Here is a 55,730-nt window from a genome sequence, read left to right as displayed (position 1 = left end):
TGATTAATGCGCGCGCGCCGGAAGTGCAGGCGGTGGAAACGACATAACGCAGACCGTTCAGCCCGTAAGCGTCGGCAATGAAATCGGCGGGCGCGTTCATAAGGTGTTGGCATTGGTTGAACGTGAGGCCTTGCCAGGCTTTTCCCTGCACTGCCTGTCGGAACATCGGGATGTTTTCATCCGCGCCGCCGGTGGATGTGCCGATAACGACGGCAATCCGGTTTGCGCCGTACCGCCGTATGGCGGCGCGGATTTGCGGTTCGATTTGTTCGAGCGTGTGCCAAAGCAGCCGGTTGGTGCGGCTGCGGCAGTGTGCGGGCGTGCCGTCTGAAAAGGGGCGCAGGATTTCTTTTACCATACCGAAGGCAAGGTTTTTGCCGCCAACCCAGTCGGATGAAAATGTCAGTGCCGGTTTGGAAGAAGGGGACAGCAGGGTGTCGATGTGGGTGTGCAGGCCGCTGCCCAACGCGCTGGTGAGTGCAGGGCTTCCGAGGTAAACAGGTATGTTCATAATGGTTCAATCGGTGTAACCGACCAGCGGGTTTGGTCGGGTAGGGTAATCAAAAATTGCCCGCTGGTATGGTTGACGCACCATATGTCCCGATTGCGGTAGCGGAACAATGTTCCTTCTTTGCAGAAGGATGCGCCGCCGTCTGCCTGTTTGAGGCCGGGATAGGGGGGCGCGGCATTTTCGGCAGTTATCAGCGGGAGCAGTGCGGCAAACAGGCGGCGGGACGGCATATTGGGCATCACGAACCCGTCATTTTTCCAGCCGCCGCTGTTGATAGTCTGGCGTGAAACCGGTGCGCCCAATATGTCGGTTTGTACAAACCGGATGCCGTCTTCAAGCTGTTCGGCCGCCAGTATGCCGGTTTGCACGGGTTCTTGCCCCTTATTGTAGCGTTCCCATTTGAACCATTGTACGTCTTGGGTAAGGCGCGGTTGGGTTTGGGGGACGGGTAGGGCATATGGGGCGCAGGCGGCGAGCAGTTTTGCGCTCAATAGGGCAAGCAGGGTCGTGGTCGGGCGCATAAGTTCCTTTCAAAAATGCCGTCTGAAGCGGAAACGGCGGCAGGGCGGCTGACGGTCGGGATGCTGCGTATCGGGGGCGGAGTACATCAGCCGTGCCGCCAGCCACAGGTTCAATATGACCCCGATGCCGACGGTTATGCCGAATGCGGCGACGGCCGGTGTTCCGCTGAAGGCAAGCAGGACGAAGGAGATGCCTGTCGTGAGCGCGGCAAGCAGCATACCGCCCAGCCGCGCATCGGTGCTGTGTCCGGCATTGAGCGCGTAAACGGCATAATCAATGCCGATGGCGGAAACCAGCAGCAATCCGAACATGGCAAACAGGCTGACGGGTATGCCCAGCCAACCCAATACGGCAACAGTGCCGATGGCGGCAGCAATGGGGACGGCGAGGATTTTTCCACCCTGCCGTGCGTCAAACAGCCGCCACAGCAGCAGCCATGCCAACAGGTAAGACGACAATTTCAGCCAAGCCGCCTGATTGCGCGTATGGCGGAACAGTTCGTTGAGCCTGCCGCGCTTGTCCGCCCATTTGATTCCCGGGATGGTTTCCGCCGTTTTACGGACGGTTTCCGGTTCGGTCAAGCCGTTCAGACGGATAACGGAGGCATAACGGTGCGGTGCGGCTTCGCCGAGATACAGAGGTTTCCAAGCCTGCGCCAGAGGCAGGGCGATGCCGTCTGAAAGCGTGATGGCGGGCGTGTCGGCCGCTTGCAGCAGGGCGGATTTCAGCGTGTCTTCGGGAATGCCCAGTTCGTGCAGGGCGCGGTAGTTGCCGGGTTTGTCTGCAATCGCGCGCAAATATTGTTTCAGGCGGTTTTGTTCGGCTGTCGGCAGGATGAACTGATCCAGCGATTGGATGCCTTTCAGTTTGCCTTGTCGAATCAGGGGGGCGAGGACGCGGCGCAGTTCGGCATTTTTTAACAGCAGCGCGTCTTCGCTTGCGGCTTCGGCAACCAGATATTGACCGCTGAAATCGGTTCCGCCCAATGTGCCGATTTTTTGTATTTGCGACAACAGTACGGGCGGCATATTCACCCATTGGCGGATGTCGTCGTGCCAGTTGCCGCGCCACAGTCCGACGGCGGCGAAAACCATCAGGAAAACTGCTGCGGGATAAGTGAAGGACGGGGGAAGTTGTTTTCGGGTGCGTTTGCCGAGCGCGGCACTCAAGGCGGCAAAAGGTACGGGTTTCGCCTGATAACGGGTAAACAGGGGCGGCAGCAGGCAGACGGTCGCGCCGAATGCGCCCAGCAGCGAAAAGCCGGAGAAAACGGCAGTTTGCTGTAAAACCGGCAAAGGTGTGAACCAGAGCAGCGCGTATCCCGAAACGGTAATCAGCAGGCTGACGGCAAAGGCGGGCAATACCTGCCTCATCGCCGGTTTCGCCCGCCACGGCGAAAATACCGACGGGGTCAGCCAGTGCAGCGGGAAATCGACCAGCATCCCGATCAGGCTCGTGCCGATAACCAGCGTCAGGGCGTGGATATGCCCGAATACCGCCAGCGTCGCCGCCAAGCCCGCCAGCATTCCCGCCGCAGGCGGCAGCAGCAGCCAGAAAGTGCGCGCGCTGCGGAAAACCCACAAGATGAGGGCGATGGTCAGGGTAATGCCGGCAAAACCCATTATCCGGCTTTCTTTTTCTGCATCGGCTTTGGCGGCTGCTGCAAAAAGTGCGCCGCCCCCGGTCAGGATTTCGGCGTGCCTGCCGGATGCCAATGTCTGTGTTTTTTGGAGCAGGTTTGCCAAGGCATCTTGAGGCAGGGCGTTATCGGGCAGCTTGGCGCGTATCCAAACCCAGGTTTTTCCGTTGTCTTCGTTGAACAGCATACCGTTTTCGGGGTGCCATTGCAGACGGGTTTGGGGATTGATTTTGCCGGCAACGAAACGCCCGAAACCCAGCCAGTCCTCGTCTAAGGGCAGGGGGGATACGGCAAACGGGTTGGCGGCATCTTCGGCGCGTTGGCGGAAATAGTCGGCGGGTTTTTCGGTCAGCAAACGCCGTTGGGCTTCGGGTAAGACGGCCAAACTGATTCTGCCGATGTCTTGGCGGATTTGTGCAAAGTCGGGACTGATTTGGCTGTTTACTTCGGAAAATATCCCGCTTTGCCGCCATAAGGAGGCGATTTCCGATGCCGTCTGAAATGCGGTTTCGGGTCGGGGGCTGCCCGCCAGCAGGATGATTTGACTGTTGATTTGCGCGTCGCCGGCGCGTTCCGCCGCCTGCAAAACGGCATCTTGGCTGCTCTTGGGCAGCAGCTCGGTCAAATCGGTTTGCAGCCAATCGCGCGTTGTGATGTTGTAACAGGCAAAGGCGGCAAGTGCCGACATCAGCAGGGTGTAAATCAGGCGGGTCATAGCGGTTCGGACGGTGTCAGAGTGATTGTTCGGCAAACTTGTCCGGTGGGTTGCCGACGCTGATGCCGTCAAACCGCATATCGGTTTTGTCCCCTTGTTTTTCGTGCAGTTCGATACGGCGTACGACGCTGTCCCCGCTGATGTCGATATGGTTGAAGATTTGTTTCATCACCAGTGTTTTCGGCGTGAGTTGCAGCGTCCATTTTTGCGCCGATCCTTCGAGTTTCAGGTCAAACTGTTTTTCCAGCCCTTGCGTATCGCCGCCGATAAGGTCAAGAAAGAGTTTGATTTGCCTGTTTTGTCCGGAAAATTTTCCGGTGTCGGGCATCATCCAGCCTTTGCCGTTCCATTGGCTGATGCCGTCCGAACGGACGCGCAGGGTGGCGGCAAACGGTTTTTGCATCTGCCAGAGCAGTCCGCGTTTGGGCATCAGTACGAATTTTCCGGTTGCAGCCATCGGTTTGGATAGGGATTTCAGATGGCGGTATTGGATAAAGCTGCCTTGGATGTTGTCGGGTTTTTGCAGTATCCGGGTCAGTTCGGCAGTGGAAAATGCCGAGGCGGAAAGGGCGTTTGCGGCAAGGAGCGCGGCAAGCAGGTATTTTTTCATAGTTGTCTGTCGGTGTGGTAATAATGGGGCGGAAAATGCCGTCTGAAAGCGGACGGCAGGGCTTATGCGGCTTGAAAAGTCGGATGACTCCGTACGGCTTCGAGCCAGCTTTCCGGCGTTTGGAACTGTGTTTCTCCGGTTTCCAAGGATACTGCCGCCTGCGTGGTCGATGCGCGGGTCAGTTTTTCGCCGGTTTGCTCATCGGACAAAGTGTAGTCGATACGCAGGCAAGTGTCGATTTCGACGATTGCCATATCGATGCGGATGGTTTGTCCGAACCGTGCGGGGCGTATGTATTTCAAGTCCATTTTGACGATGGGCCAACTGAAGCCCCGCCTGCCCATTTCACCGTAGCCGTAGCCTATGCTGTCAAGGAAGGCGCAGCGTGCGACTTCGAGGTATTTGACGTAGTTGCCGTGCCAAACGATCCGCATCGGATCGACATCGAAAAACGGGACTTGGATGATGTGGCTGTGGCGGCAAAAAATGTGTTTTTTGTTCATCGGGGATGGTGCTCCGTATGCCAAAAGTCGTAAAAATTGAACCATTGCAGCGGATTCAGACGGCATTCTTCTTCCAAGATGCGGGCGAAATGTTGTGCGGATTCTTTGATTTTTTGCGTGCGTTCCGCCCGCGTCCAATCCGATGTGTCGGTCATAGGGCGAAGTTTCAGGCGGTAGCGTCCGTCCTGTTTGATGCAAAACAGCGCGTTGACCTTGGTTTTCAGCAGCGATGCCAGAATCCACGCCCCTTGGGGTATTTCGGTACGGTGTTGCAAAAAATCGACGGTTACGGTTTTTTCGCCCCGGACGGGGATGCGGTCGGCGGCGACGGCCAGCCACTCTCCTGCTTCAATACGTCGGCTGAGCGTCATCATCAACGATGCGTCCAAGTCGCTTACCTGTATCAGTTGGATTTTGTCCGCTCCCGCCTGTTGCAGGGCTTCGTTGAACATTTGTGCGTGGCGGCTGTGTACGAGGACGTTGAGTTTGAAATTCCGGTGGTGGGAAACCAGTGCGCGGCAGATTTCCGTATTGCCCAGGTGCGAACAGGCAAAAATCTGTCCGCGCCCGTTTTGATACATGGCGGCGGTCAGGTTGTCGGGGTCTTCGATAATCAAGTCTTCGTAACGTATTTTGCGCTGCCATACGGCAAACCGGTCGCAAACGGCTTCGCCGAATGCCAAAAACTGCGCGAATATGCGGTTTTCAGACGGCATAGCGTCGGGAAAGGTATATCGCAGGCGGTTTTGGTAGGTATGGAGGTTTTTCCGCACCCGGGGTGAGGTCAGGTAGAAATATAGGACGACAAACCAAATACACGGTTTCATCAGCAGGGGAGGGAAGTAACGAACAATTACCGCCGTCAGCTTGAGGAACAGGCGGTTGCCGCGTTCGTTTTGTTCCGCCCAGTGTCGGGATGCGCCGTTCATCGGAATGCGCCTTTCAAGATGCGCCAACGCCATTTGAGCATACCGAAAAACAGCCGTGTGTGCATTTGGCTGATAAGGATGTTGTCGGCAAGGGCGCGGAAGTGGGAAATGCCGTCTGCGGCGTAACGGACGGGCGTGGGGATCCACACGGTTTTGATGCCGCGCCAATATAGCCGGATCAGGATTTCGATATCGAAGTCCATACGGTTGCCGATGTATTCTCCGCGTATGACCGCCAACGCAGGCGGCAACGGATAAAGGCGGAAGCCGCACATACCGTCTTTAATATCGGACGACCAGGTGTGAACCATATTCCAAAAGTCGGTAATCTTGCGCCCGTACAATCGGGATTTGGGCGCGTCGCCGCCGTATTGCGGCTGACCGCAGACGAGGGCTTCGGGATTGAGTTGCGCGGCACGGACGAACTTTGGCACGTCGTCCAAACAGTGTTGCCCGTCGGCGTCGATTTGCAGGACGTGGCTGTATCTCAGCTCCGCCGCCGCCTCGAAACCTGTGCGTACTGCCGCGCCTTTGCCGCCGTTGCTTGTGCGGCGGATGACGCGGATGCCGTCTGAAGCCAGATTTTCTAAAACGGGTATGCAGTCGGGGCGGGAGCAGTCGTCCACGACCAACACGTCCAAACCGCAGGCGCGCAGGCCGTGCGCGACCGTGCCGACGGTTGTCGGGTGGTTGTAATGGGGGATGAGGGCGAGGATGTTCATATTTATATTAAGGTAAGGCGGTAATCTTATTTGCCTGTGCGAAGGCGGTTCATCGTTCTTCCCTTGCGGCCGGATCGGGACTGTCCTGCGGCGTGTCGAATACCAGTTTCCCCGAGGCGCAGGCGGCATCCTGTTTTCGGATGGTAAACGACAGTTTGTTTTTATCGGCATCGTATCCGAGTTCTACGGAAATGTCGTCATACGGACGGATAAACTGCTGGTATTTCAGGTTTTCGATGCGGATAATGTTTTGCCTGCCGAAGGGGTGCCGTGCGGCAAGCCGGCGTACCCATTCCAATTCGACTGCGCCGGGGACGAGTGGGAAGGTGGAAAAATGTCCGCCGAAATAGGGCAAATCCGGCGGTACGCGGGTTTGATAGCGCAACCGGTTTCCTTCGGGCGGCAAGGTGTGCCATTGCGGCGCGGCGGGTTCTGCCAATGCCGTCTGAAAGTCCGCTGCGGTAATTTTCCCTTGTCCGTTGCGCGGCAGACGGTCTGTAAAACGCCAGTAGCGCGGCAGGGCAGCCGTGTCTTGCGTTTGGGCAAGGTGTTGCTTGAGTGCGGCGATAACGGCGGCGCGCCCCTGTTCCAGCCACGCCGTGATGCCTTCCGTATCGAGTGCCGCCCAAACGGCAATGCGTCCGTGTTCCGGATGCAGGGCGCAATGTGCGTCGGCAATCCAAGGGTGTTTCAGTAATTCGTGTTCGATTTGGTTGAGCGAAATGCGTTTGTCTGCCAATTTGATTATCCTGTCCTGCCTGCCCAGCAGGGCAAAACCGTCTTCGTGTGTTTCGATGCAATCGGCAATGTATTGCACGCCGCCTGTCCACGGCGAGGATATTTCCACCGATTTGCCGGTATTGCGGACGGAGACGTTGGGGAACGGTTGCCATAAGGTCTGTTTTTGGCGGGATGCAATGATGCCGGTTTCCGTACTGCCGTAAACTTCATAAGGGCGGACTGCATATTGTTCCAACAGGGTGGCAGTTTCCGGGGGGAGTTCCCCACCTGCGGAAACGATGCCGTCTATCCTTCCGTTTAACGCCGCCCAATCCCGATTTTCGCCGAAACGGTTGAGCAGGGCGGGGCTGGCAATCCAGACATTTTGATAATCGGACGGCACGTTCAGGCTTGCCGACAGTAGCAGTTCGGGATAGGCGTTTTGCCTGCGGATCATCGCCCACCCCATCAGCAGCGGAAGCGCGAAGCGGAAAGTCAGTCCGTACATATGTTGCGGCGATACGCTGCCGAGGACGGCGGTTTTGCCGCGTCCGAACGGGATTGCCGCAGCCAGCGTGCGGGCTTCCGATTCGATTTGCGCGGCGGTTTTGACGATTGTTTTGGCTTCCCCGCCGGAGCCTGATGTACGCAAATGCACTTCTGATTCGGGCGGGATATCCAATGCTTGCGGTATGCGGCTTTCAGACGGCATACCGCCGCAAGGGGTTGGCATTTGCCAAACGCGGATGCCGTCTGAAACAATATCGGTGTCGGTCAGCAGGATTTGTGCGGATTTCGCCCAAGTCAGGTTTCCGGGCGCGGTATTCGGCAGCAGCAGGGCTTTGCCGCCGCTGTTCCAAACGGCAAGCAATGCGGCTGCGAACAGCGCGGCATCGTCAAACCACAATGCCGCCGAACGGATGTTGTTTTGCGTTAATTTTAACGACAGGGTATGTACCGTGCGTATAAAATCGGCGCGGGTCCACAATGGGTCTAGGGCAATCGGTGTGCCGTCGGAGGGATGGATGTCAAACATTCGGGTCATATATTCCAAATGGCAGAACGGAGGGTGTCGTGCCGGATAAAAAAGCAGTATTGCAGTGCCGCCTTGCCGATGAGTCGGCCGCCGCTGCTTATCGGGAATCCTGTCTGGACGATGCGGACAGGGCGCGCCTGCTGCGCGCGCCGGAATTGGCAGGGCGGACGGATTGGCGGGTCAGCCGCTTCCTGAAGCAGCAGGGCGGCAAGATATGTTCGCTTTCGCACAGCAAAGGGCGGGCGGCGGTTTTGGTTTGCAGCGGCGGCACGGTTTGCGGTGTCGATATTGAAACGGTTCGTCCGCGCAATTTTCAGGCACTTGCCGAATGGGTTTGTTCCCCTGAAGAACGGGTTTTTTTGGCACGTTCCGGTTGGCAGGCAGAGGCTTTTTACCGCCTGTGGTGCATCAAGGAAGCACTGCTTAAAGCCTGCGGTTTGGGTTTTCCGCAAGATATGGCGAAAGTCGGTTATCGGACCGACGGTTCGGCAGTTTACGGTTTACGTGCGGATGGCGGGACCAGTTGGCACGCCGTCAGCGCAATCTGGTGCGGCGACGCGGTTGTCGCCTGCGTGTGGCGCGGAGCTGCCGAATTGGCGTGGCAGTATTGCGGAACGGATGCCGTCCGGACGGTTTGCCATATCGAGCGGATAGGCGGCAAGGAAGTCTGAAAGGGCAGTTTGTTGTTTTATTCCGTTTTAAATCAATATGATGTAATCGGATTGTGCGGCTTTATCCGTTTTTCCAATGTTTGAACACCAGTGAAGTGTTCACGCCGCCGAAGGCGAAATTGTTGCTCATCACATAATCCGTTTCGATTTCACGGCCGCCGCTTAAAATATAGTCTACCTTGCCGCAGCGCGGATCGATGTTGTTTAAATTTAGGGTAGGCGCAAACCAGCCGCCGTTCATCATTTCAATCGAGAACCACGCCTCCAGCGCGCCGCACGCGCCGAGCGTGTGTCCCAAATAGCTTTTTTGCGAACTGATGGGCACAAATCCGAATACAGCTTCAGTCGCCAGCGTTTCGGCGATGTCGCCTTTTTCGGTTGCCGTGCCGTGCCCGTTCGCATAGCCGATTTTGTCGGGCGTGATGCCCGCGTCCTGCAGCGCGAGTTCCATACATTTCTGCATCGTGTCTTTTTGCGGCTGGGTAACGTGGCTGCCGTCGCTGTTGGCGCCGTAGCCGACGAGTTCGGCGTAAATTTTCGCACCGCGCCGTTTGGCGTGTTCCAATTCTTCCAATACGAAAATCCCCGCGCCTTCGCCGATGACCAGCCCGTCGCGGTTCACGTCGTATGGGCGCGGGGTTTTTTCCGGTTCGCCGTTGCGGCGGCTGGCGGCATAAAGCGAGTCGAAAACATACACTTCGGACGGGCAAAATTCTTCGCCGCCGCCCGCCAGCATCATATCGGTCAGACCGTATTTGATGGCTTCGTAGGCATAACCTATGCCTTGGCTGCCGGACGAACACGCGCTCGATGTCGGGATGATGCGCCCTTTCAACCCGAAAAAGATGCCGATATTGGCGGCGGTGGTGTGCGGCATCATACGCACATAGGTGTTGGCACTGAAGTTGCGCGACGTGCCGGTCAGCAATAATTCGCCCACATCGCCGATGTCTTTGGTGCTGCCGCTGGAAGAGCCGCAGGCAACGCCCATCCGTCCGTCGGTAATACTTTCGTCTCCGAGCAAACCGGCATCCGTCAAAGCCTGCTCCGCCGCATCGACGCACAAATACGACACGCGCCCCATACTTCTGAGCTGCTTGCGCGTCCAATGTTTCGGTGGTGCGTAATCCTCAATCGGCGCACCCAGTTGCGCTTCCAATTCGGGGAAACGTTCGTGCCAATCCATATATTTGACGGCGTTTTTTTCGGCTTTGAATGCTGCCTGTATGCTTTGCCAATCCCGGCCGAAGGCGGTAATGCCGCCTATGCCTGTTACTGCGACCCTTCTGGTATTCAACACAAACCTCCGTTCACCGCAATCACCTGGCGCGTGATGTACGCCGCTTTTTCATCCATCAGGAAACGCACCGCGTGCGCCACTTCTTCCGGCAGCCCCATACGCGCGGCGGGGACAGCCTTTAAGATTTCTTCGACGGGTACATTTTCATCGATAATATCGGTATCGATGAGACCCGGCGCGACACAGTTGACGGTGATTTTGCGTTTCGCCAGTTCGACCGCCAAGGCCTTTGCCGCGCCGATAATGCCCGCTTTTGACGCGCTGTAATTGACCTGCCCGCGGTTGCCGGTCAAACCGGATACCGATGCCATACACACAATCCGTCCGGCTTTGCGGCGGCGTATCATCGGCATAACCAGCGGATGCAATACATTGTAAAAACCGTCCAAATTAGTCCGCAGCACCACATCCCAATCGTTGTCTGAAAACGCGGGGAAGGCGTTGTCGCGCGTCAGTCCGGCGTTCAACACCACGCCGTAATACGCGCCGTTCGCTTCGATGTCGGCGGTCAGAATCTCGTGGCAGGCTTCGCGGTCGGACACGTCAAACTGCAACACGCGCGCATTTCTGCCCAAAGCGCGGATTTCTTCCGCCACGGCTTCGGCTTCGTCGCGGCGGCTGCGGCAGTGGACGGCGATATCAAAGCCGTCTTCCGCCAAACCGAGTGCGGCGGCTTTGCCTATGCCCCTGTTGGAGCCGGTAATCAGGACGGTTTCGGTCATCGTTGTTCTCCGTATGTGTGTGCCTGTTCAGACGGCATTAAGTTGTTTCGACAGGGTGTTCGGGGCTGTACACGTTGAGTGAGGCGCGCGCCAAAATGCCGTCTGAAGGGAGTGTTCTGGACGAAGTTTCCGGCGCGTCTGTCCAACGCAGTTCGCAGTCGAACACGCCCATTCCCCCGGCATCTTGAATAGACATATGCGCCGTTGCCAGCAGATGCGTGCCGACAGGGACGGATTGGGCGAAGATTTCAAGTTTGCGCGTGCCGAGCAGGAAGCCGAGCCGGACCGGCCGTGCGTTTTTTCGGGCTTGGAGGCCGGCATATGCGCCGACAGCCTGCGCCATCAGTTCGATAAATGCCGTGTAGGGCAGTATGCCGCCGACCAGCAGGATGTGGTCGGGTTTTATCTGCGCCCCTGCTTCGACAAAATCATCGCCGTATCGGGTAATGCGGTCTATCAGAACCATACGCCCGCTGTGCGGCAGCAGGGAGGCGGTGTCGGTAATCGGGCATTCTGGCAGTGTGTCCATATATTGCGGCGGCAGGCTGACAAATACGGGCATTATAATGATAAATGTAAATTCAGGCTAATTCTGGCGGTTTGCCGAGGGGCGGCGTTGTCGGAGAAAGGGGGCAGAAATGCGTTTGGCTTTCGGCATTGTCAGGCAGATAGGCTTTGGTTAGAATGTGGCACAGTGTAAATTTTTGAAAGAAACTATGCCGCCGATTATTTGCCGGTTTCACTTCGACATCGCCGACTGGCGGGTTTCGGGCAGCAAAATGCGCGATATGGCGCAGTGGGCAAAATGGGCGGAATGTCCGGATTTTGCCGACGGTTTGCCCGATGTCAAGCCGGAATTGCCGTTCCTGCCCGCTATGCAGCGCCGCCGTTTGAGTAAGGCGGCGCGTTTGGTATGCGACGCGGCTTGGGACATTGCCTCCGCCCATCCCGGCAGTCCGGTAGTTTATGCCTCGCACGACGGGGAAATGGCGCGCAGTTTCGATTTGTGGTTGGAACTGTTGAAATCGCATACCGTGTCGCCGACTTCGTTCGGTTTGTCGGTGCACAATGCAACGGCGGGGCAATGGTCGATATTGCGTCAGGATATGAGCGAGCAGACGGCATTGGCCGTGTGTGCCGACGGTGTGGAAACGGCTTTGGCGGAAGCGGCGTCCCTGTTGGAAGAGGGATGCGGGTCGGTTTTGGTTTTGGTGGCGGACGATCCGCTGCCGGAAGGATATGCCGTATCGGCAACGCGCGCGCCGTTTGCTTATGCTTTGGCGATGGCCCTGACCAAAGGGACGCGTTACAGCCTGACTTTATCTGCTTCGGACGATATGCCGTCTGAAGCCGGTATGCTGCCCGAGGCATATTGGAGCGGTTTGGAATGGGTGCGCTTTCTGCTGAACGGCAGTCGGGAATGCCGCCGGGTATATCGCAATCGTGAATGGCTGTGGCAGCGGAATGGATAAATTGGATTATTGCCGCCGTTTTGCGGCGACTTGGTTAGGATTTGTGATTTTCGGTGTCGGCGGCATTATGATGAAATTGGTTTTGCTGCCTTACACTTTAAACGGCACTTCAGAGTCTGTCGCCCGCCAATTGGCGGCGCGCCGGATTATTGGAACATCTTGGCGTTTGTTCGTTGCTTATTTGAAATGGTCGGGCGTGTTGGAGGTATCGTTCAGGGGTGTTGAAAAACTCAACCGCCCGGGACAGTTGATTTTGGCAAACCATCCGTCTTTGCTGGATGTGGTGCTGCTTGTCGGCCATGTGCCCGAAATGAACTGCATCGTGAAAAAAGATTTGCAGCACAATCCGGCAATGAGCAGCCAGATTAAAGGTGCGGGCTATATTCCGAACGAAGAGTCGGAAGCAATGCTGGAAACGGTAAAGGCGGTTTTTGACAGCGGGCAGAGCCTGCTGGTGTTCCCCGAAGGAACGAGGACGGGGTGGGACGGACGGGTAAAAATGCACCGGGGCGCGGTTTCTTTGGGACTGCGCTATGCTGAAGTGATTACGCCCGTATGTATCAAAATGAATCCGCCCAATTTTAAAAAAGGACAGCCGTGGTACCGCATTCCTTCGAAACGGATACGGTATGAAATTACGGTCGGAGACGACATCCTCCCTCAAGATTGGCTCGCCGAAAAACCGTTGCCGATTGCGGCTCGGCGGCTGAATGAATATCTGCAGGACTATTTTACAAGGAAAACCATATGAACGACTTGGAAAACCAAATCAAGCAACTGATTATCGACAGCTTGGCTTTGGAAGATATAACCGCCGCCGACATCGGCAGCGAAGATGCGCTGTTCGGCGACGGGGGGTTGGGCTTGGATTCCGTCGATGCGCTGGAATTAGGCTTGGCGGTGCAAAAACATTTCGGTTTCCGATTGGACGGCGAGCAGGAGAACTTGCGCGAACATTTTGCCAATGTCAAAACACTCGCCGCCTTTGTCAAAAGCCGCCAAGCATAAGGATGAAACATATGACCGAACAAGAAATCTACCGGTTGTTGAGCGATACCCTGACCGAGTTGTTTGAAATCGAACCGGAACGGATTACGCCCGATACCAATCTTTACGAAGATTTGGAAATCGACAGCATCGATGCCATCGACCTGATTGACCGCATCAAGCGCGAAACCGGCCGCAAGCTGCAGGCCGAAGATTTCCGCAATGTCCGCACCGTCAACGACGTGGTACAGGCGGTATTGAAGATTCAGGCGGGGTAGGCGGCATCTCTGATTATTTTTCAGACGGCATATTTTAATTGGATGCCGTCTGAAAACATTTGTGCGGATTCAAAATGAAACCCGGTTTTTTCGGACATATTTTTCTGACCGTATTAAGCATTGCCTATCCGGCTTTGTGGTATTACGGCAGGGAGGCGGGCTGGTTTGTCTGGCTGGCGGCGGCGATGTGCGGGTTGTGGCTGCTGCGCGCCCTGACTGCCAAACTGTCCCAACAGCGTTATACGGCTTTGTTTATTACACTGTTTTTTGCCGCAGTATTGGTGTTCGGGCGGCGAGACTCAATGTATTGGTATCCCGTCCTCGTCAATCTGATGATGTTGGCGGTGTTCGGCGGCAGCTTGTTTGCCGGACAGACGGTCATAGAAAGGCTCGCGCGGCTGCAACAGCCCGACCTGCCTGAAAAAGCCGTGCGCTATACCCGCCGGGTAACGCAGGTTTGGTGCGTATTTTTTATAATCAACGGGACGCTTGCCGCTTTGTTGGCATGGTTGGGGCGATATGATTGGTGGGCGGTTTATACCGGCGTGATTGCCTATGTATTGATGGGGATGCTGTTTGCCGGCGAATGGCTTTACCGCAAACTCGTTTTGAAAGTCTGAAACCTTATGTACACTTGCACTTCCTGCGGCGAAAACCACGAAGAAATGCCCGCAATAGGCTTTACCGCCCCCTATCCCTATAACCAACTCAGTGAAGAAGAACGCATTGCTTATCAAGCGGAATGCGATTCTGATTTCTGCATCATCCGCTATCCCGACCAAACCGACCGCTTTATCCGCGCGGTGCTGCCGATTCCGATTATCGGGCATCAGGAAACGCTGGAATACGGCGTGTGGGTATCTGTCAGCGAAAAGAGTTTTAACGACTATCAAAGCCGCTTTTACGACAACCCTGAAAACGCCGTTTATTTCGGGATGATCTGCAACCGGCTGCCCCCTTACGAATCCGACACCTTCGGTTTGCATTGTAATGTCGTTATCCAACCTGATGGTCAACGCCCTTTGCTGCAACTTCATCAAAGCGGCGGACATCCGCTGGTACGCGACTTTTATCACGGCATAGGATATACCGAAGCGCAGGCAAGGATAGGGGCGGTATCCGAATCGGATTGTTCAGGATAAAAAGGATAAAAAGGACAAAAAGGATAAATATGAAATACAAAGACCTGCGCGACTTCATCGCCATGCTCGAGCAGCAGGGCAAGCTCAAGCGCGTCGCGCACCCCGTTTCCCCGCATTTGGAAATGACCGAAATCGCCGACCGCGTGCTGCGTGCAGAGGGGCCGGCGTTGTTGTTTGAGAATCCGATTAAGCCCGACGGTACGCGCTATGATTATCCCGTGTTGGCAAACCTGTTCGGCACGCCCGAACGCGTGGCGATGGGTATGGGTGCGGACAGCGTGTCCAAGCTGCGCGAAATCGGGCAGACGCTGGCGTATCTGAAAGAACCCGAACCGCCCAAAGGCATCAAAGACGCGTTTTCCAAACTGCCGCTGCTGAAAGACATTTGGAGCATGGCGCCGAACGTAGTGAAAAACGCGCCGTGTCAGGAAATTGTGTGGGAAGGTGAAGACGTTGATTTGTATAAACTTCCGATTCAACATTGCTGGCCGGAAGACGTTGCGCCGCTGGTAACGTGGGGCTTGACCGTCACGCGCGGGCCGCACAAAAAACGCCAAAACTTAGGCATTTACCGCCAACAATTAATCGGCAAAAACAAGCTGATTATGCGCTGGCTGTCGCATCGCGGCGGCGCGCTGGATTATCAGGAGTTCCGCAAACTCAATCCCGATACGCCGTATCCCGTCGCCGTCGTGCTCGGCTGCGACCCTGCCACCATTTTGGGCGCGGTAACGCCTGTTCCCGATACCTTGAGCGAATACCAGTTTGCCGGACTGCTGCGCGGTTCGCGGACGGAGCTGGTGAAATGTATCGGCAACGATTTGCAAGTGCCTGCCCGTGCCGAAATCGTGTTGGAAGGCGTCATCCATCCGAACGAAACCGCGTTGGAAGGCCCATACGGCGACCACACGGGCTATTACAACGAGCAGGACCATTTCCCTGTGTTTACGGTTGAGCGCATCACTATGCGCGAAAACCCGATTTACCACTCCACCTACACGGGCAAACCGCCCGATGAACCTGCCGTTTTGGGCGTGGCGTTGAACGAAGTGTTCGTACCGCTTTTGCAAAAGCAGTTCCCCGAAATCACCGATTTCTACCTGCCGCCCGAAGGCTGCTCCTACCGCATGGCGGTGGTCAGCATGAAAAAACAGTACGCCGGACACGCCAAACGCGTGATGATGGGCTGCTGGTCGTTCCTGCGCCAGTTTATGTACACCAAATTCATCATCGTGGTCGATGACGATGTGGACGTGCGCGACTGGAAAGAAGTCATCTGGGCGGTCACTACGCGCATGGACCCCGTACGCGACACCGTTTTGGTGGACAACACGCCCATCGACTACCTCGACTTCGCCAGCCCCGTCAGCGGACTCGGCGGCAAAATGGGTTTGGATGCGACCAACAAATGGCCGGGAGAAACCGACCGCGAATGGGGGCGCGTCATCAAAAAAGACCCTGCGGTTACGGCGAAGATTGATGGGATTTGGGGGGAATTGGGCTTGTAGGTTTTACGGCAATGCCGTCTGAAGCGCGAGGGCGTTTCAGACGGCATTTTGGTACGCAGGGTGTTTACGGTTCTTTAGGTTTGAGCCACTGCCATTGTTCCAGCAGGGTGTCTTCGAGGATTTTCTGTTTCTCTTTGCGCGAATTGATGCCGCCGGTCAGCCTGCCGTAATCGACGGTAATGGACGGTTTGTCCACCGTGCCGGTGATTTTCAGGGGAATCGGTTTGTTTTTCGGACGGACGGCGTTGCGGATAAGGATGTCTTCAGACAATTCCTGCGTATCCAGATTGGTATAGCCGTTGCCGGTCACATAGAGGCTGTCGGAGAAGAGTTCGGTATCGACGTGGCGGCTGATGCCGTCTGAAATTTCGCTGTTGAGCGTGAGGCGGTGGAAGGGCGTGCTGCCCGAGATTTTTCCGGAAAGGCCGTTTTTTAAAATGCTGTCCATATCGATGCCGTGCCACGCGCCGTTGGAAATATTCAGCGACAGGCTGCCCTGAAGCGAGCGGATAAGCTCTTTTCGGGTTTCGCCGCCCGCAGTCAGGTCGATGGCCGCATCGCCGTTGCCGCTGAAGCTGTGGAAGCCGAACAGGTCTTGCAGCAGCGGTTGGATTTGGATGTTGCTTGCATTCTGCTGCAGGCGGTAAGTGGCGGGTCGGGTGTTGGCGATGCTGATGCCGCCTTCGGTATGCCCGCCGTAAAGCCCTGCTTTGAAACGGCTGAGCGCGATATGGTCTTTGTCGGCGCGGAGGTAGGTTTCCATATCGTCCAGTTGCAGGCCGGGAAGTTGGACCTTGCCGATTTTCAGGTGCGCCTCGATGTCGCCGGACAGCCTGCCGAGGATGCCGGGGAATATTTTGCCGTTTTGTTGCCGAAAGTCGTCAAGATAGGGGGTCAGGTTCAATTTTTGCAGTGCGGCGGCGGCTTCCAGACGCGGTGCACTTTCCCGCGTATATTTGAATTTTGCGGCAACGGGCTGGCGGTCGAATGTGCCGTTTAATTCGGCATTCCAATTTTGCAGATTCAGTATGGACATCGAACCGTCGAGCCGGCTGATGAAACGGGGTTGCGGCAGGCGGTTGACGGTATCCTGAAGGGTCGATATATGCAGGCGCGGTGCTTCCAGCCCGTTGTCCCGGCTCCAGACCAATGGCGAGCCGAGGGAAAAATTGGTTTGAAGGCGGGGTGTTTTGACGTTGCCGGAGATTTCGGCGTTGCCGATGTTGCCGATGCCGGGATGGAGGTCGGCCCTATCGAGTTTGAACGATCCGCCCCACTGGGAATTTTCGCCGGCAGCGGTAAATGTCCCGTTGGCGGTTTCAATTTTGATGCCGTTGTTCCTGAGTGCCAGCGCAGGGATTTGGGCGGTCAGGTGGAGGTTGTGGAAGGCGGTGTCGGCACGCAGGGCGAGGTCGGCGGCATCCGCCCCGCCGGCATTGAAGCGGATCGTGGGGCTGCCGGTGGTGGAAACGGCAATGCGGTGTCCGTTCAGGGCGGTCTCGGCTTCGAAATGGAACGGTGAGATTTTGGGCGTGCCGATGCCGTCTGAAAGGAACAGCCCCCTGCTTTTCCACGGGACGGACAGCTTCCCCCAAACCAGTATGCCCGAACTTTCAAACTGCTGCCCCGCCGAATCGGGGGATTGCAGGTTGAGGCTGACTTCCTTCAGGGTAAGCCGGTCTTGCGGCAAGTCGAGGCGGACGGTACTGTTTTCGATGATGATGCGGTTTACCGAGGCTTTGCGTTTTGGGTTGTCGATCAGGTCTTGGATATTCCAAACGCCTTTCCCGTCGCGCGTCAGGGCAAGTTCCGCGCCCGAAACCACCCATTTTTCAATCTGTATCCGATCCGACCACAGATTTTTCCAGCCCAATCCGATTTTGGTTTCTTTGACGGAAACGGCAGTCCGGTTGCTGCCGGGTTCGGTAATGGTCAGGTTTTTCAGGATGACGGTCGGCCGGGGCAGAAGCCTGCGCCCTATATCCGCATCAAACGAGATTTTCCGGTGCGTATGGGCAATGCTTTGTTGGAGGCGGCTTCGGATGTTTTCAGGCGTGAAGATGCGATAGACGGACGCGTGCAGCCCGATTGCCGCCAAAAGCAGCATCGTCAGCACCGCTACCGCATATTTCAGACGGTATTTGTGGAAGACCGATAATAAATCCATAGCCCGAACAATCCGTAAAACACGCCGCAGTATAACACGGCTTGCGGCAATCCTATTTTATGCGGGCGGATTATAGTGGATTAACAAAAACCGGTACGGCGTTGCCTCGCCTTAGCTCAAAGAGAACGATTCTCTAAGGTGCTCAAGCACCAAGTGAATCGGTTCCGTACTATTTGTACTGTCTGCGGCTTCGTCGCCTTGTCCTGATTTTTGTTAATCCACTATATCTTGCATAAAGGGGTGTTGCCGCGTTCGCAGGGGCGGGCATATTTCATACGGCGGCGGAGTTGGCGGGAGGCTTTTTTGAAATGCCGATGCCGTCTGAAACGGACAAGTTTTGTTCGGACGGCATATAATTTGCTTTTTATTCCGGAGGCACGGATATGGTCGGATGCGTTTGGCAGGCAGGACGGTTTGAAATCGGTTTGGACAAGCCGAAAATCATGGGCATCGTGAATCTCACGCCCGATTCTTTTTCCGACGGCGGCGCGTATTCGCAAAACGCCAAAACCGCTTTGGCGCACGCCGAACGGCTTTTGAAAGAGGGTGCGGACATTCTCGACATCGGCGGCGAATCGACGCGGCCGGGTGCGGATTATGTTTCGCCTGAAGAAGAATGGGCGCGGGTTGCGCCTGTTTTGGCGGAAGTGGCGGGGTGGGGCGTTCCCGTCAGTTTGGACACGCGCCGCACGGTAGTTATGGAAAAAGCGTTGGCACTTGGCGGCATCGATATTATTAACGATGTGGCGGCGTTGACCGACGAAGGCGCGGTCGAATTGCTGGCGCGTCAGGCGGATACGGGCATTTGCCTGATGCACATGCAGGGCTTGCCGGAAAACATGCAGATTAATCCGAAATATCAGGATGTTGTCGGTGAAGTGGCAAGGTATTTGAAGGCGCGGGCGGCGGAATGCATCGCGGCAGGCATCGCCCCGCAACGCATCACACTCGACCCGGGTTTCGGCTTCGGCAAAACCCTGCAACACAATATCGCGCTGATGCGGCATTTGCCCGAATTGATGGCGGAAACCGGTTTGCCGCTGCTGGTCGGCGTGTCGCGCAAGCGCATGATAGGCGAGCTGACCGGCGAGGCAGACGCGGCGGCACGCGTACACGGCAGCGTGGCGGCGGCGCTGGCTTCCGTGGCGCGCGGCGCGCAAATCGTGCGGGTGCATGATGTGAAGGCGACGGCGGATGCGTTGAAGGTGTGGGAAGCGTTGGGCATCAATCTGTAAACAGCGGTTCGCATACTTTATGCCGTCTGAAAAGGGCGGGGCGGCTTCAGACGGCATCAATGGTGCAGACAGCAAGGCACAAACTGACTGTATAATCTCGGACAACGGTTCACATGCTCGGAGCAAATGATGGCAAAAAAATATTTCGGCACGGACGGCGTGCGCGGCGAAGTCGGGCAGTTTCCGATTACGCCCGATTTTGTATTGAAACTCGGCTATGCGGCGGGGCAGGTTTTGGTTCAGCACGACACCGGCCAGAAACCGACTGTTTTAATCGGCAAGGATACGCGGATTTCCGGCTATATGCTGGAGGCCGCTTTGGTGGCGGGTTTTACCGCCGCAGGTGTCAACGTTATCCAAACCGGTCCGCTGCCTACGCCCGGCGTGGCTTATCTGACCCGTGCGCTGCGTTTGTCCGCCGGTGTGATGATTTCCGCGTCGCACAATGCCTATTCCGACAACGGCATCAAATTCTTTGCCGAGGGCGGCGTGAAATTGAGCGATGAAGTCGAGTTGGAAATCGAAGCCAAAATCGATGAAGAAATGAAAACACAGCCTTCCGCCCGCCTCGGGCGCGCACGCCGCATCAACGGCGCGGACGACCGCTATATCGAATTTTGCAAATCCACCTTCCCTACGCATTCCGATTTGCGCGGGCTGAAGCTGGTCGTCGATGCCGCCAACGGCGCGGCTTACAGCGCCGCACCCAAAGTGTTTCACGAACTGGGCGCACAAGTCGTCAGCATCGGCAACGAACCTAACGGCTACAATATCAATGAAAAATGCGGCGCAACCCATACCAAAACTCTCCAAGCCGCCGTGTTGCAAAACGAGGCAGACTACGGCATCGCGCTGGACGGCGACGGCGACCGCCTGATGATGGTCGATAAAAACGGGCAGGTTTACGACGGCGACAGCCTGATTTACGTCATCGCCAAAGCCCGCGCCGGCGAAGGTGTCAACATCGGCGGCGTGGTCGGTACGGTGATGACCAATATGGCGATGGAAAACGCATTGAAAGAGCAGGGCGTGGATTTCTGCCGTGCCAAAGTCGGCGACCGCTATGTGTTGGAACAATTAAACCGGCGCGGCTGGCTCGTCGGCGGCGAAGCGAGCGGGCATATCCTGTGTATGGACAAACACAATACCGGCGACGGCATTATTTCCGCGCTGCAAGTCTTGGCGGCATTGCAAACGCTGAACCAAGACCTCGCCGCTGTTTGCGCTGACTGGCAGCCGTATCCGCAAACGATGATTAATGTCCGTATCGGCAAGGGGCAAAACTGGCAGGAAGCCTCAAAAACCGTGTTGGCGGAAGTGGAAAAAGAACTCGAAGGCAAAGGAAGGGTTGTGTTGCGCGCTTCGGGAACCGAACCGGTCGTGCGCGTGATGGTTGAAGCGCGGCAGGCGGATTGGGCGCGCGACGGGGCGGAACGTATCGCCGCCGCCATCGGCGGCATTTAGGCAAAATCAGGCAAAACCGTTTTCAGAACCGGGCGGTTTTCTGTTTAAATGCCGTCTGAACGGGCGGCGGGCACGCGAATCTGCCCCCTGCCGCTTTCAGACGGCATAATCTTTGATAGAATGCCGTTTCGCGCAGAAAATGTTTCGGCTTGTTCTGACTTTTTATCTCCGACAATGGAATATCCGCTATGTTTGCCCTTTTGGAAGCCTTTTTTGTCGAATACGGCTACGCAGCCGTGTTTTTCGTTTTGGTCATCTGCGGTTTCGGCGTGCCGATTCCCGAGGATTTGACCCTAGTAACAGGCGGCGTGATTTCGGGTATGGGTTATACCAATCCGCATATGATGTTTGCAGTCGGGATGCTCGGCGTATTGGTCGGGGACGGCGTGATGTTTGCCGCCGGGCGGATTTGGGGGCAGAAAATCCTGAGATTCAAACCGATTGCGCGCATTATGACGCCGAAACGTTACGCGCAGGTTCAGGAAAAATTCGACAAATACGGCAACTGGGTCTTGTTTGTCGCCCGCTTCCTGCCCGGCTTGAGAACGGCCGTTTTCGTTACAGCGGGTATCAGCCGCAAGGTTTCATACCTGCGTTTTATCATTATGGATGGGCTTGCCGCGCTGATTTCCGTCCCTATTTGGATTTATCTGGGTGAATACGGCGCGCACAACATCGATTGGCTGATGGCGAAAATGCACAGCCTGCAATCGGGTATTTTCGTTATCTTGGGTATCGGTGCGGCCGTTGTCGCTTGGATTTGGTGGAAAAAACGCCAACGCATTCAGTTTTACCGCAGCAAATTGAAAGAAAAGCGGGCGCAGCGCAAAGCCGCCAAGGCGGCCAAAAAAGCCGCGCGGAACAGGCAATAAGGCAGGGCCGCCGGTATTCGGCGGCTGCCGCGCCTTTTTGAGTTTGCCGGTTTTCAAATGCAAATCGCCGGGAAGGAGGAATATCGGCAGCTTCGGTGTTTTTTCATTTCAATGCCGTCTGAAAGCCGCTTCCGCCGCCAAATTGCCGGACGGTGCGAAATATAGTTAAATAAGCCGCATCATTAATGTTCAGACGGTACGACAACGCTATGAAGCAAAAAATCTTCGTCCTTTACACGGGCGGCACAATCGGTATGACCCAAAGCAGCGAAGGCCTGCGCCCCGATACCGCGCTGGTCAGCCAAGCCCTTTCCCCTTTTTCAGACGGCCTCGACTTCGAGTGGCACGTCTGCAATCCCTTGATTGATTCCTCTTCCGTTACGCTGCAACACTGGTGCGATTGGCTGAACATCATTGCCGCCAAACTCTCTTCATGCGACGGCATCCTGGTGCTGCACGGCACGGACACGCTCGCCTATACCGCCAATCTGTTTGCGCTCGCCCTGCAAGGTTTGGACAAACCGATCGTCCTGACCGGTTCCCAATGGCCTTACGCCGCTGAAAACAGCGATGCCCCGCGCAATCTCTCCACCGCTGTTGCCGCTTTCAGCCTCAAGCTCAAACAAACCGTCATCGCGTTTGATGGCAAACTGTATCCCGCCGTCGGCAGCAGCAAAGTCAGCACCGAAACCGCCGCAGGCTTCGACAATCCGCATTTCGGCGCACTTGCCGAATGGGACGAAACCCGGGGTTGGCACAATCTCCGCATCCCGAACCAAGACGCGGCGGATGTTTCAGACGGCCTCAAAATCCGCTATCCCGACCCGCAGACAAAAATCGCCGTCCGTACGCTTATCCCCGGCTTTGCCGTCCAAGAACTTGCCGACGGACTCGGACAGCTTTCCGCCCACGCCCTTATCCTGCAAAGCTACGGACACGGCAACACGCCCGCAGACGAAGGTTTTATCCGCGCCGTCCGAGACTTCGCGCGGCAGGGCAAACTGCTGCTCAACATCAGCCAAGTCCGACAAGGCAAAACCGCCGCCGTTTACGCGCAAGGCAACGCGTTCCGCAACTCGGGCATCATCAACGGCGGCAAATGCAACCTCGAAACCGCCACCGCGCTGATGACCCTCGCCGTATCGCAAGGCTGGGGTAAGGAAGAGGTGGAAAAAGAGTTGGCAAGACTGCAATTATTGTGAAATCGAAATGAACTTCACCGACACCCACTGCCATCTCGCCGATCCCGCCTTACGCAAAAACCTGCCGCACGTTTTGACCGCAGCGCGGGAAGCTGGAGTAGGGCGGTTTATCGTTCCCGCGACGCGCCCGCAGGATTGGCAGGACGTGGCGGATTTGGCGGAAATACCGTCCGAACACGGCATCCGGGTTGCCTTCGGTATCCATCCTTGGTTTTCAGACGGCATTGCGGAACAAGATTTCGCCGGTTTGGCAGCCGTATTGGCGCGTTATCCCGGCGCGTGGGTCGGCGAAATCGGCTTGGATTTTTACGACAAAACCCAAACGCCACAGCAGCGCGAACGGCAAATCCAAGTCTTCAGCCGCCAGCTTGAAATCGCGCAAACCCTGCGCCGCCGTGTGATTGTCCACAATCTCAAAGCCGCCGCCGACATCGCCGCCGCCGTCAAACAAACGGGTTTTACCCGAGGCGGTATTGTTCACGCCTTTTCCGGCAGCATTGAAGAAGCGCGCGTGTTGACGAAACTGGGTTTCAAAATCGGCATCGGTTCGCTGTTGCTCAATCCGAACGCGCGAAAAATACGCGATACGCTTAAAGCCTTGAACGACGGGGATTTCGTATTGGAAACGGATAGCCCGTTTATGCTGAAAAAGGAGATTAATACGCCTGCCAATATTTTGCCGATCGCCGAGGTTGTTGCGGAAATACGCGGTACAAGCGTAGCGGAAATCGCCGCCGCAACGGAGGCAAACGTCGATATTTTGGAGAATCCGCCTGCTTGAGGCTTGAAAAACCGATTATAATTAAATGCGTTTTGATGCCGTCTGAACTTCAGGCGGCGTTTGTTATGGAAGAATTATGAAGCCGTCTATCTTAGAAAAACTGCAACAACTCGGCGACCGGTTGGAAGAAGTCACCCACTTGCTCGGACAACCCGAAGCCACGTCCGATATAGACAACTACCGCAAACTCACGCGCGAACACGCCGAACTGACCCCCGTCGTCGAAGTATTCCAAAACTATCGGCTTGCCCAAAGCGACTTGGCGGATGCCGAAGAAATGTTGTCCGACCCCGAAATGAAAGACTTTGCCGCCGAAGAAATCGAAGCGGCAAAAGCCAAAATCGACGAACTCGATACCGAACTGCAAAAACTGCTGCTGCCCAAAGATGCCGACGACGACAAAAACATCTTTATCGAAGTACGCGCCGGAACGGGCGGCGACGAAGCCGCGCTGTTTGCCGGCGATTTGCTGCGTATGTACAGCCGCTATGCCGAGCGCAACCGCTGGCAGGTCGAAATCGTGTCCGCCAACGAAAGCGAATTGGGCGGCTATAAAGAAGTCATCGCCCGTATTGTCGGACTCGGGGCGTACAGCCGTCTGAAATTTGAATCGGGCGGCCACCGCGTGCAGCGCGTCCCCGCCACCGAAAGCCAAGGCCGCATCCATACTTCCGCCTGCACCGTCGCCGTCATGCCCGAAGCGGACGAACTCGAAGACATCGAGTTGAACCCCGCCGATCTGCGTATCGACACCTTCCGCGCATCCGGCGCGGGCGGTCAGCACATCAACAAAACCGATTCCGCCGTCCGCATCACCCACCTGCCCACCGGTATGGTGGTCGAGTGCCAAGACGGGCGCAGCCAACACGCCAACAAAGCGCAGGCGATGAAAGTCCTCGCCGCCCGCCTGAACGACGCGCAAAAACGCGAAGCCCAAGCCAAAGAAGCCGCCGAACGCAAATCCCTCATCGGCAGCGGAGACCGCAGCGAACGCATCCGCACCTACAACTATCCCCAAGGCAGGGTAACCGACCACCGCATCAACCTCACCCTGCACAAGCTGGATTTTGTGATGGACGGTGATTTGGCAGAAATCACCGATGCCCTGATTGCCGAACATCAGGCAGAGCTTTTGGCGGCGATGGGCGATTGAGTTTTGTGTCCGGATAAAAAAGCGGTGTTTGAACAAGGGGCGGTTTTGTCTGTTTGCAAGGGTAAGACGGTTTCATTGGTTCGAATGGCGGACTGTTTTGCCGGATAAAACAAAACCGTACCGGCGGCATATGGCGGACAGCCTGAAAAATGCCGTCTGAAAAAGAAATGCTTTTTCAGACGGCATTTTTCTGCCAATCGGATGATAAGCGGAAGGGATGCGCCCGCATATTCCCGGCTTTTTTTGTTCGGGAATAATGAAAAAAGGGGATTTGAACGCGCACTCTCTTTCGGAAGCATAAGGCGCAAACGGCACTCAGACGGCATTTTGACGTTCCGGGCGGTCGGGCAGGGCGCGCCTACGGCGCAAAACCGCGAAAACAAGCCGCCGGCTTTGCCCGAATCCAGTGTATGATGCCGTTTTCGACAACGGACAAGGGATAGGAATCCGGATGAAGATTGCGATTTACGGTACGAAAAGCTATGACCGCGAACATTTTACCCGCGCCAACTGGCATTTCGGCTTCGAGCTGGAGTTTTTTGATTTTATGCTGGATGCGAAAACGGCGAAAATGGCGGAAGGCGCGGAGGCGGTCTGTATTTTTGTGAACGACGGCGGCGGCCGGCCCGTATTGGAAAAATTGGCGCAAATTGGCGTGAAAACTGTGGCGTTGCGTTGTGCCGGCTTCAATAATGTGGATTTGAAGGCGGCTGAAGAGTTGGGTTTGAAAGTCGTGCGCGTTCCCGCCTATTCGCCCGAATCGGTTGCAGAACATACCGTGGGGCTGATGCTGACCTTGAACCGCCATATCCACAAAGCCTACCAGCGTACCCGCGATGCCAATTTTTCTTTGGAAGGGCTGACCGGTTTCAATATGTACGGCAAAACGGCGGGCGTTATCGGCACGGGGAAAATCGGTATCGCAACGATGCGGATTTTAAAGGGTTTCGGTATGAACCTGCTGGCTTACGATCCGTTTTGCAATCCCGAAGTGGAAAAACTCGGCGGCAAATATGTGGATTTGGACGAGCTGTATGCCCGATCGGACATCATCACGCTGCATTGCCCCGCCACGCCGGAGAACCACTATATGCTGAACGAAGCGGCGTTTGCCAAGATGAAGGACGGCGTGATGATCATCAACACCAGCCGGGGCGGGCTGATTGACAGTGCCGCCGCCATTGAGGCGTTGAAGTGTCGGAAAATCGGCGCATTGGGTATGGACGTGTATGAAAACGAACGCGAATTGTTTTTTGAAGACAAATCCAACGACGTGATTACCGACGACGTGTTCCGCCGGCTGTCGTCTTGTCATAACGTGCTGTTTACCGGCCATCAGGCCTTTTTGACGGAAGAGGCGTTGGGTAATATTTCGGAAGTTACGCTGTCCAATATCCGCGAGGTCTTGCAGACCGGCAGTTGCGGCAATTCGGTTTGCGCCGGCGGCTGAAGTGTTTTAAGAGTTTAAAGGAAATGCCGTCTGAAACAGGTTTCAGACGGCATTTGACGTTCAGGCAGCCTGCAACTTATTTGACTTCCAACTTGGCAACGCCGCCCATATAAGGCTGCAAGGCGGTAGGAATATTGATGCTGCCGTCGGCGTTTTGATGGTTTTCCAACACGGCGACCAGCGTCCTGCCGACTGCCAGGCCTGAGCCGTTCAAGGTATGTACCAAGCGGTTTTTGCCGTTTTCGTCTTTGAAACGCGCCTTCATCCGGCGGGCTTGGAAATCTTCGCAGTTGGAGCAGCTTGAGATTTCGCGGTAGGTGTTTTGCGCCGGTACCCAAACTTCCAAGTCATACGTTTTTGCCGCACCGAAGCCCATATCGCCGGTACACAGGGTAATCACGCGGTAGGGCAGTTCCAAGGCTTTCAGGATGTTTTCGGCGTGTCCGACCATTTCTTCCAGCGCACCGTATGATTTTTCAGGATGGACGATTTGCACCATTTCCACTTTGTCGAACTGGTGTTGGCGGATCAGGCCGCGCACGTCTTTGCCGTACGCGCCCGCCTCGCTGCGGAAACAGGGCGAGTGCGCCGTCAGCTTCAACGGCAGTTGTTCGAACGGGATAATGCTGCCGGCAACGGTATTGGTCAGGGTTACTTCGGCTGTCGGAATCAGATATTGCGCGGTTTTGCTCTCATCGCCGCCGCGGGTAACGTGGAACAGATCTTCCGCAAACTTCGGCAGCTGCCCCGTGCCGTAGAGCGTGCCGCCGTTCACGATATAGGGCGTGTAATGTTCGGTGTAGCCGTGTTCCAGCGTGTGCGTGTCGAGCATAAACTGCGCCAGCGCGCGGTGCAGGCGGGCGATTTGTCCGCGCATCACGGTAAAGCGCGCGCCGGAAAGTTTCGCGCCGCCTTCAAAATCCAAGCCCAAAGGTTCGCCCAAATCCACGTGATCTTTGATTTCAAAGTCAAATTCGCGCGGCGTGCCGACTCTGCGGACTTCGACGTTTTCGGTTTCGTCTTTGCCGGCGGGCACGCTTTTGTGCGGCAGGTTGGGAATGCCCGACAACCACGCGTCCAATTCTTTTTGAACGGCATCCAAATCGGCAGCAGCCTGTTCCAAATCGGTTTTGATTTGGGCGACCTGATCCATGGCCGCCTGCGCCTCTTCGTGTCTGCCCTGACCTTTCAGTGCGCCGATTTGCTTGGAAATGCTGTTGCGCGAGGCTTGCAGCTCTTCGGTTTTCACCTGGACGGCTTTTCGCTGCTCTTCCAGCGCATTGAAACGCGCGGCATCAAACTCGTAACCGCGCGCCGCCAAGCGTTCGGCAACGGCTGCGGTGTTGCTGCGGAGCGATTGGATGTCTAACATTTTCTGATTCCCGAATAATTTGAAATACATTATTGTAAACCAAATTCAAGATATTTTCCTGAGTCCTTCCCGGTTTTGACACGCGTGCCGCCGTGCCGCCCGATTTGGCAAACACGCCCGATTTGTGGGAAAATCGCACGATTGAACTTAACGGAGGGCGACACCGTGTTGGACAGGGAAGGCTATCGCCCCAATGTCGGTATCATCTTAATCAACAACCGAAACGAAGTCTTTTGGGGCAAGCGCGTGCGCGAACATTCCTGGCAGTTTCCGCAAGGCGGCATTAAGCCGGGCGAAAGCCCCGAAACCGCGATGTACCGCGAGTTGTACGAAGAAGTCGGGCTTTTGCCGCAACACATCAAAATCGTCGGGCGGACGCGCGACTGGCTGCGTTACGACGTGCCGAACAACTGGGTGCGCCGCGAATGGCGCGGCTCTTATCGCGGACAGAAGCAGATTTGGTATCTCCTGCGCCTGACCGGCCGGGATTGCGATGTCAACCTGCGCGCCACCCGCCACCCCGAATTTGACGGCTGGCGTTGGCATCAATATTGGGCACCCGTTGACGAAGTGATTGATTTCAAACGCGACGTTTACTTGGGGGCATTAAAAGAACTCTCCGCCCGCTTCCTGCGCGGTATGGAAAGTTATGAAGACTTTGCCGCCCGCCAACCTTCCGACAACCGCTAAAACAACGGAACGCAACGCTTTCAGGCCGTCTGAAAGCGTTGTTTTTCTTACTTTCAGATTATTCCTATGGCTAAAAACAACCAATACAGCGAATCCAGCATCACCGTCCTCAAAGGCTTGGAGCCGGTCAAAGAACGTCCCGGCATGTACACCCGCACTGACAGCCCGACCCATATCTGCCAAGAAGTCATCGACAACGCGGCGGACGAGGCGTTGGGCGGTTTCGCGACTGCAATCGACGTGCAAATTCATGAAGACGGTTCGCTTTCCGTGCACGACAATGGGCGCGGCATTCCCGTCGGTCTGCACCCTGAAGAAGGCGTACCCGTGGTCGAACTCGTGTTTACCCGTCTGCACGCGGGCGGCAAGTTCAACAAAAAAGACGGCGGCAGCGCGTATGCCTTTTCAGGCGGCCTGCACGGCGTGGGCGTATCCGTCACCAACGCCCTTTCCACCCGCCTTGAAGTAACGGTCAAACGCGAAGGCAAAATCCACCGCATCGTGTTTGCCGGCGGCGACGTGGTCGAACCGTTGGCACAAGTGGGCAAATGCGCCGTCAAAGACAGCGGTACAGAAGTGCGCGTCTGGCCGGACGGCAAATATTTTGAAAGCCCGAATTACAGCATTTCCGAACTCGAACGCCTGCTGCGCGCCAAAGCCGTGCTGCTGCCGGGCGTACGCGTTTCCCTGACCCGTCCGGTCAAAGGCGAAGACGAAGCGCGCACTCAAACCTGGCATTACCCCGACGGTCTGAAAAGCTACCTGACCGACCTGATTGCCGACGCGCAGGAAGCCGTACCGCTGTTCTCTTGCGAAAACTACATTTCAGACGACCACAACGGCGATTTCAGCATCGGCGAAGGCGCCGCCTTTGCCCTGACCTGGCTGGAAGAAGGCTCGTGCGCCAACGAAAGCTACGTCAACCTCATCCCCACCCCGCTGGGTGGCACGCACGAAGCGGGCTTGAAACAAGCCGTGTTCAACGCCGTCAACAACTTCATCAACCTGCACAACCTTTTACCGCGCGGCGTGAAAGTACAAAGCGACGACGTGTTCGGCAAAACCGCCTTCGTCCTCTCCGCCCGTGTCCTCGACCCGCAATTTCAAGGTCAGACCAAAGACAAACTGACCAACCGCGACGCGCTGAAACTCGTCGCCGCCGTATCGGGCGACCCTTTGGAATTGTGGCTGAACCAAAACGTGGACTTCGGCAAAAAAATCGCCGAACTCGCTATCCGTCAGGCGCAGGCGCGGATGCGTTCGGTTAAGAAAATCGAAAAGAAAAAAGGCAGCGGCGTCGCCGTCCTGCCCGGCAAGCTGACCGACTGCGAAAGCGAAGACATCCGCGAAAACGAACTCTTCCTTGTCGAAGGCGATTCCGCCGGCGGCTCCGCCAAACTCGCCCGCGACAAAGCCACACAAGCCATCCTGCCCCTGCGCGGCAAAGTGCTCAACAGTTTTGAAGTCCATCCCGACCAGCTTTTCGGCAACGCCGAAATCCACGATATTTCCGTTGCCATCGGTGTCGATCCGCACGGCATTAACGACCATCCCGATTTAAGCGGCCTGCGCTACGGCAAAATTGCCATCCTGTCCGATGCCGACGTGGACGGCTCTCATATTCAAGTTTTGTTGTTGACCCTGTTCTACCGCCACTTCCCGAAACTGGTTGCCGACGGACACATCTACGTCGCCCAGCCGCCGCTGTTCCGCGTCGATGTCAACGCACAAGGCAAAAGCAAACCCGCCCGCAAATTCTACGCCCTCGACCAAAACGAACTCGACGGCATCTTGGAGCGGCTGCAAAAAGAAGGCGTCAAAGAAACCGCCTATTCCATCAGCCGTTTCAAAGGCTTGGGCGAGATGAACCCCGACCAGCTCAAAGACACCACCATGCACCCCGACACCCGCCGCCTGTTGCAGGTACAAATCCCCGAAGGCGCGGATGACGAAACACGCGACATCTTCGTCAAACTGATGGGCAAAGGCGAAGCCGCCGCCCGCCGTGCCTGGATGGAGCGCGAAGGCGATACGGCGGAACTCGATATTTGAACCGTGATTGCCGCATACGGAAAAATGCCGTCTGAAACCAAATCGGCTTTCAGACGGCATTTCGTTTGGGGATTTATTCTGCTGTGGAAGATTCGGCTGCTTCGGCTTCAACAGACGGCGTTTCGGCGACAGCTTGGGCGGACTGCCGTTGCAAAGCCTGCTGCACGAAAGGATGGTTTTGCGCGATTGCCTGTTCTTCGGGGGTAACTTCGCCTTTGAAACGGTTGTTCAAATCGAAACGTTTGCCTCCGCGCGCCAAGGCTTTAAGATAGCGCGGACGGCGGCAGTGGTTGGCGAGGACGCGTGCAATCAGTGCGGCATCGTATTGCGGCAAAGCGGCAATCAAATCCTGATCGATGCCGAGCGCCAACGGTTTGAAGCGTTTGAATACATCGTATTTGCCGTAGATGTGGTCGGCGATCATTTCGGTCTGTTTCTTTTTGCTCATAGTCTGCACGGCGGATTTCAGCGCCGCGCCCAAAGCGGTTTCTTGTGTCATTTCGGTTGCATTCCTCTAAACAAACCCGTGCGTCAAGGCGGCACGGCAATGCTGGGTATTCTATTATAAAGTCTGTGTTTTGGCTAAGTTTTTATTTGTTTGAAAGGGTAATGTCGGGCGTATTAACCCGAACGTCGGCATTTTGCGCTCGATGGCGCAGGGCGTGGTCGATTAAAACCAATGCCAGCATAGCTTCTGCAATCGGCGCGGCGCGCAGTCCGACGCAGGGGTCGTGTCTGCCGTGGGTGGCGAGTTCGACGGGGTTGCCGTTGATATCGATGCTGCGGCGCGGCGTGGCGATGGAGCTGGTGGGTTTGATGGCGATATTGACGCGGATGTTTTGTCCGGTGCTGATGCCGCCGAGGATGCCGCCGGCGTGGTTGGACAGGAAGCCTTGCGGGGTCAGTTCGTCGCCGTGTTCGCTGCCGCGTTGCGTTACGCTGCCGAAGCCCGCACCGATTTCCACGCCTTTTACGGCGTTGATGCCCATCATCGCGTAGGCGATTTCGGCATCGAGGCGGTCGAAAACGGGTTCGCCCAAGCCGACGGGGACATTGGCTGCTTCGATATGCAGTTTCGCGCCGACGGAATCCAACGATTTGCGCACGCTGTCCATATAGTGTTCCAGCTCGGCAATTTGGCTTTGGTTGGCGGCGAAGAAGGGATTTTGGGAAATGTGTTCGCAGCCTTCAAACTGAATTTCTTTTTCGCCGACTTGGGTAACGTAGGCGGTAATTTCCGTGCCGAATTTTTCTTTCAGCCATTTTTTGGCGACGGCTCCGGCGGCAACGCGGGCGGCGGTTTCGCGGGCCGAACTCCTGCCGCCGCCCCGGTAGTCGCGCGTGCCGTATTTGTGCCAATAGGTATAGTCGGCGTGGCCGGGGCGGAAACTTTGGGCGATGTTGCCGTAGTCTTTGCTGCGTTGGTCGGTATTGCGGATTAAGAGGGCGATGGGCGTGCCGGTGGTTTTGCCTTCGAAGACGCCGGAGAGGATTTCGACTTGGTCGGCTTCGCGGCGTTGGGTAACGTGGCGGCTGGTGCCGGGTTTGCGCCGGTCGAGGTCAAATTGGATATCCGCTTCGCTTAATTCCAAGCCGGGCGGGCAGCCGTCGATGATGCAGCCCAAACCTGCGCCGTGGCTTTCGCCGAAGGTGGTAACGGTAAAGAATTGTCCGAAAGTGTTGCCTGCCATATTTTCCCTCTGTCGGCGGTATGTTGGAGACGGCGGATTTTAGCATAAAAGCCGGCGGGAAACGGTTTATATGCCGGTAAAGGGGTTGCGTATTTTGCAGTGAATCGGCTTATAATCCGGTCTGATTTTTCAGGATAGCGATATGAGCGACTACACGCAGCAGCTTCAAGATAAAAAAGACCGCCTTAAAACCCTTTTTGCAGGTTTGGATGTTCCCGAGTGGGAAGTGTATGAATCCCTGGACAAACACTATCGTATGCGCGCCGAGTTCCGTATTTGGCACGAAGGCGGTGAAATGTTTTACGCTATGTTTGAAAAAGGGCAGAAGGCCGGCGGGGCAAGCCTGATCCGTTGCGACCGCTTCGATGCTGCTTCCGAGGCCGTCAACCGCCTGATGCCCGAATTGATCGCCCTTGCCGCCCAATCTGCCGAACTGAGAAACCGTTGGTATGCCGTCGAATTTCTGTCTACGCTCGGCGGAGAAATGCTGGTTACTATGATTTACCACAAAAGGCTTGACGATGAGTGGATACGGGCGGCGCAAGCGTTACAGCAACAGCTGGATATTTCCGTTATCGGGCGGAGCAGGGGGCAGAAAATAGTCTTAAAACAGGACTATGTGACGGAAACTTTGAAGGTCGGCAACCGGGATTTCCATTATCGGCAAATTGAAGGCGGTTTTACCCAACCCAATGCTGCCGTGTGTCAAAAAATGCTTGAATGGGCATGCGGTGCGGCAGAAGGGCTGGGTGGGGATTTGCTCGAACTATATTGCGGAAACGGCAATTTTACGCTTCCTTTATCTGAAAAGTTTGAACGTGTTTTGGCAACCGAGATTTCCAAAACTTCAGTAGGCGCGGCGCAATGGAATATTGAGGCAAACGGGATAGGCAACATCAAAATCGCCCGCCTGTCTGCCGAAGAATTTACCGAAGCCTATACCGGAAAACGTGAGTTTAAACGCCTTAAGGAGGGCGGTATTGCTTTGGCGGATTACGCATTTTCCACTATTTTCGTCGATCCGCCGCGTGCCGGTATCGATGGGGAAACTTTGAAGCTGGTGTCGCAGTTCGACAATATTATCTACATTTCCTGTAATCCTGAAACGCTGCGTGCCAATTTGGACACCTTGGCACAAACCCATACGGTAGAGCGTGCCGCCCTGTTCGATCAATTTCCGTTTACGCCGCATATTGAAAGCGGCGTACTGTTGAAAAAGAAAATCCTTGGAAAAAGCAAGAGGTAAGGACTATGTACCGACACATCGAATACTATCCCGGCGATCCGATTTTGAGTTTGGTCGAAACCTTCAAAAACGACCCGCGCCCCGAAAAAGTCAATTTGAGCATAGGCATTTATTTCGACGACGAAGGCAAAATGCCCGTGTTGGAATCCGTGCGCCGTGCCGAAACCGCCCGCGCCGCCGCGCCTGCGCCGTCGCCCTACCTGCCGATGGAAGGTTTGGATGCTTACCGCAGCGCGGTGCAGCATTTATTGTTCGGCAAAGACAACCCCGCGCTCGCACAAGGACGCATCGTTACCGTGCAAACCTTGGGCGGCTCGGGCGCGCTCAAAGTCGGAGCGGATTTCCTGCACCGCTGGTTTCCCGAAGCGCGCGCCTACGTCAGCGACCCGACTTGGGACAACCATCGCGGCATTTTTGAAGGCGCAGGTTTCGAAGTCGGCACTTACCCATATTACGACCCCGCCACTGTCGGCGTGAAATTCGACGAAATGACCGCGTTTTTCAACACCCTGCCCGAAAACAGCGTCTTAATCCTGCATCCCTGCTGCCACAATCCGACCGGCGCGGATATGTCGGAACAGCAATGGGACGAAGTGTTGCACATCATCAAAACGCGCAAACTGATTCCGTTTATGGACATCGCCTACCAAGGCTTCGGGGGCGATTTGGACAGCGATGCCTACGCCGTCCGCAAGGCTGTGGAAATGGAATTGCCCTTGTTTGTCAGCAATTCCTTCTCGAAAAACCTGTCGCTCTACGGCGAGCGCGTCGGCGGCTTGAGCGTGGTTTGCCCGAATAAGGAAGAAGCGGATTTGGTGTTCGGACAACTCAAATTTACCGTCCGCCGCATCTACTCCAGCCCGCCCGCGCACGGCGCGTATATCGCCGCCGACGTGATGAGCAGCCCCGAACTTTACGCTTTGTGGCAAAACGAGGTTTATATGATGCGCGACCGCATCCGTGCGATGCGGCAGAAACTTTACGGCGTATTGACCGACCGAATCCCCGACCGCGATTTCACTTATTTCATCAAGCAGCGCGGAATGTTCGGCTACACGGGGTTGAGCGTGGGGCAGGTCCGCCGGTTGCGCGACGAATTTGCCGTTTACCTGCTGGATTCGGGCAGGATGTGCGTCGCCGGGCTGAATACGTCGAATACCGGCTATGTTGCCCGCGCATTCGCGGAAGTCTTGAAATAAGAGTTTGAAGTAAGTCAAAAGGCCGTCTGAAAAGTATTTATCTTTCAGACGGCCTCTTTATAATTGGCGCACCCAACAGGGATCGAACCTGTGACCTCCAGCTTCGGAAACTGACACTCTTCCAACTGAGCTATGGGTGCGGAAAACGTAAGGTTAACGTAAATTCTGCAAATTGGCAAAGGTTATCTTGCGCCGGCAGGCGGCGTATGGCGGCGTGAGGGATGTTTTCTTGGAGATAATCCAGTATTTTCAACGAATTATTTATTTTATATGGATACCGTTGGCAAATTTTTTCATATTTTCAATGATAGCGATTGGAAAGACCCTGTGAATTCAGTATAATCCAGCAAAATATTGTTAACTGCGTTTAACACACCAAACTATAATTTACAGCACAACCTAACCTGACGGCGAGGCCTACCAAATGAAACAACTCCGCGACAATAAAGCCCAAGGCTCTGCACTGTTTACCCTTGTGAGCGGTATCGTTATTGTTATTGCAGTCCTTTATTTCCTGATTAAGCTGGCGGGCAGCGGCTCATTCGGCGATGTCGATGCCACTACGGAAGCGGCAACGCAGACCCGCATCCAGCCTGTCGGACAATTGACGATGGGCGACGGTATCCCCGTCGGCGAACGCCAAGGCGAACAGATTTTCGGCAAAATCTGTATCCAATGCCATGCGGCGGACAGCAATGTGCCGAACGCCCCGAAACTGGAGCACAACGGCGACTGGGCGCCGCGTATCGCACAAGGTTTCGATACCTTGTTCCAACACGCGCTGAACGGATTTAAGGCGATGCCCGCAAAAGGCGGCGCGGCAGACCTGACCGATCAGGAACTCAAACGGGCGATTACCTACATGGCAAACAAAAGCGGAGGTTCTTTCCCGAATCCTGATGAGGCTGCGCCTGCCGACAATGCCGCTTCAGGAACAGCTTCTGCTCCTGCCGATAATGCAGCTCCGGCGGAAGCGAAGGCAGAAGACAAGGGTGCGGCAGCCCCTGCGGCCGGCGTTGACGGTAAAAAAGTCTTCGAAGCAACCTGTCAGGCGTGCCACGGCGGTTCGATTCCCGGCATTCCCGGCATAGGCAAAAAAGACGATTGGGCGCCGCGTATCAAAAAAGGCAAAGAAACCTTGCACAAACACGCCCTTGAAGGCTTCAATGCGATGCCTGCCAAAGGCGGCAATGCCGGCTTGAGCGACGACGAAGTCAAAGCGGCCGTTGACTATATGGCCAACCAATCCGGCGCAAAATTTTAAATTCGGATTGAATTAAAAAACGGGGCAGGTATCTGCTCCGTTTTTTTTATGGATTGATGTGAGAATTGCACTTGTTTTGTCGTTGATATAGTGGATTAACAAAAGTCAGGACAAGGCGAGGCAACGCCGTACCGGTTTTTGTTAATCCACTATAAATGCCGTCTGAAGCCTGTTTGGACTTTCAGACGGCATTTGTTTTTAAGGCTTCAACAGTCAGTCTTCATAATTTTCCATCGGCGGGCAGTTGCACACGAGGTTGCGGTCGCCGTACACGTCGTCCACGCGGTTGACGCTCGGCCAGAATTTGTGTTCGCGGACAAACGGCAACGGGAAGACGGCTTCTTCACGGGAGTACGGATGCGCCCATTCGCCGGTTACATCGGATGCGGTATGCGGAGCGTTGACCAGCGGATTGTCCTCTTTCGGCCATTCGCCGCGCCCGACTTTCAGCACTTCCTGTTTGATTTGTTTCAGGGCGGCGATGAAGCGGTCGAGTTCGGCTTTGCTTTCGCTCTCGGTCGGTTCGATCATCAGCGTACCGGCAACAGGGAAGGAAACCGTCGGCGCGTGGAAGCCGTAGTCCATCAGGCGTTTGGCGATGTCGGTTTCGGTGATGCCGCTTTCGGCTTTGAGCGGACGCAAATCAACGATACATTCGTGCGCGACGCGGCCGTTTTTGCCGGTGTAGAGAATCGGATAGTCTTCGCCCAGACGTTTGGCGACGTAGTTGGCGTTGAGCAATGCCCAGCGTGTCGCCTGCTCCATACCTTGTTTGCCCATCATGGTCAGGTACATCCAAGTAATCGGCAGGATGGACGCAGAACCGAATGCGGCGGAAGAAACGGCAGTTTGCCCGGCACTTGCGCTGTGGGTGTCGGTCAAGGTATGGCCCGGGGCAAACGGGGCAAGGTGGGCTTTCAGACCGATGGGACCCATGCCCGGGCCTCCGCCGCCGTGAGGGATACAGAAGGTTTTGTGCAGGTTCATGTGCAACACGTCCGCGCCGACTTCGGCAGGCTGCATGATGCCGATTTGGGCGTTAAGGTTGGCGCCGTCCATGTAAACCTGTCCGCCGTTTTCGTGGATGATGCGGCAGATGTCGCGGATGCCTTCTTCGTACACGCCGTGGGTGGACGGATAGGTAATCATGATGGCGGACAAAGCGTCGCGGTGTTGTTCGGCTTTGGCTTTCAAATCGTCGATGTTGACGTTGCCGTGTTCGTCGGTATCGACAACGACGACTTTCAAGCCCAACATTGCGGCGGTGGCGGGGTTGGTGCCGTGGGCGGATTTGGGAATCAGGCAGATGTTGCGGTGTCCCTCGCCGTTGGCTTCCTGATAGCGGCGGATGGAGAGCATACCGCTGTATTCGCCCTGCGCGCCGGAGTTGGGCTGGAAGGAAATCGCGTCAAAGCCGGTGATGGCTTTCAGGCTGTTTTCCATGTCGGCAAGCAATTCGCGGTAGCCGGCGGTTTGCGCTTCGGGAGCGTAAGGGTGGATGTCGGAGAACTCAGCCCAAGTAATCGGCAACATTTCCGCAGTCGCGTTGAGTTTCATGGTGCAGCTGCCCAATGAAATCATACTGCGGTTCATCGCCAAGTCGCGGTCTTCGAGTTTTTTCAGATAGCGCAGCATTTCGTGTTCGGTGTGGTAACGGTTGAACACGGGATGTTGCAGAATGTCGTCCTGACGCAGCAATCTGGCATTCAGACGGCCTTTGACATCATCGGCAAATGCGAACGTATCCTTGCCGGCAAATGCGCGGTACAAATCGGTCAAATCTTCGCGCACGGATGTTTCGTGGAAGGCGGCGGCGATTTGGGTATCGTTGACGCGGCGCAGGTTGTAGCCCGATTCCAAAGCAACGGCAAACACTTGGTCTGCTTTTTCTTTGCTGCCGAAATCGACGGTAACGGTATCGAAGAAGACTTTGTGAACCACATTCAGGCCGTCTGAAACCAGCGCATCGGCAAAGGCGGAAGCCAGCGCGTGAATGCGGTTGGCAATGCGTTTCACGCCTTCAGGGCCGTGGTAAACGGCATACATACCCGCCAAGTTCGCCAGCAATGCTTGTGCGGTACAAATATTGGATGTCGCTTTTTCGCGGCGGATGTGTTGCTCGCGGGTGGACAAAGCCATACGCAAGGCAGGTTTGCCCGATGCGTCTTTGGATACGCCGATGATGCGGCCCGGGGCGGAACGTTTGAACTCGTCTTTAAACGCGAAATAAGCGGCGTGCGGCCCGCCGAAGCCCATCGGTACGCCGAAGCGTTGTGTGTTGCCCAGCGCGATGTCCGCGCCCAATTCGGCAGGCGGTTTCAGCAAGACCAAGCTCATGATGTCGGCTGCAATGGTAACGATTGTGCCTTTGGCTTTCAGACGGCCGATAACGTCCTGCAAGTCTTGCACGTCGCCGTCTTTACCGACGTATTGGAACAGCGCGCCGAAGTATTCGCCGTCATCCGCTTGGGCAAAATCGCCGACCACCAGCTCGAAGCCGAAATATTTGGCACGGGTTTTCATCACGTCCAAAGTCTGCGGATACACGCGCGCATCCACAAAGAAACGCTCGGATTTCACTTTGCCCACGCGGTGCGCCATCGCCATCGCTTCGGCGGCGGCGGTCGCCTCGTCCAGCAAAGACGCGCCTGCCACAGGGAAACCGGTCAAATCGATACACACTTGTTGGAAGTTCAACAACGCTTCCAAACGCCCTTGGGCGATTTCCGCCTGATACGGCGTGTAGGCGGTGTACCAGCCCGGATTTTCCAACACGTTGCGTAAAATTACGTTCGGCACGCGGGTCGGATAATAGCCCAAGCCGATATAGGACTTGTTGATCACGTTTTTCGACGCGATGCCTTTCAATTTCGCCAATGCGTCCGCCTCGGTCAAGGCCTCGGGCAAATCGAGTTCGGACGGCATACGGATACTTTGCGGCACGGTATTGCCGACAAAATCGTCCATACTTTTCTCGCCGAGCGTTTCCAAAAGCGCGGCCTCGTCGCCGAAACTCAAATGCCGTGCGGCAAATTCGTCGGGGTTGAACAATTCAGATAGTTTCATTTCTACTCCTTATATAGTGTTGCGTGGATATGCCGTCTGAAGCGGCGGAACGACTTGCGTATCCAATGCCGGAGGGCCGATATTTCCCGGGGGCGTATGGCGTAGTCGGTGCATTTCAGACGGGTTGTCGGGGAAGTGTCTGTGCGTCTGCCTTGTTTCATCATAATGTGTTTCAACGGAAGTGGCGCGCGTTTATCGGAATCCCTGCGCGTGCAGGAAATCGGACAATTTCTCGGCAAACCGGCGGTAGCCTTTGCCGTTGGCGTGGATTTGGTCGGATTTCAGATTATTATCGCCCAAAATTTCCGCCCACGCGCCGCCGAACAGCGGAATGCCGTATTCCTCGGACAAATCCTCATACAGCGGATGGTCGCTCAAATGCCCGAACAACGCGCCCAGTGTGATGTGCGGCACGCCGACGAGGACGGCGGGGATGTTTTCCTTTTGCACGGTTTCGATGATTTTCGCGATATTGGCGCGGGTCTGTTCTTCGGGAACTTTGCGCAGAAAGTCGTTGCCGCCTATGCCGACAATCACAAGCTTGGGTTTGCGTGCCAACAGCGCGGGCAGGCGCGACAGGGCTTGCGCGGATGTATCGCCCGATACGCCGCCGTTGACGACGTTCCAACCCGTCAGTTTTTGCAGTTGCGCGGGGTAGGATTCGTCAGGGTTTGCGCCGTAGCCGAAGGTGAGCGAATCGCCCAAGGCAAGTACGGTGCTTCCTTCGGGAATTTTGGCGTGGGTTCGGGCGGATTTTCTGCCGCAGGCGGTAAGGAGCAACGCGCCTGCGCCGAGGAGGAAGGTTCTTCTGTTCATTGGTTTTTCAGACGGCATCGAGCCATTTCGGGTGGTATTTCAGGGTTTCACGGTAAACCGGACAGCTTTCGGCGTGCGCGCCTTTGAGGTAGCCGGTACTCATCAGAAATTCGCCGACGATTTCGCCGCCGACAAATTTGAAATGTTTTTTAAAGAGTTTGACCCATTCGTCTTTGCTTCGCGGATGGTGCGCGTCGAGCCAGTTCTTGAACGAGCCGTATTCTTGTTGCAACGCTTGGATTTGCCGTGCATTGAAAATGGCGGCATCGATTTTCAGGCGGTTGCGGACGATGCCCGCGTCGGCAAGCAGGCGTTCGCGGTCGGTGTCGTCGAAGGCGGCAACGGTATTGATGTCGAACCTTTCAAATGCCGTCTGAAATGCCTGCCGCTTCTTCAATATCAGTGTCCAACTCAATCCTGCCTGATTGATTTCCAACACCAGCCTCTCAAACAATTCATTGTCGTCCTCAATCGGAAAACCGTATTGCGTGTCGTGGTAATGTTTGTTCGGGTTATCGGTGTTTTCGGGAAGTGAGGCGGCAAATTCGCAATAGTTCACGGTTTACTCGACCATCTGTTGCGCCGCCTGTTTCAGTCCCTGTTCGAGTGCGGCGGTCATAGCGGCGTAGCCGTCACCCTGCTGTTCGGTTTCGATATGGAAGGGTCTGTTCGTACCGTCGGGTAGGACGGCGTAGCCGCTGATGAGGGTTTTGCCCGTGTAGCTGCCTTGGAATGCGTCGATATAGACCGTCCATTTTTCGGTACTGCCGCTGCGTGAGGCAGGAACAAAGATGCGTGTGCTGTCCAAACGGTTGAATGCATTGCTTAACGCCGCTTCGAGCATATCGTCCAAGGTGTCTGCCCAAACGTGGTTTTGTGCGGTGTTGATGCGGTAGGGGTCGGTTTGATAGACCAGTCCGCCGCGTTTGAGCGGCTCGGCAAGACGGACTTCGACGGCGGTTTCGCTGCCTTGCGTTGCAGGACGGATGTAGCGGCTGTCGGGCAACACGAAATATTGTGTGCTTTGCACAGTACCGCAGGCGGCAAGCGTCAGGGCGGCGGCAATCGGGAAGAGGCGCATTATCGGCTTCCTTTCGGGATGGGGTCTTTGCTGCTGCTGTTGAAAATCAGCGCGTTGGGTTTTTCTTTCAAAGTGTTAATGACGGGTTGAACGTCTTTTAAGGTTTTGTCCAAACTTTGCAGCGTATTTTGTACGTCGCCGTAGATAGGCGATTGCGGCGATACGCCTTGCAGGGTTTGACGTAACTCTTTCAGGGTTTGGTTCAACTCGTTCGGAATGTTTTGCGTCTGCGGTTTGCCGACCAGTTTGTCGATGGAGCTTAGGGCGGCATTGGCAGATTTGAGTGTGGACTTAAGCTCGGCAAGCGAGCCGTTCAATTCGGTAACCGTCTTATCCAAAGGCAGTTTGCCGAACTTGTCCAGCAAATCCACCACTTTCGCCTGCAAGTTGTCCAAACCGCCGCCCCGTGTGGCGATGACGGTATCGCCTGCATAAACGGTGTGCGGTCGCAGCTTGGGCGAGGCGGAAGGCTGATCGTTCAACTCAATCATTTTGCTGCCGGTCAGCAGGTTGTTACTGGAGATGGTGGCGGTCAGGCCTTTGTTTAAAGCCGTCTGAAATTGTTGTTTCCAATGCTCTTTGCTTTGTTCGTCGGCATTGATTTCCAAACGGGAAGGCTCGATGCGGATGCGTACGGGAATCCAGCCGTTTTCAAACAGGTGCAGGCTGTCGTTGCGGTCAAAATAAGGGACATCGGAAACTACGCCGACATTCAGCCCTTTGTACTCGACGGGCGAACCGACGGTCAGGCCGCGTACGGATTGTTTGAAAAACGCGGTGTAGTACAGCGAGCGGTCGTCAGGCAGGTTGGCGACTTCGCTGCGGCTGTCGTAAAGCGTGAAGCTGTCTTCGCTTTTGACGTTTTTACTGTTTTTGGTTTTCGGCGAATCAAATGAAATCGCGCCCGACAGCAGGGCGGGCAGAGGGGCGGAATTGAGTGTGATGCCGCTGCCTGTGGTTTCGATATTGATGCCGCTTTCAAGCCAGAAACGGCTGGCGGAATGAATCAGTTTGTCGTTGGGGCTTTGGATGAAGATGGTGTAATGCACGCTTTGGTCGGACGGGTCGAAATGCGCGCTTTCGATTTGCCCGACCATAAAGTTTTCATACAAAACAGGGCTGTTGACGTTGAGGATGCGGTCGTTTTTCCCAATCAAATTCAAGCGCAGTCCGCTTTGCCCGATGGCGGTAACGGGCGGAATGTCCTGCACCTGGAACACGTCTTTTGCCTCGTCGCTTTTGCCGGGTGTAAAAGCGATGTACGAACCCGAAAGCAGCGTACCCAAACCGGTTACGCCGCTTTGGTCGATACGCGGCTTGACTACCCAAAACTGGGTATCGCTGCGGATGAGGCCGGATACGTCCGCATTGAGTTGGGCGGTTACTTCCACGCCTTTTTGGTCGTCGCGCAGTTTGATTCGGGTAACGCGTCCGACATCGATGCTCAATACTTTGATGACCGTATTGTTGACCTCAATGCCTTCCGCGCTGTCCATCAAGAGCGTAACCACAGGCCCCCTGTTGCGGATTTCCTTAACCCAAAGCCAGCCGCCGGCAATCAGCGCAATCAGCGGGACCAGCCAGACGGCGGAGAGGAAGGTGCGGTTTTTGCGGACGCGTGCTTGAGCGTGTCCGTTTGGAGGAGGGTTGTTGTCAGTCATATTTTTCCGTTTCGTTGAAAGCAATGCCGTCTGAAGCGCGTTTGTCCCAAAGCAGGCGCGGGTCGAAATAATAGGCGGACAGCATCGTCAGAATCACGACCAGGCAGAAATAGACTGCCGCACTGCCCGGAATGACGCGCGCGGCATAAGTGTGGAACGAACACATCAAAATAATAATCACAAAAATATCAATCATCGACCAGCGGCCGACCGCTTCGGTGATGCGGTAGAGGTGCGACAATTTCTTTGCGCCCGTTGGCAAAGCGAAGCGGGCGGACGCAATCAAAACCGACATTGCCGCAATCTTCAGTACCGGCACCAAAATACTCGCGCTGAAAATAACCGCCGCAATCAGCCTGTCGCCCTCGTCCCACATATAAGCGATGCCGTTAAGGATGGTATTGACCTCCGTGGCGGCAGGATTGGACGAAATCATAATCGGCAGGATATTGGCAGGGAAATACAAAATAACCGCCGCCGTCAGAAACGCCGACGAAATACTCAGACTTTTCGGCCGTCGGCGGTACAGTTCCGCACCGCACACGCCGCAGGGGGATTCGGCACTGTCGCGGAAATACAGGCAGCGGCTGCAACAGGTTTTACCTTCCGATGCCGTCTGAACCGCATTATCCCCCGTCAGCCGCCCGATTTGAAAATACACCCAATGCTGGGGAACCGATACCGAAGTCCGAATCAGCATAACCGACAGCGCGAACATCAGATAAAACGCCGGCCCGAAGCGAACCTCTGCCACAGACGAGAGCTTGATATACGCCACCAAAGTGGAAACAAAAAACACATCCACCATCATCGCCTGTCTCAAGCGCACCATCACACGCGTTGCCAAACGCAGCGCAGGATACGCCTGTTTCCGTATCAGCGCGGCATAGACATACAGGCACAGCAGCAGAAACAGAACCGGCGCGCCGAAAGTCAGCACAAACATCACTTCGGCCAAAAAACCATAATCCTGAAACACCATCAGGCGCATCATCTCGGGCAGCGAAAGGACGGATGCCGCACCCGGTATCCCGACCTCGATATACGTCATACCGTAAGCAAACGCCATTAAAATCAGCGAAGCCGCCGCATAGGCGGGCGGGACGGAAAAAGGATGCCTGCCCACCCTGAAGAGTTTGTGTCCGCAACGGGGACAGAACGCCGCTTCTCCACTGTCCAACCGGGGTACATCCGCGCGGCAGCCGCATTCCGGACAATCTACCGTATGCGGCGGCAGGGCTTCGTCGCAGCAGTTGCCGCGAAGGCTGTGGGGGATATTTTCGGCAAACGGCTTCATCGGGAAAGTGGCAAATATAAGTGGCGGCATTATAAAGGAAAAAAGGCGATACACCCAATCAGGATGCAAAACCGGCAGGTTCGGCAGTATGAACAAACCCTTGTCGTCCGGCAAAAATATTTTTTGAGCGTCTGTCCGCCGACTGCCGAACCCATTTGATAAAATCCCGATTCTGTAAAGAATAGTAAAATACCTGCTTAAAAACATCACGCAAATGATATTTTTTCCAAAAATATGTGATAATAAATCTCGTTTATTATTTTTGTATGCGGTCAGGTACGGATTTTGCCCGCCCCGCATCCTTACCCCTTACCGACAAAGGAAAAGCTATGAGCGAAACCGAAAATCAAGCCCTGACGTTTGCCAAACGCCTGAAGGCGGATACCACGGCGGTTCACGACAGCGTGGATAATCTCGTTATGTTTGTCCAACCGTTTGTCAGCAAAGAAAACTACATTAAATTTTTGAAACTCCAATCCGTTTTCCACAAGGCCGTCGATCATATTTATAAAGATGCCGAATTAAACAAAGCCATTCCCGAGTTGGAATATATGGCGCGATACGATGCCGTAACGCAAGACTTGAAAGACTTGGGCGAAGAGCCTTACAAATTTGACAAAGAATTGCCACACGAAACCGGCAATAAAGCCATCGGCTGGCTGTATTGCGCCGAAGGTTCTAATTTGGGCGCGGCATTTCTGTTCAAGCACGCGCAAAAACTCGATTACAACGGCGAACACGGCGCGAGGCACCTTGCTCTCCATCCCGACGGACGCGGCAAACACTGGCGTGCCTTTGTCGAGCATCTGAACGCCTTGAACTTGACTCCCGAAGCCGAAGCGGAAGCCATCCAAGGCGCACGCGAAGCCTTTGCATTCTACAAAGTCGTGTTGCGCGAAACCTTCGGCTTGGCAGCCGATGCCGAAGCCCCCGAGGGTATGATGCCGCACAGGCATTGATATATTTTACGGTTTCGCCTCGGCTCGTGAAGCGGAACCGTATTTTCTGCCGCGTATGATGGCATTTTTCAAACCATCAGATATAAATAATTATCATATTTTTTATTAAAAATATGCCATAGGAGATAATTATGACGATTCCTTTCAAACCAAGCCTGCTTGCAATGGCATCCGTCCTTGCCCTTTCCGCCTGTATTTCAGGAGGAGGGGATGCGCCTGCGGTCAAATCCTCAGAAACACCGTCAAATAAAGTTGCCCCCCCCACTGATACGGGAAACCCTGCTACAGGTGCTGATACGGCAAGCCCTGCTACAGGTGCTGATACGGCAAGCCCCTCGGCAGGTGGGGATGGCGGGGATTCTAAAACAGAAATACCGCCTAAAGATACGCAAGGGGAAGACGCGCCGGCAGGAGCTGATGGCGGAGTGCAAAATGATGCGCCCCAACATAATGATAATGCGCCGGCAGCCGACACATCCGGCAAGCAGCCTGAAAACAACCGTATGCCCGGCAATGCCGCCGGAGGGACGGATGGCGGCAATCAAGATACCGATGCGCCGAAAAATGCGGAATCTCTAGATGGTACGGAAGGAAACGCTGTAAGCGAAGGCACAGGGATGCCGGCAAACCCTCCTTCTGAAAACGCCGAACATACTGAGGTTGCGACGAATACCGAAGGTGCAAACCCGCCGTCGGAAGCCGAAAATTCCGAAGGGGCGGGGCAAGACGGGATGCAGGCTGATGAAGCAAGCGGCAGGCAGGATGCGGAAGAGGAGTTGCAAGGCGACGACCCGACCGCCCATCCTCCCCAAGACCAACCCCCCCCAAAATGCTGCCGATAATCAACCTAAAACAGGCGTGTTTGGCGAGAAATATTTTGACGGCACGGGAGAAATCACGACGTTGATGATTGATGGGGAAACCATTGACTTAACGAAAGCTGATGAGCCAGTATCAAGTAGAAATCACCCCGGTTTGATGAGTGATTTTAACAAGGTAATGGTTTCTCAAAAACAATATAAGAATCTGATTTATGGAGCTGTTAAATTAGAAGACGGCACATACACCCTTTTTGTACAGGGTAAACCGACAGAACAATTGCCGGTGGGTAATGCAACATACAATGGAAAGGTGCTGCATTTTAAGAAAGCATACGAAAACAATTGGTTTAATAATAGTGCATATCAAGCTGCAGGAACATTTACGGCAAATGTTGATTTCTCACAGAAAACCTTAACAGGAAAAATTGATACCAAAGATCCTTCAGGTATGGGGATGCAAGAATTTACTGCAAGTATCGATGGAAGTGGATTTCAAGGTAAGTGGAAATCGGATAATGATCAAGGCGATATTTCCGGGAAATTTTATGGTGAAGATGGCGCGGAAATGGCAGGCAGATACGACTATAAAAATCAAGATAATAGAAAAGACGGCTTCGGCGTATTTGCAGGCAAAAAAGAAGCAAACGCCCGTTGATATTTATCCTGTGTTTCACAGTCGGGAACAGTGGCGTTTCCTTCCGACAGGGCATCGGGCAACACCTTGATGTGTTGTCCCACCTGCAGAAGCAATCCTAATTGAACGATTATCTGTATTACCGATTTGATTTATGAACTATGCCGTCTGAAAAATGTTTCAGACGGCATTTTTTGGTTGCCGATATGTTTAACGGACGACATTGGCGCGCATAACCACGCGGACGTGGAACGAGCCTGCCTGACAGTCGTATTGCCCGCCTTGCAGCGGCTGCTTGTCAAAGTAGCTGTGGAAGCCGGTAACGCCGCGTCCGCAAGGGTGGCGGCAGATGCCGCATTGTGTTTATAATGCCGTGTCAGACGTTTGATTTATGGGAAAATAATAATGCTTGCCGATCAAGAAGTAATTGGCTGTGTTTTAACGATCCGTTGATTACTTAAGATAAATTTACACTAAACAAAACAGCTCTCTATTCCCTCTATTGCGGAGGTTGTTTTGTTTAGTGCTAATCTACAGATTGTTACTAAATAGCAAGGTGTGAATAAAACGGCGGATATAATCAAATATATGTAATGAGATTCCCAAAATCTTGGTAATGATGTATATTAGTTAAGTTAGCTAATCATGAGAAGTGTTATGTTTCAAGCAAATATTCATCAGGCAAAAACCAATTTGAGTCAATTGATTCAAAGAGCAGAAGCAGGGGAAATCGTTATTATTGCGAAGGCAGGTAAGCCTTGCGTCCAACTAACCGGTATTGAAAAACCAGCACGAAATGCAGGAAGGTTGAAAAAATTCAGTCATATGGAAAATACGGATATTTCACGTATTCTTGAGAATGACAATGAAACGGCAGCTTTATTTGAGGAGTCGGCTCTGTGAGAAAGATTCTGCTTGATACCCATGCTTTGCTGTGGTGGTTGTTGGATGACAAGAAACTGGGGACATCTGCACGCAAACTGATAGAAAATCCGAGAAATGCGATCTTTGTCAGTGCGGCAAGTATTTGGGAAATTTCCATCAAGCAGAACAAGGGGTTGTTGAAATTACCGGAAGAGTTTTTTGATGTGCTTCAAGAAGAGGATTTTGAAATGCTGCCTATAGGTCTGTTTCATGCAAAACAGGCTGGAAGCCTTCCGGAAATACACAAAGACCCTTTCGATAGGATGTTGATTGCACAAACCCAAGCGGAAGGCTTTGAACTGATGACTGTCGATGAATATATTCCGCAATATGGAATTAGAGTTGTCAACGCATCAAGCTGACAAATATAGAAACTGTGTACACAAGAAAGACCGCCGAGGCGGTCTTTTCGGTTATTGTCTTCGCTTAAAAGCCAGACTTCCGTCGTGGACTATAGGTGTGCCCCGATCTGAATCTGCCGCACAATCAGGCAAGGGGATTAAAAATGCCGTCTGAAAAAATGTTTCAGACGGCATTTTTGGTTGCCGATATGTTAACGGACGACATTGGCGCGCATGACCACGCGGACGTGGAACGAGCCTGCCTGACAGTCGTATTGTCCGCCTTGCAGCGGCTGCTTGTCGAAGTAGCTGTGGAAGCCGGTAATACTGCGTCCGCCGAGTTTGCCTGCGGTCTGTTGGAATTTGCGGGCGGCATTGATTAGGGCGCGTTCGCAGGCCTCTGAGTCGGATTTGCCAACGCCGTTTGCTGCTTGCCGTGTAACCAGATTCCTGCCGTTTGCAACCGGTACGCCCCCGCCGCCGAAGCTGACGGGAATCCCGGATTCCAATACGCCGTCTGCAATGGCTGCATTTATTGCCGCCTGACCGTTGCTGCAACGGTAAATGATGTTTTTGCCGCTTCCTGCGGTGTCTCCGCGGATAACTTTGCATGATTCTCCGGCTGGTGTGCCGGCGGATGCCGTGTGCGTGTTTTTAGGCGCGCGGCCGGATTGGCAGGCTGCCAGCATCAGGGCGGCGGCGGAGAGTATGAGGATTTTTTTCATGTCGGATGTCCTTGTTTGCTGTGGGAAATCATTAGCATTGTACCGTAAGATTCAACAAAATGCCGTCTGAAAACAGGTTTCAGACGGCATTGTGGCTCAGGGGTTCAATACGCGTGCGATGAGGGCTTTTTCTTTACCCCGCATATTGGGGATTTTGACCTGAATGCCGTTGCCCGGTGCTACATCGACAGGCTGGCCTTTGCGGGTCATTTGTTCCAATTTGATGGTTTGGTTGCCGCTCGGGTGGATGATTTCGAGCGAATCGCCGACGGCGAAGCGGTTTTTAACTTCCACTGTTGCCCAACCTTCAGCGTCGATTTCGGTAACGTGGCCGACGTATTGGCTTTGTTTGGCGATGGAGTGGCCGGTCAGGTAGTTTTGATAGTCTTGGGTTTGGTGGCGTTCGAGGAAGCCGCTGGTGTAGCCGCGGTTGGCGAGGCCTTCGAGTTCGCTCAACAGGCTGTAATCAAACGGACGGCCTGCGACGGCATCATCAATCGCTTTGCGGTAGGACTGGGCGACGCGTGCAACATAATAGAGCGACTTGGTGCGGCCTTCGACTTTGAGGCTGTCCACGCCGATTTTGGCGAGTTTTTCGACGACTTCAATACCGCGCAGGTCTTTGGAATTCATGATGTAGGTGCCGTGTTCGTCTTCCATAATCGGCATCATCTCGCCCGGTCGGTTGGACTCTTCAATCAGGAAAACCTTGTCGGCGTAGGGATGGCGTTTCTGACCGTTGATGCCTTCAAAGTTTTGGTTGGCTTCTTCTTGAGCTTTTTCAAAGTTAAAACCTTGCAGAAGCTGGGCGTCGCCCGCATCGCTTTCGGTGGCGTTGTGAACCTTGTAATCCCAACGGCAGGAGTTGGTGCAGGTGCCTTGGTTGGGGTCGCGGTGGTTGAAATAGCCCGACAACAGGCAGCGGCCTGAGTAGGCGATGCACAATGCGCCGTGGATGAAGACTTCGAGTTCGATGTCGGGGCATTGTTGGCGGATTTCGGCGATTTCTTCCATACTCAATTCGCGCGACAGGATGATGCGTTCGACGCCGATATTCTGCCAGAATTTCACGCCCCAGTAGTTGGTGGTGTTGGCTTGTACGGACAGGTGGATCGGCATTTCCGGCCATTTTTCGCGCACGGTCATAATCAAGCCCGGATCCGCCATAATCAGCGCGTCGGGCTTCATCGCAATCAAGGGCTCCATATCGGAGACGAAGGTTTTGAGTTTGGAGTTGTGCGGCAGCGTATTGACGGTAAGGAAGAATTTTTTGTTGCGTTCGTGCGCTTCTTTAATGCCTTGCTCGAGAACGTCGAGTTTGGCAAATTCGTTATTGCGGGCGCGCAGGGAATAACGCGGGCTGCCGGCGTAAACGGCATCTGCGCCGTAATCGTAGGCGGCGCGCATTCTTTCCAATCCGCCGGCGGGCAATAAGAGTTCGGGTGCTTTCATCGTGTTTCCTTTTCGGTTGAAACCCCGCCCTTTAGGGCGGTAGAATCAGACTTTATTTGGGAGGGGCGTAACCCCTTCCGAATCAGGGCAACATATAGGGCGACGCTTTATGTGTCGTCCTGTGTGTTGAAACATGATTTGTGTGCTTTGTAAAAATGTTTCAGACGGCATTGCTGCAAATGCCGTCTGAAGGGTGTTTGAAGATGGGCGGATTATCCGCCTTTTCGTGTTCGCGGTCAATTTTGACGGGAAATTTATAAGGATTTATCAAGGATTTGCCTGCTTGGGATACAATGCGGCAGTTTGAATGCGAGAGAGAATGTGATGAATCCTAAAATCGTGTTTTTCGACATTGACGATACGCTGTACCGAAAATATACGGATACCTTGCGCCCTTCCGTGAAAACGGCGGTGGCGGCTTTGCGCGGCAAAGGTATATTGACGGCGTTGGCAACGGGGCGGTCTTTGGCGACGATTCCCGAAAAGGTCAGGGACATGATGGCGGCAACGGGTATGGATGCCGTGGTAACGATAAACGGACAGTTTGCGCTGCTGCACGGTAAAACTGTGCGCGAAGTACCGATGGATGCCGGTTTGATGGGCAGGGTTTGCGCGCATTTGGATGGCTTGGGCATGGATTATGCGTTTGTCGGCGGAGAGGGGATCGCCGTGTCCGCGCTGTCGGAATGCGTGTGCCGCGCCTTGCAGCATATCGCCAGCGATTTTTTTGCCGATAAGGATTATTTTTCAAGCAAACCGGTGTATCAGATGCTGGTGTTTGCGGAGGAAAACGAAATGCCGCTCTGGTCGGATATTGTGGAACGGGAAGGCTTGAAAACGGTGCGCTGGCACGAGGAAGCGGTCGATCTGCTGCCTGCGGGCGCGTCGAAAACAGACGGCATCAGAAGCGTGGTGCGCGCATTGGGTTTGGAAATGGCAGACGTGATGGCGTTCGGCGATGGTTTGAACGATGTGGAAATGCTGTCTGAAGTCGGGTTCGGCGTGGCAATGGGCAACGGGGAACAGGCGGCGAAAGAAGCGGCGAAATATGTTTGCCCCGGCGTTGATGAAGACGGCGTGTTGAGGGGCTTGCAAGATTTGGGCGTGATTTGAACGCATCATAACAACCCTGCCGGTTTCAGACGGCAGGGTCGGTTTTTCAGCCTTTCATACAGCCTTCGTTTTGAAGCAGGGTAAATAAGGGCGCGCCGCTTGCACGGATATTTTTGCCGCCTTGAAGGTCGGTAAATTCTAAAATGGCGGCGGCTTCGACAATTTCCCCGCCGAGTTTGCGGATCAGCTCCAGTCCGGCAAGCATCGTGCCGCCCGTGGCAACCAAATCATCGACCAGCAGCACGCGCGAACCGGGTTTGACGGCATCGGTGTGGATTTCCACCACAGCTTCCCCGTATTCGAGCGCGTAGCTTTGCGATACGGTTTCAAAAGGCAGCTTGCCTTTTTTGCGGATGGGGACGAAGCCGACGTTGAGCTGGTAGGCGAGTGCCGCGCCGATAATGAAGCCGCGCGCGTCCAAGCCGGCAACGATGTCGATTTTCTGATCCATATAGCGGTAAACCAATAAATCAACCAAAAGGCGGAAGTATTCCGCGCTTTGCAGGACGGGCGTGATGTCGTGGAATAAGATGCCTTTTTGCGGCCAGTTTTCGATTTTGCGGATTTTGTCGGCAAGCGCGCCGACACTCATAGCTTCGGGATGAACCAGCATTGCGTGTTCCAAGTTTGATGTTTTTAACGCCATATTGTAGCCGTCAGCCTGCCGCTTGCCAAATCAATCAAAACAATAGCGGCAAAATATGGGCATCGGCAAATAGGAAACCGGGTGTCCGTTGTGATACAATCGGCTGGAAAATATACAGGTAAAAAATATGTCCGCTTATCGAAAAGGCAACATCTTTATCATTTCGGCCGCTTCCGGCACGGGCAAAACCACGCTGGTGTCGCGGCTGTTGGCAAACCATAACGGTTTGCGCGTTTCCGTGTCGCACACGACGCGCCCGCCGCGTGAAGGCGAAGCAAACGGCGTACATTATCACTTTGTTTCCAAAGAAGAGTTTGAGTCGCTTATCGCGCAGGAGGCTTTTTTGGAATACGCAGACGTATTCGGCAACTATTACGGCACAAGCGCCGAGGGTGTGAATGCGTTGGCGGCGGCAGGCTATGACGTAATTTTGGAAATCGATGTTCAGGGTGCGGCTCAGGTTCGAGATGCGCTGCCTGAAGCCGTCGGTATCTTTATCCTGCCGCCTTCTTTCGATGTGCTTGCCGCGCGTCTCAACGGACGCGGGACGGACAGTCGGGAAGTTATCCAAAGGAGGCTTGCGAAGGCAAGGCATGAAATCGAACAGTCCGTATTGTTCGACTTTGTCGTGGTTAATGACGACTTGGCGCGGGCGGAGGAGGATTTGCTCCATATTGTGAATGCCTGCCGTCTGAAAAGGTCGCGGCAACTGGGATTTATTGCAGATTTGTTGGAAAATTCCTAGAAAACGGCGAAAATACCCAGTTTCCCAATTTAAATATTTTTGAAAGAAAGCAAATAATATGGCACGTATTACCACAGAAGACTGTACCGGAAAAATTTCCAACCATTTTGACCTGACATTGGTAGCGGTCCGCCGCGCCCGCCAGCTTGAGAACGGCAACACGCCGCTTGTGGACGATGTCCGCAATAACAAACCGACCGTTACCGCCTTAAGGGAAATCGCCGCCGGGCATATCGGTACGGAACTGCTGACACGCAATAAATAAATCCTGCCGGAAACGCACGCCGGCATATTCTGCCGCCGTGCAGTCCGACGGTTTGAAATGAAAAAACACATACATCCCGAAAGCCGTCTGAAATGCCCGCCCCCCAACCTTCCGCCCCTTATGATCCCCTGACTGCCGAAGCGCGTGCCCTGCTTTTCCATACCGCCTCCTACCTCAAGCCTGAAGAACAGGTTGAGCTCGAGAAGGCTGTTGCCTATGCATTTCACGCCCACGACGGGCAAACCCGAAAAAGCGGGGAGCCCTACATCACGCACCCGATTGCCGTTGCAACGCAGCTTGCCCTTTGGCATATGGACATACAGGGTCTTTGTGCAGGCGTGATGCACGACGTATTGGAAGATACGGGCGTAACAAAAGGGGAAATGGCGGCGGTGTTCGGCAATACGGTTGCCGAAATGGTGGACGGGCTGTCCAAACTCGAAAAACTCAAATTTGAAGATCATGCGGAGCATCAGGCAGAGAGTTTCCGCAAACTGATTTTGGCAATGACCAAAGATGTGCGCGTGATTGTCGTCAAACTTGCCGACCGCCTGCACAATATGCGGACGCTCGGTTCGATGCGCCCGGACAAACGCCGCCGGATTGCAAGGGAAACCCTCGAAATCTACGCGCAGATTGCCAACCGCATAGGTCTGAATAATGCGTATCAGGAGCTTCAGGATTTATCGTTCCAAAACCTTCATCCCAACCGCTATGAGACTTTAAAAAAAGCAATGGACAAGAGCCGGAAGAACCGGCAGGACGTTGTCGGCAAAGTCTTGCGCGCATTCGGTCAGAGGCTGGTAGGCGCGAATATAGAGGCCAAAATCAAAGGCAGGGAAAAAAACCTGTACGGCATCCATCAGAAAATGATGGCGAAAAAGCTGCGCTTTGCCGAGGTTATGGATATTTACGGTTTCCGCGTCATTGTCAACAGCATTCCCGCCTGTTATGCCGCACTCGGCGCATTGCACACCCTTTATCAGCCCAAGCCCGGGAGGTTCAAAGACTACATCGCCATTCCGAAAAGCAACGGTTATCAAAGCCTGCATACTACTTTGGTCGGCCCTTACGGCTTGCCGATTGAAGTTCAGATACGCACGCGGGAAATGGATGCTGTTGCCGAAGGCGGTATCGCCGGACATTGGAGCTATAAATCAGATTCCCAAACAGTCGATCAGGCGGTGCTGCACACCAATCAATGGTTGAAAAATATCTTAGATTTGCAGGCAAGCAGCGCCAATGCCATTGAGTTTCTCGAACACGTCAAAGTCGATTTGTTCCCGAACGAAATCTACATCCTTACGCCAAAAGGAAAAATCCTAACTTTGCCCAAAGGGGCAACGCCTGTCGATTTTGCTTATGCGGTACATACCGACATCGGGCATAAAACCGTTGCCGCGCGTGTCAATAATGTGATGATGCCGCTGCGTACGAAGCTCAAAACCGGTGATTCTGTTGAAATCATCACATCCGAACACGCCAAACCCAATCCCGCGTGGTTGAATTTCGCCGTGTCAGGCAGGGCGCGCAGTGCCATACGCCAATATATTAAAAACCTTAACCGGCACGATGCGGTCGTTTTGGGAGAGAACCTCTTACAAAAAGCCCTGTCCAGTTTGCTGCCCAAAGATGTCCTGCTTTCAGACGGCATCAAAGAAAAATACCTTGCCGATCTCAACGATAAACAGACTTCATTTGAGGAAGTGCTGTACAACGTCGGTATGGGGCATACCCTGCCTGTTTATGTCGCTATGCATATTGCCGAATTGGCAGGGGAGCATTTCGGCAGCGAGGTCAGGCTCAGTTCCATTAAAGTCGATGGGCAGGAAAGCGGGAATATTCATTTCGCGGAGTGCTGCCACCCTGTTCCCGGCGATTCCATCCGTTTGCTGTTGGTTAAGGGAAAAGGCATGATTATCCATAGGGATAGCTGCCCGACGTTGTTGAAGTCCGATCCCGAACAGCAGCTGGATGCAGACTGGGAAAATATGAATGGGCAGAACTACCGTGTCGGGCTTCAAGTCCAATCGGAAGACAGCCACGGCCTGTTGGCATTAATGGCGCAAGCTATTTCCGATTCCGGTGCGGACATCGAATCGGTTGAAACACCATCCAAATCCCAGTCGGGAACGGAAGGTTTTGTCGAATTCAAATTCTTATTGAAAGTCAAGAATTTGGAACAATTGAATCAGATTATTCAAAATCTGCACAGTATCCCATATATCCGCAAAGTCATCAGAAGTTGAAGCAGGTAAAACGGGTTGCCTTTTGATTAACAGGCAACCCGTTTTATGGTTTATCCGTTCAATTGCTTATCTGCCTGTATGCTTTTGACGATAAGCTGCGCACCTTTGAGGGTGGTATCCCCGCCGCTTCGGATAATCGTTTTGCCGGCCGTGCTGCTGATATGGGTGTGGCGGTGGGCTGCTTTTGTCTGATTGCTGTTACGATTTGTTAAAAGAAAAGCCGTCTGAAACTGTATTTATTGTTTCAGACGGCCTCTTAGCTCAAACCTTGAGAAGCGCATGCGTGCGTTCCGCACACATCCTACTTGTTGAGTTTAGGTTTCATATGGGCTACGGCTTGCTGATTTCAGACGATCTTTTTAATTTAGTTGGGTTTTCAACTCAACTTACACACTTAATCTGAAAGTTCATATAGCATATCCAAAAAGGCATCAAAACTATCTGCAATATGGCTAGTTACCATTTTCGTATCCCCATTCTCATCTTCATAAAAATCATCATGATACATCAGAATGATACATGGATTTTCATTGCATTTTCTGTAATCAAAACAGATATAATCGCCATTGGCTGAAATCCCAAAAGCAATTACTTTTTTTGCATACCCATATTCATCATCAATACATGAATAGCTATAAATATCTTCAGAAATGTGTAAAATTTTTATATATAAAAAACTTCTAGCTAAAACTAGAAGTTTAGAGGAACTAACATCAGCTATTTCACAGAAATTTATATTTTAAAGATAAGCTAGAATCATGATGTATAATCTAGGATATGCTTTGAAACAGATTCCTTTCCCATCTAAACCCTTATCTTCCTCATTTATTCCATAGCTTTTATCAATTTATACGTCTCCATAAAACGAAGACCTCGGGCTCTCTTACTCGCTGTGATTTCTTCATAGATATCACCCAAGGTGCAGGCAGGTGCTAAAGTCCACAGAACATAATCTTCTAATATGACCTTACCAATCTTCTCAAATTTATCTAGTAAAAGCCCCAAATCCTTGTGATTAAACCAACAGTCAGTATCAATAGCATACTGTCTATTATTCATCTTGCAAGCAATCTCGCTATTCAAAAAATCCGTCATAGTGGGCTTATTCTT

The 55,730-nt window shown here is 54.3% G+C and carries 56 protein-coding genes, 1 tRNA gene and 2 pseudogenes (2 of these 59 only partly in view); 29 read left to right on the top strand and 30 right to left on the bottom strand.

Annotated elements, in window-relative coordinates; genetic code table 11:
• The 8 genes from FGL10_RS06045 to FGL10_RS06010 all read right to left on the bottom strand — a co-directional run.
• On the bottom strand, positions 1-511 hold the start of the coding sequence (locus FGL10_RS06045; RefSeq protein ID WP_003706948.1) for a beta-ketoacyl-ACP synthase. Its footprint begins 692 nt before the window's first position; the window shows 511 of its 1,203 coding nt (coding positions 1-511); its start codon is at positions 509-511; the stop codon falls past the left edge of the window.
• Positions 508-1,032, bottom strand: coding sequence for a hypothetical protein (locus FGL10_RS06040; protein ID WP_003706946.1), 525 nt, complete (start codon positions 1,030-1,032; stop codon positions 508-510). Before FGL10_RS06040 ends, FGL10_RS06045 begins: the two co-directional genes overlap by 4 nt.
• A gap of 9 nt (positions 1,033-1,041) precedes the next feature.
• Positions 1,042-3,387: an MMPL family transporter gene (locus FGL10_RS06035; RefSeq protein WP_051926230.1), complete on the bottom strand. Its 2,346-nt coding sequence runs from the start codon at positions 3,385-3,387 to the stop codon at positions 1,042-1,044.
• Positions 3,388-3,403: 16 nt separating this feature from the next.
• Positions 3,404-3,997 (bottom strand): outer membrane lipoprotein carrier protein LolA, encoded by a 594-nt coding sequence (locus FGL10_RS06030; protein ID WP_003706939.1) that lies wholly within the window; start codon positions 3,995-3,997, stop codon positions 3,404-3,406.
• A 62-nt stretch (positions 3,998-4,059) separates the two neighbouring features.
• Positions 4,060-4,500 (bottom strand): acyl-CoA thioesterase, encoded by a 441-nt coding sequence (locus FGL10_RS06025; protein WP_003706937.1) that lies wholly within the window; start codon positions 4,498-4,500, stop codon positions 4,060-4,062.
• Entirely contained in the window at positions 4,497-5,429 is a 933-nt protein-coding gene (locus FGL10_RS06020) for a lysophospholipid acyltransferase family protein (protein ID WP_003706934.1), read from the bottom strand. Before FGL10_RS06020 ends, FGL10_RS06025 begins: the two co-directional genes overlap by 4 nt.
• A complete protein-coding gene (locus FGL10_RS06015) occupies positions 5,426-6,151 on the bottom strand; it encodes a glycosyltransferase family 2 protein (RefSeq protein ID WP_003706932.1) in 726 nt (241 codons plus the stop codon). Before FGL10_RS06015 ends, FGL10_RS06020 begins: the two co-directional genes overlap by 4 nt.
• Before the next feature lie 49 nt (positions 6,152-6,200).
• Positions 6,201-7,916 carry an ApeI family dehydratase gene (locus FGL10_RS06010; RefSeq protein WP_003706930.1) on the bottom strand — a complete coding sequence of 572 codons (1,716 nt, stop codon included), beginning with the start codon at positions 7,914-7,916 and terminating at the stop codon, positions 6,201-6,203.
• 29 nt (positions 7,917-7,945) lie between these two features.
• Here FGL10_RS06010 and FGL10_RS06005 point away from each other — a divergent pair, with 29 nt between their 5' ends.
• Positions 7,946-8,578: a 4'-phosphopantetheinyl transferase family protein gene (locus tag FGL10_RS06005; RefSeq protein ID WP_036475145.1), complete on the top strand. Its 633-nt coding sequence runs from the start codon at positions 7,946-7,948 to the stop codon at positions 8,576-8,578.
• A gap of 61 nt (positions 8,579-8,639) precedes the next feature.
• Here FGL10_RS06005 and FGL10_RS06000 read toward each other — a convergent pair whose 3' ends face one another.
• From FGL10_RS06000 to FGL10_RS05990, 3 genes are read right to left on the bottom strand one after another with little or no spacing between them, the layout of a single operon-like run.
• The gene (locus tag FGL10_RS06000; protein WP_003706928.1) at positions 8,640-9,878 is read right to left on the bottom strand and encodes a beta-ketoacyl-ACP synthase; all 1,239 of its coding nucleotides are present in this window, start codon (positions 9,876-9,878) and stop codon (positions 8,640-8,642) included.
• Complete coding sequence (gene fabG / locus FGL10_RS05995) at positions 9,872-10,600, bottom strand: 3-oxoacyl-ACP reductase FabG (protein ID WP_003706926.1); 729 nt, start codon at positions 10,598-10,600, stop codon at positions 9,872-9,874. The genes FGL10_RS06000 and fabG overlap by 7 nt, the downstream gene beginning before the upstream one ends.
• Positions 10,601-10,637: 37 nt before the next feature.
• On the bottom strand, positions 10,638-11,162 hold the full coding sequence (locus FGL10_RS05990; RefSeq protein ID WP_003706924.1) for a hotdog family protein: 525 nt from the start codon (positions 11,160-11,162) through the stop codon (positions 10,638-10,640).
• A gap of 154 nt (positions 11,163-11,316) precedes the next feature.
• Between FGL10_RS05990 and FGL10_RS05985 the strand changes: the two genes are divergently transcribed.
• The 7 genes from FGL10_RS05985 to ubiD all read left to right on the top strand — a co-directional run bounded on the left by FGL10_RS05985 (position 11,317) and on the right by ubiD (position 15,987).
• The gene (locus tag FGL10_RS05985; protein ID WP_003706921.1) at positions 11,317-12,072 is read left to right on the top strand and encodes a beta-ketoacyl synthase chain length factor; all 756 of its coding nucleotides are present in this window, start codon (positions 11,317-11,319) and stop codon (positions 12,070-12,072) included.
• Positions 12,065-12,823, top strand: coding sequence for a lysophospholipid acyltransferase family protein (locus FGL10_RS05980; protein WP_003706917.1), 759 nt, complete (start codon positions 12,065-12,067; stop codon positions 12,821-12,823). The genes FGL10_RS05985 and FGL10_RS05980 overlap by 8 nt, the downstream gene beginning before the upstream one ends.
• A complete protein-coding gene (locus FGL10_RS05975) occupies positions 12,820-13,080 on the top strand; it encodes a phosphopantetheine-binding protein (RefSeq protein ID WP_002222118.1) in 261 nt (86 codons plus the stop codon). Before FGL10_RS05980 ends, FGL10_RS05975 begins: the two co-directional genes overlap by 4 nt.
• Before the next feature lie 11 nt (positions 13,081-13,091).
• The gene (locus FGL10_RS05970) at positions 13,092-13,337 is read left to right on the top strand and encodes an acyl carrier protein (RefSeq protein ID WP_003714692.1); all 246 of its coding nucleotides are present in this window, start codon (positions 13,092-13,094) and stop codon (positions 13,335-13,337) included.
• 74 nt (positions 13,338-13,411) lie between these two features.
• The gene (locus tag FGL10_RS05965) at positions 13,412-13,957 is read left to right on the top strand and encodes a COG4648 family protein (RefSeq protein WP_003706913.1); all 546 of its coding nucleotides are present in this window, start codon (positions 13,412-13,414) and stop codon (positions 13,955-13,957) included.
• Between the two features lie 6 nt (positions 13,958-13,963).
• A complete protein-coding gene (locus FGL10_RS05960) occupies positions 13,964-14,479 on the top strand; it encodes a DUF2199 domain-containing protein (RefSeq protein ID WP_036469029.1) in 516 nt (171 codons plus the stop codon).
• 29 nt (positions 14,480-14,508) lie between these two features.
• Positions 14,509-15,987 (top strand): 4-hydroxy-3-polyprenylbenzoate decarboxylase, encoded by a 1,479-nt coding sequence (gene ubiD / locus FGL10_RS05955; protein ID WP_003706909.1) that lies wholly within the window; start codon positions 14,509-14,511, stop codon positions 15,985-15,987.
• A gap of 64 nt (positions 15,988-16,051) precedes the next feature.
• Here the strand turns inward: ubiD and FGL10_RS05950 are convergent, their stop codons facing one another.
• The gene (locus tag FGL10_RS05950) at positions 16,052-18,154 is read right to left on the bottom strand and encodes an AsmA family protein (protein WP_003706906.1); all 2,103 of its coding nucleotides are present in this window, start codon (positions 18,152-18,154) and stop codon (positions 16,052-16,054) included.
• A gap of 383 nt (positions 18,155-18,537) precedes the next feature.
• Here FGL10_RS05950 and folP point away from each other — a divergent pair, with 383 nt between their 5' ends.
• From folP to prfA, 6 genes are all read left to right on the top strand, one after another.
• Entirely contained in the window at positions 18,538-19,389 is an 852-nt protein-coding gene (folP, locus tag FGL10_RS05940; RefSeq protein ID WP_003706904.1) for a dihydropteroate synthase, read from the top strand.
• A gap of 129 nt (positions 19,390-19,518) precedes the next feature.
• Positions 19,519-20,853, top strand: coding sequence for a phosphoglucosamine mutase (gene glmM / locus FGL10_RS05935; protein ID WP_036469026.1), 1,335 nt, complete (start codon positions 19,519-19,521; stop codon positions 20,851-20,853).
• A gap of 188 nt (positions 20,854-21,041) precedes the next feature.
• Positions 21,042-21,725, top strand: a complete 684-nt coding sequence (locus tag FGL10_RS05930; protein ID WP_003706896.1) for a DedA family protein — start codon at positions 21,042-21,044, stop codon at positions 21,723-21,725.
• Between the two features lie 209 nt (positions 21,726-21,934).
• Positions 21,935-22,927 carry an asparaginase gene (locus FGL10_RS05925; RefSeq protein ID WP_036469023.1) on the top strand — a complete coding sequence of 331 codons (993 nt, stop codon included), beginning with the start codon at positions 21,935-21,937 and terminating at the stop codon, positions 22,925-22,927.
• A gap of 7 nt (positions 22,928-22,934) precedes the next feature.
• Entirely contained in the window at positions 22,935-23,708 is a 774-nt protein-coding gene (locus FGL10_RS05920; RefSeq protein WP_003706890.1) for a TatD family hydrolase, read from the top strand.
• Between the two features lie 76 nt (positions 23,709-23,784).
• Positions 23,785-24,861 (top strand): peptide chain release factor 1, encoded by a 1,077-nt coding sequence (prfA, locus tag FGL10_RS05915; protein ID WP_003706887.1) that lies wholly within the window; start codon positions 23,785-23,787, stop codon positions 24,859-24,861.
• On the opposite strand, the gene FGL10_RS05910 is transcribed toward prfA, so the two are convergent.
• A complete protein-coding gene (locus FGL10_RS05910; RefSeq protein WP_036469020.1) occupies positions 24,828-25,187 on the bottom strand; it encodes a hypothetical protein in 360 nt (119 codons plus the stop codon). The two genes, prfA and FGL10_RS05910, sit on opposite strands and share 34 nt — an antisense overlap.
• Positions 25,188-25,312: 125 nt before the next feature.
• Between FGL10_RS05910 and FGL10_RS05905 the strand changes: the two genes are divergently transcribed.
• Positions 25,313-26,311 (top strand): 2-hydroxyacid dehydrogenase, encoded by a 999-nt coding sequence (locus FGL10_RS05905; RefSeq protein WP_036469018.1) that lies wholly within the window; start codon positions 25,313-25,315, stop codon positions 26,309-26,311.
• 76 nt (positions 26,312-26,387) lie between these two features.
• Here FGL10_RS05905 and serS read toward each other — a convergent pair whose 3' ends face one another.
• Positions 26,388-27,683, bottom strand: a complete 1,296-nt coding sequence (gene serS, locus FGL10_RS05900; RefSeq protein ID WP_036469057.1) for a serine--tRNA ligase — start codon at positions 27,681-27,683, stop codon at positions 26,388-26,390.
• Positions 27,684-27,848: 165 nt separating this feature from the next.
• Here serS and FGL10_RS05895 point away from each other — a divergent pair, with 165 nt between their 5' ends.
• Both FGL10_RS05895 and parE read left to right on the top strand, forming a co-directional pair.
• The gene (locus FGL10_RS05895) at positions 27,849-28,373 is read left to right on the top strand and encodes an RNA pyrophosphohydrolase (RefSeq protein WP_036469015.1); all 525 of its coding nucleotides are present in this window, start codon (positions 27,849-27,851) and stop codon (positions 28,371-28,373) included.
• Positions 28,374-28,439: 66 nt separating this feature from the next.
• On the top strand, positions 28,440-30,425 hold the full coding sequence (parE, locus tag FGL10_RS05890) for a DNA topoisomerase IV subunit B (RefSeq protein ID WP_003706877.1): 1,986 nt from the start codon (positions 28,440-28,442) through the stop codon (positions 30,423-30,425).
• 73 nt (positions 30,426-30,498) lie between these two features.
• Here parE and FGL10_RS05885 read toward each other — a convergent pair whose 3' ends face one another.
• Together FGL10_RS05885 and aroC are read right to left on the bottom strand one after the other, a co-directional pair.
• Positions 30,499-30,924: a ProQ/FINO family protein gene (locus FGL10_RS05885; RefSeq protein WP_003706876.1), complete on the bottom strand. Its 426-nt coding sequence runs from the start codon at positions 30,922-30,924 to the stop codon at positions 30,499-30,501.
• 91 nt (positions 30,925-31,015) lie between these two features.
• Positions 31,016-32,116 (bottom strand): chorismate synthase, encoded by a 1,101-nt coding sequence (aroC, locus tag FGL10_RS05880; RefSeq protein WP_003706874.1) that lies wholly within the window; start codon positions 32,114-32,116, stop codon positions 31,016-31,018.
• Positions 32,117-32,258: 142 nt separating this feature from the next.
• Here aroC and trmA point away from each other — a divergent pair, with 142 nt between their 5' ends.
• Complete coding sequence (trmA, locus tag FGL10_RS05875; RefSeq protein WP_003706873.1) at positions 32,259-33,362, top strand: tRNA (uridine(54)-C5)-methyltransferase TrmA; 1,104 nt, start codon at positions 32,259-32,261, stop codon at positions 33,360-33,362.
• Positions 33,363-33,367: 5 nt separating this feature from the next.
• The gene (locus FGL10_RS05870; protein ID WP_003706871.1) at positions 33,368-34,561 is read left to right on the top strand and encodes an amino acid aminotransferase; all 1,194 of its coding nucleotides are present in this window, start codon (positions 33,368-33,370) and stop codon (positions 34,559-34,561) included.
• A gap of 64 nt (positions 34,562-34,625) precedes the next feature.
• On the opposite strand, the gene FGL10_RS05865 is transcribed toward FGL10_RS05870, so the two are convergent.
• Positions 34,626-34,701 (bottom strand) — tRNA-Arg (locus FGL10_RS05865).
• 284 nt (positions 34,702-34,985) lie between these two features.
• Here FGL10_RS05865 and FGL10_RS05860 point away from each other — a divergent pair.
• A complete protein-coding gene (locus FGL10_RS05860) occupies positions 34,986-35,825 on the top strand; it encodes a c-type cytochrome (RefSeq protein WP_003706868.1) in 840 nt (279 codons plus the stop codon).
• Between the two features lie 213 nt (positions 35,826-36,038).
• Here the strand turns inward: FGL10_RS05860 and gcvP are convergent, their stop codons facing one another.
• The 6 genes from gcvP to FGL10_RS05825 form a co-directional block, all read right to left on the bottom strand.
• Complete coding sequence (gene gcvP, locus FGL10_RS05855; protein ID WP_003706866.1) at positions 36,039-38,891, bottom strand: aminomethyl-transferring glycine dehydrogenase; 2,853 nt, start codon at positions 38,889-38,891, stop codon at positions 36,039-36,041.
• Between the two features lie 192 nt (positions 38,892-39,083).
• The gene (locus FGL10_RS05845) at positions 39,084-39,725 is read right to left on the bottom strand and encodes an arylesterase (RefSeq protein WP_003706863.1); all 642 of its coding nucleotides are present in this window, start codon (positions 39,723-39,725) and stop codon (positions 39,084-39,086) included.
• Entirely contained in the window at positions 39,715-40,266 is a 552-nt protein-coding gene (locus FGL10_RS05840) for a DNA-3-methyladenine glycosylase I (RefSeq protein WP_003706861.1), read from the bottom strand. Before FGL10_RS05840 ends, FGL10_RS05845 begins: the two co-directional genes overlap by 11 nt.
• 3 nt (positions 40,267-40,269) lie before the next feature.
• Positions 40,270-40,788: a PqiC family protein gene (locus tag FGL10_RS05835; RefSeq protein WP_003706859.1), complete on the bottom strand. Its 519-nt coding sequence runs from the start codon at positions 40,786-40,788 to the stop codon at positions 40,270-40,272.
• Positions 40,788-42,449: an intermembrane transport protein PqiB gene (pqiB, locus tag FGL10_RS05830; RefSeq protein ID WP_003706857.1), complete on the bottom strand. Its 1,662-nt coding sequence runs from the start codon at positions 42,447-42,449 to the stop codon at positions 40,788-40,790. The genes FGL10_RS05835 and pqiB overlap by 1 nt, the downstream gene beginning before the upstream one ends.
• Entirely contained in the window at positions 42,442-43,776 is a 1,335-nt protein-coding gene (locus FGL10_RS05825; RefSeq protein ID WP_232043735.1) for a paraquat-inducible protein A, read from the bottom strand. Before FGL10_RS05825 ends, pqiB begins: the two co-directional genes overlap by 8 nt.
• A 299-nt stretch (positions 43,777-44,075) precedes the next feature.
• Here FGL10_RS05825 and FGL10_RS05820 point away from each other — a divergent pair, with 299 nt between their 5' ends.
• The 3 genes from FGL10_RS05820 (at position 44,076) to FGL10_RS12565 (ending at position 46,181) form a co-directional block, all read left to right on the top strand.
• Entirely contained in the window at positions 44,076-44,705 is a 630-nt protein-coding gene (locus FGL10_RS05820; protein ID WP_036469009.1) for a biliverdin-producing heme oxygenase, read from the top strand.
• Positions 44,706-44,836: 131 nt separating this feature from the next.
• A complete protein-coding gene (locus FGL10_RS12570; protein ID WP_232043734.1) occupies positions 44,837-45,547 on the top strand; it encodes a hypothetical protein in 711 nt (236 codons plus the stop codon).
• Entirely contained in the window at positions 45,447-46,181 is a 735-nt protein-coding gene (locus tag FGL10_RS12565) for a transferrin-binding protein-like solute binding protein (RefSeq protein ID WP_232043733.1), read from the top strand. Before FGL10_RS12570 ends, FGL10_RS12565 begins: the two co-directional genes overlap by 101 nt.
• Positions 46,182-46,370: 189 nt before the next feature.
• On the opposite strand, the pseudogene FGL10_RS05810 reads toward FGL10_RS12565, so the two are convergent.
• Positions 46,371-46,493 (bottom strand): annotated as a pseudogene (locus tag FGL10_RS05810) (excinuclease); the annotation flags it as partial.
• Between the two features lie 324 nt (positions 46,494-46,817).
• On the opposite strand from FGL10_RS05810, the gene FGL10_RS05805 reads away from it, so the two are divergent.
• Positions 46,818-47,063, top strand: coding sequence for a type II toxin-antitoxin system Phd/YefM family antitoxin (locus FGL10_RS05805; RefSeq protein ID WP_003706842.1), 246 nt, complete (start codon positions 46,818-46,820; stop codon positions 47,061-47,063).
• Entirely contained in the window at positions 47,060-47,446 is a 387-nt protein-coding gene (locus FGL10_RS05800; RefSeq protein ID WP_002218920.1) for a type II toxin-antitoxin system VapC family toxin, read from the top strand. Before FGL10_RS05805 ends, FGL10_RS05800 begins: the two co-directional genes overlap by 4 nt.
• Positions 47,447-47,637: 191 nt before the next feature.
• Here the strand turns inward: FGL10_RS05800 and FGL10_RS05795 are convergent, their stop codons facing one another.
• Both FGL10_RS05795 and trhP read right to left on the bottom strand, forming a co-directional pair.
• Positions 47,638-48,150 (bottom strand): hypothetical protein, encoded by a 513-nt coding sequence (locus tag FGL10_RS05795; RefSeq protein WP_003706838.1) that lies wholly within the window; start codon positions 48,148-48,150, stop codon positions 47,638-47,640.
• Between the two features lie 96 nt (positions 48,151-48,246).
• Positions 48,247-49,602 carry a prephenate-dependent tRNA uridine(34) hydroxylase TrhP gene (gene trhP / locus FGL10_RS05790; RefSeq protein ID WP_003706837.1) on the bottom strand — a complete coding sequence of 452 codons (1,356 nt, stop codon included), beginning with the start codon at positions 49,600-49,602 and terminating at the stop codon, positions 48,247-48,249.
• Positions 49,603-49,926: 324 nt separating this feature from the next.
• Between trhP and FGL10_RS05780 the strand changes: the two genes are divergently transcribed.
• On the top strand, positions 49,927-50,715 hold the full coding sequence (locus tag FGL10_RS05780) for a Cof-type HAD-IIB family hydrolase (RefSeq protein ID WP_003706833.1): 789 nt from the start codon (positions 49,927-49,929) through the stop codon (positions 50,713-50,715).
• Positions 50,716-50,761: 46 nt separating this feature from the next.
• On the opposite strand, the gene FGL10_RS05775 is transcribed toward FGL10_RS05780, so the two are convergent.
• Positions 50,762-51,361, bottom strand: coding sequence for an adenine phosphoribosyltransferase (locus tag FGL10_RS05775; RefSeq protein WP_003706827.1), 600 nt, complete (start codon positions 51,359-51,361; stop codon positions 50,762-50,764).
• 127 nt (positions 51,362-51,488) lie between these two features.
• Here FGL10_RS05775 and gmk point away from each other — a divergent pair, with 127 nt between their 5' ends.
• From gmk to FGL10_RS05760, 3 genes are all read left to right on the top strand, one after another.
• On the top strand, positions 51,489-52,106 hold the full coding sequence (gmk, locus tag FGL10_RS05770) for a guanylate kinase (protein ID WP_003706825.1): 618 nt from the start codon (positions 51,489-51,491) through the stop codon (positions 52,104-52,106).
• Positions 52,107-52,164: 58 nt separating this feature from the next.
• Positions 52,165-52,371 carry a DNA-directed RNA polymerase subunit omega gene (gene rpoZ, locus FGL10_RS05765; protein WP_003706823.1) on the top strand — a complete coding sequence of 69 codons (207 nt, stop codon included), beginning with the start codon at positions 52,165-52,167 and terminating at the stop codon, positions 52,369-52,371.
• Between the two features lie 92 nt (positions 52,372-52,463).
• Positions 52,464-54,620, top strand: a complete 2,157-nt coding sequence (locus tag FGL10_RS05760; protein WP_003706821.1) for a RelA/SpoT family protein — start codon at positions 52,464-52,466, stop codon at positions 54,618-54,620.
• Between the two features lie 68 nt (positions 54,621-54,688).
• Here the strand turns inward: FGL10_RS05760 and FGL10_RS12560 are convergent.
• The 3 genes and pseudogenes from FGL10_RS12560 to FGL10_RS05745 all read right to left on the bottom strand — a co-directional run.
• Positions 54,689-54,796: pseudogene (locus FGL10_RS12560) on the bottom strand (hemagglutinin repeat-containing protein); the annotation flags it as partial.
• Between the two features lie 218 nt (positions 54,797-55,014).
• The gene (locus FGL10_RS05750; protein WP_487042752.1) at positions 55,015-55,341 is read right to left on the bottom strand and encodes an SMI1/KNR4 family protein; all 327 of its coding nucleotides are present in this window, start codon (positions 55,339-55,341) and stop codon (positions 55,015-55,017) included.
• 104 nt (positions 55,342-55,445) lie between these two features.
• Positions 55,446-55,730, bottom strand: the final stretch of a protein-coding gene (locus FGL10_RS05745; protein WP_003706812.1) for a hypothetical protein. 516 nt of this gene lie beyond the right edge of the window; the window shows 285 of its 801 coding nt (coding positions 517-801); its start codon lies beyond the right edge, outside the window; its stop codon occupies positions 55,446-55,448.

This window comes from Neisseria lactamica, from assembly GCF_901482445.1.
GTDB classification, from domain to species: Bacteria; Pseudomonadota; Gammaproteobacteria; order Burkholderiales; family Neisseriaceae; genus Neisseria; species Neisseria lactamica.
The sequence above is the reverse complement of the archived record's forward strand: the minus strand, read 5'-3'. Positions and strand labels throughout refer to the sequence as shown.

Bases quoted from the DNA above. Each gene is read 5' to 3' on its own strand.
- ubiD (WP_003706909.1), top strand. From the start codon at position 14,509: ATGAAATACAAAGACCTGCGCGACTTCATCGCCATGCTCGAGCAGCAG.
- FGL10_RS06010 (WP_003706930.1), bottom strand. From the start codon at position 7,916: ATGACCCGAATGTTTGACATCCATCCCTCCGACGGCACACCGATTGCC.
- FGL10_RS05775 (WP_003706827.1), bottom strand. From the start codon at position 51,361: ATGGCGTTAAAAACATCAAACTTGGAACACGCAATGCTGGTTCATCCC.
- FGL10_RS05975 (WP_002222118.1), top strand. From the start codon at position 12,820: ATGAACGACTTGGAAAACCAAATCAAGCAACTGATTATCGACAGCTTG.
- FGL10_RS05990 (WP_003706924.1), bottom strand. From the start codon at position 11,162: ATGCCCGTATTTGTCAGCCTGCCGCCGCAATATATGGACACACTGCCA.
- trhP (WP_003706837.1), bottom strand. From the start codon at position 49,602: ATGAAAGCACCCGAACTCTTATTGCCCGCCGGCGGATTGGAAAGAATG.
- FGL10_RS05970 (WP_003714692.1), top strand. From the start codon at position 13,092: ATGACCGAACAAGAAATCTACCGGTTGTTGAGCGATACCCTGACCGAG.
- FGL10_RS05885 (WP_003706876.1), bottom strand. From the start codon at position 30,924: ATGACACAAGAAACCGCTTTGGGCGCGGCGCTGAAATCCGCCGTGCAG.
- folP (WP_003706904.1), top strand. From the start codon at position 18,538: ATGGTCGGATGCGTTTGGCAGGCAGGACGGTTTGAAATCGGTTTGGAC.
- FGL10_RS05950 (WP_003706906.1), bottom strand. From the start codon at position 18,154: ATGGATTTATTATCGGTCTTCCACAAATACCGTCTGAAATATGCGGTA.
- FGL10_RS05960 (WP_036469029.1), top strand. From the start codon at position 13,964: ATGTACACTTGCACTTCCTGCGGCGAAAACCACGAAGAAATGCCCGCA.
- FGL10_RS05835 (WP_003706859.1), bottom strand. From the start codon at position 40,788: ATGCGCCTCTTCCCGATTGCCGCCGCCCTGACGCTTGCCGCCTGCGGT.
- pqiB (WP_003706857.1), bottom strand. From the start codon at position 42,449: ATGACTGACAACAACCCTCCTCCAAACGGACACGCTCAAGCACGCGTC.
- FGL10_RS05760 (WP_003706821.1), top strand. From the start codon at position 52,464: ATGCCCGCCCCCCAACCTTCCGCCCCTTATGATCCCCTGACTGCCGAA.
- fabG (WP_003706926.1), bottom strand. From the start codon at position 10,600: ATGACCGAAACCGTCCTGATTACCGGCTCCAACAGGGGCATAGGCAAA.
- FGL10_RS05910 (WP_036469020.1), bottom strand. From the start codon at position 25,187: ATGCCGTCTGAGTGCCGTTTGCGCCTTATGCTTCCGAAAGAGAGTGCG.
- FGL10_RS05965 (WP_003706913.1), top strand. From the start codon at position 13,412: ATGAAACCCGGTTTTTTCGGACATATTTTTCTGACCGTATTAAGCATT.
- FGL10_RS06020 (WP_003706934.1), bottom strand. From the start codon at position 5,429: ATGAACGGCGCATCCCGACACTGGGCGGAACAAAACGAACGCGGCAAC.
- FGL10_RS05985 (WP_003706921.1), top strand. From the start codon at position 11,317: ATGCCGCCGATTATTTGCCGGTTTCACTTCGACATCGCCGACTGGCGG.
- FGL10_RS05930 (WP_003706896.1), top strand. From the start codon at position 21,042: ATGTTTGCCCTTTTGGAAGCCTTTTTTGTCGAATACGGCTACGCAGCC.
- aroC (WP_003706874.1), bottom strand. From the start codon at position 32,116: ATGGCAGGCAACACTTTCGGACAATTCTTTACCGTTACCACCTTCGGC.
- FGL10_RS05780 (WP_003706833.1), top strand. From the start codon at position 49,927: ATGAATCCTAAAATCGTGTTTTTCGACATTGACGATACGCTGTACCGA.
- rpoZ (WP_003706823.1), top strand. From the start codon at position 52,165: ATGGCACGTATTACCACAGAAGACTGTACCGGAAAAATTTCCAACCAT.
- FGL10_RS05860 (WP_003706868.1), top strand. From the start codon at position 34,986: ATGAAACAACTCCGCGACAATAAAGCCCAAGGCTCTGCACTGTTTACC.
- serS (WP_036469057.1), bottom strand. From the start codon at position 27,683: ATGTTAGACATCCAATCGCTCCGCAGCAACACCGCAGCCGTTGCCGAA.
- FGL10_RS06025 (WP_003706937.1), bottom strand. From the start codon at position 4,500: ATGAACAAAAAACACATTTTTTGCCGCCACAGCCACATCATCCAAGTC.
- FGL10_RS05925 (WP_036469023.1), top strand. From the start codon at position 21,935: ATGAAGCAAAAAATCTTCGTCCTTTACACGGGCGGCACAATCGGTATG.
- FGL10_RS06030 (WP_003706939.1), bottom strand. From the start codon at position 3,997: ATGAAAAAATACCTGCTTGCCGCGCTCCTTGCCGCAAACGCCCTTTCC.
- FGL10_RS12570 (WP_232043734.1), top strand. From the start codon at position 44,837: ATGACGATTCCTTTCAAACCAAGCCTGCTTGCAATGGCATCCGTCCTT.
- FGL10_RS05845 (WP_003706863.1), bottom strand. From the start codon at position 39,725: ATGCCGTCTGAAAAACCAATGAACAGAAGAACCTTCCTCCTCGGCGCA.
- glmM (WP_036469026.1), top strand. From the start codon at position 19,519: ATGGCAAAAAAATATTTCGGCACGGACGGCGTGCGCGGCGAAGTCGGG.
- FGL10_RS06035 (WP_051926230.1), bottom strand. From the start codon at position 3,387: ATGACCCGCCTGATTTACACCCTGCTGATGTCGGCACTTGCCGCCTTT.
- FGL10_RS06015 (WP_003706932.1), bottom strand. From the start codon at position 6,151: ATGAACATCCTCGCCCTCATCCCCCATTACAACCACCCGACAACCGTC.
- gcvP (WP_003706866.1), bottom strand. From the start codon at position 38,891: ATGAAACTATCTGAATTGTTCAACCCCGACGAATTTGCCGCACGGCAT.
- FGL10_RS05820 (WP_036469009.1), top strand. From the start codon at position 44,076: ATGAGCGAAACCGAAAATCAAGCCCTGACGTTTGCCAAACGCCTGAAG.
- FGL10_RS05905 (WP_036469018.1), top strand. From the start codon at position 25,313: ATGAAGATTGCGATTTACGGTACGAAAAGCTATGACCGCGAACATTTT.
- FGL10_RS06040 (WP_003706946.1), bottom strand. From the start codon at position 1,032: ATGCGCCCGACCACGACCCTGCTTGCCCTATTGAGCGCAAAACTGCTC.
- parE (WP_003706877.1), top strand. From the start codon at position 28,440: ATGGCTAAAAACAACCAATACAGCGAATCCAGCATCACCGTCCTCAAA.
- FGL10_RS05920 (WP_003706890.1), top strand. From the start codon at position 22,935: ATGAACTTCACCGACACCCACTGCCATCTCGCCGATCCCGCCTTACGC.
- FGL10_RS05795 (WP_003706838.1), bottom strand. From the start codon at position 48,150: ATGAAAAAAATCCTCATACTCTCCGCCGCCGCCCTGATGCTGGCAGCC.
- prfA (WP_003706887.1), top strand. From the start codon at position 23,785: ATGAAGCCGTCTATCTTAGAAAAACTGCAACAACTCGGCGACCGGTTG.
- FGL10_RS05825 (WP_232043735.1), bottom strand. From the start codon at position 43,776: ATGCCGCCACTTATATTTGCCACTTTCCCGATGAAGCCGTTTGCCGAA.
- gmk (WP_003706825.1), top strand. From the start codon at position 51,489: ATGTCCGCTTATCGAAAAGGCAACATCTTTATCATTTCGGCCGCTTCC.
- trmA (WP_003706873.1), top strand. From the start codon at position 32,259: ATGAGCGACTACACGCAGCAGCTTCAAGATAAAAAAGACCGCCTTAAA.
- FGL10_RS05870 (WP_003706871.1), top strand. From the start codon at position 33,368: ATGTACCGACACATCGAATACTATCCCGGCGATCCGATTTTGAGTTTG.
- FGL10_RS05805 (WP_003706842.1), top strand. From the start codon at position 46,818: ATGTTTCAAGCAAATATTCATCAGGCAAAAACCAATTTGAGTCAATTG.
- FGL10_RS05980 (WP_003706917.1), top strand. From the start codon at position 12,065: ATGGATAAATTGGATTATTGCCGCCGTTTTGCGGCGACTTGGTTAGGA.
- FGL10_RS12565 (WP_232043733.1), top strand. From the start codon at position 45,447: ATGAAGCAAGCGGCAGGCAGGATGCGGAAGAGGAGTTGCAAGGCGACG.